This is a genomic window from Phormidesmis priestleyi ULC007 (assembly GCF_003003695.1).
GTDB lineage: Bacteria > Cyanobacteriota > Cyanobacteriia > Leptolyngbyales > Leptolyngbyaceae > Phormidesmis_A > Phormidesmis_A priestleyi_A.
This window is the reverse complement of the sequence record NZ_PVWG01000002.1, coordinates 1-54,319: the sequence shown is the minus strand read 5'-3', so window position 1 is coordinate 54,319 and position 54,319 is coordinate 1. Positions and strand designations below refer to the sequence as shown.

Below are 54,319 nucleotides of genomic sequence, written 5' to 3'. Positions count from 1 at the left end.
GATTCCGCTCGGTACGATCGTTCATAACGTTGAACTCGTTCCTGGCAAAGGGGGTCAGATTGTTCGGGCGGCAGGTGCAGCGGCTCAAGTTGCGGCGAAGGAGGGTGATTATGTCACCTTAAAATTGCCCTCGACTGAAGTGCGAATGATTCGCAAAGAGTGTTACGCCACGATCGGACAGGTGGGCAACCTCGAAGCGAGAAATATCAACCTGGGCAAAGCTGGGCGCACCCGTCACAAAGGTCGTCGTCCTCAAGTGCGCGGTAGCGTCATGAACCCCGTTGATCACCCTCATGGTGGTGGAGAAGGAAAGGCACCGATCGGGCGTGCGGGTCCTGTCACACCTTGGGGTAAGCCGACTCTGGGACGCAAAACTCGCAACAAGAAGAAGTTAAGCAGTGCGCTGATTGTGCGTCGTCGTCGTAAGTCCTCGAAACGTGGACGCGGCGGACGGGAATCGTAATTTGACTTAGGGAGACTCACATGGCACGTTCACTTAAAAAAGGTCCCTTTGTTGCTGACCACCTGATGAGTAAGGTTGAAGCGCTCAACGCCAGAGGTGACAAGCAAGTCATCAAAACCTGGTCACGAGCCTCGACAATTTTGCCTCAGATGATTGGACACACGATCGCCGTTCACAACGGTCGTCAGCACGTTCCCGTCTATGTCTCTGAGCAAATGGTCGGTCACAAACTCGGCGAATTTGCTCCGACTCGGACTTTCCGGGGACACGCAGGTAGCGATAAGAAAGCACGTCGATAGGAGAAAGGGCAGCAGAGTGTGAGGGTGACGGGTGAAAGCCTGATTGCAATCCCTCGCCCGCCCGTAAGGAGAAAACTATGGCTACTGATACGACTGAAGTTAAAGCGATCGCACGTTACATCCGCATGTCCCCTCACAAGGTGCGCCGAGTTCTCGACCAAATTCGAGGACTGTCTTACCGGGAGGCATTGATCATTCTGGAGTTCATGCCTTATCGCGCCTGTGAGCCTGTACTCAAAGTGCTGCGTTCTGCGGCAGCAAATGCTGAACACAATGAAGGCATGGAGCGGGCAAGTTTGGTGGTGAGCCAAGCATTTGCCGATCAAGGTCCTTCGCTGAAGCGGTTTAGACCGCGGGCACAGGGTCGGGCTTACCAAATTCGCAAGCCGACTTGTCACATCACCGTGGCAGTGGCTCCCGGAGCCGAATCCTAGTTCAGTTATTCCTACTTAAACTGCTTTATCTCAGAGGAACGCATTCGTGGGACAGAAAATTAATCCAACTGGGTTTCGGCTAGGGATCATCAAAGATCACCGCTCTCGGTGGTATGCCGATACTAGCCGCTATCCTGAACTGTTGAAAGAAGATTTCAAGATTCGCGAGTTTTTCGCTAAGAATCCCAAAAATCTTGACAACCTTAAAAAGCCTGGAATTTCTGAGATTCGGATCGAGCGTAAAGCCGATCAGATTGATTTAGAAATTCGCACTTCTCGCCCTGGTGTAATTGTGGGTCGCGGTGGTGCCGGGATTGAAACCCTACGCTTGGGACTGCAAGAAGCATTGGGCAGCAGCGATCGTCAAATTCGCGTCAACGTCGTCGAAGTGGCTCGTGTCGATGCCGATGCTGCCTTAATCGGCGAATATATTGCCGAACAGCTAGAGCGTCGGGTTTCCTTCCGTCGCGTGGTTCGTCAAGCGATTCAACGCGCTCAACGAGCAGGCGTTGAAGGCATCAAAATTCAAGTCAGTGGTCGTTTAAACGGGGCTGAAATCGCGCGTCCTGAATGGACTCGTGAAGGTCGGGTTCCTCTGCATACGCTAAGAGCTGACATTGACTACGCCTACGTTACTGCTCAAACCATCTACGGAATTTTGGGGATCAAAATCTGGGTCTTCAAGGGTGAAATCATCCCCGGTCAAGAACTTATTGATGCCGCTCCTCCTTCTAACCAACCCCGTCGTCGTCAACAGCGTCGTCGCCAACAATTTGAAGACCGATCGAACGAAGGATAAAGGATGCAGGACTAATCCTCCTGACTCCTGACTCCTGACTCCTGAATTTAATTGGTATCGAGTCATGTTAAGCCCAAGAAGAACAAAATTCCGCAAACAGCAGCGCGGTCGAATGAGAGGAATGGCTTCTCGCGGAAGCGACCTCAACTTTGGAGATTTCGGTCTACAAGCCCTAGAGCCGTCCTGGATTACCTCTCGTCAAATCGAAGCGGGTCGTCGTGCGATGACTCGCTACATTCGTCGGGGTGGCAAAATCTGGATTCGCGTCTTCCCTGACAAGCCCGTGACGATGCGCCCTGCCGAAACCCGAATGGGTTCTGGTAAAGGTGCGCCTGAGTTTTGGGTCGCAGTCGTCAAGCCGGGTCGCATCATGTTTGAGATTGCGGGCGTGACTGAAGAAATCGCTCGTGAAGCGATGCGTCTTGCGGCATTCAAACTGCCCATCAAGACGAAATTTATTACCCGTCAAACCACGGAGGAGTCTTAACCTATGCCTCTTCCTAAGATCGAAGAAGCCAGAAATCTAGGCGACCAAGAATTGGCAGACCAAATCGTTGCCGTCAAAAAGCAGCTTTTTACACTGAGAATGCAAAAGGGCACTCGCCAATTAGAAAAGCCTCATCTGTTCAAGCACACACGACATCAGCTTTCTCAACTGCTGACTGTCGAGCGAGAGCGGCAGTTGAAAAAGACTGAAGACTAGAAGGCTGAATTCAAGATCTGGTTCTAAATTCACCTTTTTGTTTCATCCTTTTTACTGGAGTAATTGCAATGGCAGTCAAAGAAAGAGTCGGTGTAGTGGTCAGCGACAAGATGGATAAGACCATCGTTGTGGCGATCGAGAACCGAGCCGCTCACCCCAAATACGGCAAAATTGTCGTCAACACTCAGCGCTACAAAGCGCACGATGAAGAAAACAAGTGCAAAACGGGCGATCGCGTCCGCATTCAGGAAACCCGACCTCTCAGCCGCACCAAGCGTTGGGTCGTGTCCGAAATCCTGGGTACTGCCTCTAAAGGTTAAATGCGAGGGACTTAGACATGATTCAACAAGAAAGTTATCTGAATGTAGCGGACAACAGCGGCGCTCGAAAGCTGATGTGTATCCGGGTGATTGGTGGCGGTAATCGTCGCTATGGCGGAGTCGGGGATGTAATCATTGCGGTGGTTAAGGATGCGCTCCCTAACATGGCGGTCAAAAAATCGGATGTGGTTCGTGCGGTGATTGTTCGGACTCGACACACAATGCGGCGCGATAGCGGTATGAGCATTCGATTTGACGACAACGCAGCCGTGATTATCAACCAAGACGGCAACCCCAGAGGCACGCGGGTATTTGGCCCCGTTGCTCGTGAATTGCGCGAGAAAAACTTTACCAAAATCGTTTCCCTCGCTCCGGAGGTTCTGTAATGGCAAGGGTTCAGAAAGAAGTTGTGCGTCACAAGATGCATGTCAAAAAAGGCGACACCGTAAAAATCATCGCGGGCAGTGACAAAGGCAAGATTGGCGAAATCCTGCAAACCCTTCCTAAATTGAGCAAAGTCGTGGTCAAGGGTGTGAATGTTCGCACCAAACACGTCAAACCACAGCAAGAAGGCGAATCGGGTCAGATTGTCACTCAAGAAGCCCCAATTCATAGCTCTAACGTCATGGTTTACTCCGAAAAGCAGAAAGTGGCAAGCCGCATCTGCTACACCGTCAACGCCGACGGCAAGAAAGTTCGGATGTTAAAAAAGACGGGCGAGATCATCGATTAAGAGACGCGACGCGCCTCAAGACTCCACTAGCCCCTGACCAAGCCCAGGGAAGAGGAACCCAAATATGGCTCAACGATTAAAAGATATCTATCAAGAAAAGATCGTCCCGAAGCTGACGGAGCAGTTTAGTTACACGAACCTCCATCAAGTTCCGAAAGTGGCGAAAATCACGATCAACCGGGGACTCGGTGAAGCTTCACAAAATGCGAAAGCGTTGGAAGCTTCGATCAACGAGATTGCGACGATCACGGGACAAAAGCCCGTTGTGACCCGCGCCAAGAAAGCGATCGCTGGCTTCAAAATCCGCGAAGGAATGCCCGTCGGCGTGATGGTGACACTGCGCGGTGATCGAATGTTTACTTTTCTCGATCGGTTGATCAATCTTTCGCTGCCTCGGATTCGTGACTTTAGAGGCATCAGCCCCAAGAGCTTCGACGGACGAGGAAACTACACGCTAGGTCTGAGAGAGCAGTTGATCTTCCCGGAGATCGAATATGACAGCATCGATCAGATTCGCGGTATGGACATTTCAATCATCACCACTGCAAACTCCGACGAAGAAGGTCGCGCCCTGCTTAAAGAACTGGGCATGCCATTCCGGGACAACTGATGCAGTTTCATTAAGAGGGAACTATGGCGGTTAACGACACAATTTCAGATATGCTGACTCGCATCCGAAATGCAAGCCTAGCAAGACACCAAACGACCAAAGTGCCATCGACCAAGATGACGCGCAGCATTGCCAATGTGCTGAAGGCAGAAGGCTTTATTGCTGACTATGAAGAAGCGGGAGAAGGCGTTGAGCGTCATCTCGTGCTGGGTCTCAAATATCGGGGCAAAAGTCGCAAGCCGATTATCACTGCCCTCAAGCGAGTCAGCAAACCCGGACTGCGAGTTTACGCTAACCGCAAGGAACTTCCTCGTGTGTTAGGTGGCATCGGCATTGCGATCGTCTCGACATCCAGCGGCATCATGACCGATCGCGAAGCTCGGCGCACCGGAGTCGGCGGCGAAGTCCTTTGTTATGTCTGGTGAGTCTGGATATTAGTCGTTGCTGTTGACTGGCTCACAGCGAACAGCTTTTATTCAAAAAAGGTGATCAGTTATGTCTCGGATTGGTAAGCGTATTATTGATGTTCCCGCAACGGTGACGGTCACCCTTGATGGGCAACATGTTTCAGTCAAAGGTCCTAAAGGCGAACTCTCCAGAGTTTTGCCGCCAGAAGTGATTGTTGAACAAGACGGAACGACGATCGAAGTCAAGCAGCGAGATGACTCGCGTGCGGCTCGTCAACGTCATGGTTTATGCCGCACCCTCGTCGCCAATATGGTTGAAGGGGTCTTTACCGGATTTCAGCGAAAGCTCGAAATTCAGGGTGTCGGTTATCGTGCCCAAGTTCAAGGGCGAAACCTAATTCTCAACGTGGGCTACAGCAAACCTGTAGATATTGCCCCACCAGAGGGAATTCAGGTCGCGGTTGAAGGCAACACTAACGTGACTGTCAGTGGCATCGATAAAGAAATTGTTGGAAATACTGCCGCCAAAATTCGGGCGGTACGTCCTCCCGAACCCTACAAAGGCAAGGGCATTCGATATGCTGGCGAAGTGGTCAGACGCAAAGTTGGTAAGACTGGTGGTAAAGGGAAGAAATAGATCATGAAAATGACTCGTCGAGAATCAACCCGTCGTCGTCACGCACGGGTTCGTCGTACCGTTACCGGAACTTCAGAGCGTCCTCGTCTCGCAGTGTTTCGCTCTAACCAGCACATCTATGTTCAGGTGATTGACGACACCACCCAACACACTCTGGTTTCTGCTTCGACGGTCGATCCAGAAATCAAGGGTAAAGTTGAGTCAGGTTCAAACTGTGAGGCTTCGACTGAGGTCGGCAAGTTGGTGGCTCAACGGGCGATCGCCCAAGGCATTCAAAAAGTGGTCTTCGATCGTGGGGGCAACCTCTATCACGGACGGGTAAAATCGCTAGCCGAAGCTGCCCGCGAAGCTGGTCTAGACTTCTAGGAGAAAAAACATGGCAAAAGGTCGCAAGAGCAACAAACCTCGCGAAGAGAAATCAGACTGGCAAGAGCGGGTCGTGCAAATTCGTCGTGTGACCAAAGTGGTCAAGGGCGGTAAAAAACTCAGCTTCCGCGCTATTGTCGTCGTCGGTAACGAAAAAGGTCAAGTCGGCGTAGGAGTCGGCAAAGCCAGTGACGTAATCGGCGCGGTCAAGAAAGGCGTGGCAGATGGCAAAAAGCACCTCGTTGAAGTGCCTCTGACCAAATCCAATTCGATTCCTCACCCGGCTCAAGGTGCGGGTGGTGGTGCAAAAGTGATGATGCGCCCTGCCGCTCCTGGTACTGGAGTAATTGCTGGGGGAGCCGTTCGTACCGTTCTCGAACTCGCAGGTGTCAAGAATATCTTGGCGAAGCAACTCGGTTCTGGCAATCCTCTTAATAATGCGCGGGCTGCGGTCAGCGCGTTAGATAACCTCCGCACCTTTGCTGATGTGGCAGAAGAGCGCGGTGTTCCGATCGAGAATCTCTACGCAACTTGAGCAAATAGTGAATCGTGAGTCTTCGCGGTTCACTTAATTTCTTGAGTAGTCCTTAACTAAGAGCAACGAATTATGAGATTAGAAGATGCTGTGCCTCAAGAAGGCTCAACCAAGCGCAAGCGCCGAATTGGTCGAGGCATTGCGGCAGGACAGGGCGCAAGCGGCGGCTTTGGAATGCGGGGTCAAAAGTCTCGATCGGGTCGTCCCACTCGCCCCGGTTTTGAGGGGGGTCAAACGCCTCTCTATCGTCGTTTACCTAAATTAAGTTATTTCACCGTCATCAATCGGAAGCACTACACTACGATTAATGTCGGCGATTTGGCATCCCTTCCCGCCAATACTGAGGTGAATTTGTCTTCACTGATGGAGGCTGGGATTGTTACGACCGATGACGGTCCGCTCAAGATTTTGGGAGATGGCGATCTGTCGGCAAAGCTGACCGTTCAGGCAACTGGGTTCACGGAAAACGCCCGCGCTAAAATTGAGGCAGCAGGTGGAACTTGTGAAGTGCTGGTTGGCAAACCGACCTGGCATCGCGCCAAGGCGTAGCTCTCTGGTCTGTAACGGGTCATCTGAAAGAGTGTGTAAACGTTGTCCTTCGATTTGAGGGATGACGCTTTGCAGTCTGTGGCAACTGCCGATGAGTCATTTTGCTAGACAACTGCGAGTATGTAAGAGGTATCCCTTTATGGTCGTTAGTCGAGATAAAACTCCAACCGCGCAGGAAACCTTTGTTCAGATGGCTCAAGCCGCCGGACTGAGAGGGCGTTTACTGCTGACTGTTGGCTTATTAATTCTGGTTCGTCTGGGCATTTATATTCCACTCCCAGGCATCGATCGCGCTGCTTTCGCCGCCAATATTCAAGGCAACACGGCTCTTAGCTTTGTTGACTTATTTGCTGGAGGCGGTTTAAGAACATTAGGAATTTTTGCTTTAGGCATTCTTCCCTTTATCAATGCTTCCATTATTTTGCAACTGCTGACAGCCGCGATCCCGGCACTGGAAGATTTGCAGAAAAATGAAGGTGAAGCAGGACGACGCAAAATCTCACAAATCACAAGATACGTGGCGGGGGGATGGGCAGTCGTTCAGAGTTTGATGCTGACGATCGGGTTACTCCGTCCGTTTGCTTCAGATTGGGGTCCTTTATTCATCACTGAAACGGTGCTGGCGTTAACCGCAGGCTCTATGTTTGTGATGTGGGTGGGAGAGCTAATCACAGAGCGAGGCATCGGAAACGGCGCATCCTTGCTGATTTTCTTGAACATTGTCTCGACGCTGCCACGATCGCTGGGTCAAACTTTTGAATTGGCACAGAGTGGCGATCGTAATGTGGTCGGCGGGGTCGTGATTCTTCTGCTCGTCTTTCTAGCGATGGTCGTTGGCATCGTCTTTGTCCAAGAAGGAACTCGCAGAATCCCCATTATCTCTGCGCGCCGTCAAGTCGGTCGTCGGACTTATCTAGAGAAAAGCAGCTATCTGCCGCTTCGTCTCAATCAAGGCGGCGTGATGCCGATTATTTTCGCCTCCACTGTTTTGACGTTACCTGCACTAGTCGCTCAAGCATTTCAAAACGCCTCCATCAGCCAGTTTATCAGCACTTATTTAGGTCCAAACTCTTGGCAACACAGCGTTCTTTATCTGATCTTGATTCTGTTCTTTAGCTATTTCTATGCGTCTTTGGTGGTTCAACCCGATGAGATGTCGAAGAACTTGAAGAAGATGGGAGCGAGTATTCCAGGCATTCGTCCTGGCAAGGCGACCACTGAGTATATTGAGCGCGTCTTGAATCGATTGACGTTTCTGGGAGCGATTTTCTTAGGAATTGTCGCGATCGTCCCTACGTTTGTTGAGACTGCCACGCGAGTTCCGACCTTCCAAGGCTTCGGTGCCACCTCTTTGCTGATTCTGGTTGGTGTGGCTATCGACACAGCAAAACAGATTCAAACTTATGTCATCTCACAAAGATACGAAGGAATGGTGAAACAGTAGTGGCGCGATTAATCTTTCTAGGACCACCCGGGGCAGGTAAGGGAACTCAAGCGAAACTCTTAGCAGACTTGCACAATATCCCTCACATCTCGACGGGAGATATTCTACGGGCAGCCGTCTCTAGCCAAACAACTCTGGGTGTCAAAGCACAGAGTTATATGGACGGCGGTGAACTGGTTCCTGATCAACTCGTCATTGATTTGATTCGAGAAAGGTTGGGACAGCCTGACGCTCAACCTGGTTGGATTCTAGATGGATATCCGCGCACGGTGGTGCAGGCTGATTCGTTAGATGGACTGCTGATCGAGCTAAATCAGACGTGCGATCGCGCCATCAATTTTGATGTCCCTGACGAAGCCTTGGTCGAGCGAATGCTCAGTCGAGGTCGCAAAGACGACAACGAAGACGTAATTCGTCGTCGTTTAGAAGTCTACCGAGAGCAAACCGCTCCCTTAATCGACTACTACCAGACTCGTGAAAAGCTCACCACGATCGATGGCAGCCAACCGATGGAAGAGGTGACAGAGCAACTGGACAAGCTCATTTAGCGATTGTTTAGCCAGATTCTTCTCCAGCCAAGGTTGAGCGCTGACGAATCTTGGTTTCTCGACTTGATACTCTGTTTTGACTCAATAGAAATTTGTTGCGGCGCACCCTTACCACAGATTGAGACTAGCAAACTGTGTCTGAGAAGTTAAAAACAAATTTAATGATCTAAACTCAAGAAGGCTGACAAAATCCTGCGCGGATTCTGTTGACTTCTGAAATCATTTACAGTAATGGAGGCACTCAAGTTTGTCTAAACAAGATCTCATCGAAATGGAAGGAACGGTCATTGATTCCTTGCCGAATGCGATGTTTCGCGTTGACCTCGATAACGGCTTCAACGTGTTAGCCCACATTTCAGGGAAAATCCGTCGGAATTACATCAAAATTCTTCCGGGCGATCGCGTCAAAGTCGAACTCACGCCTTATGACCTCACAAAAGGTAGAATTACCTATCGTCTACGAAACAAGAAGTAGGATTCAAAAAAGCCTTTTAAAGCTAGTCATAGAACGATTTCTTTGACAACTCCTATAAAAAATTGTTAGGATATTATGTTTGTTGCAGTGTTGCCAGGTTAGGGCATGAAAGTTCGAGCATCCGTTAAGAAGATTTGTGAAAAATGCCGTGTCATCCGCCGTCGGGGTCGCGTCATGGTGATTTGTGAAAACCCGAAGCATAAACAGCGTCAGGGCTAGATCAGGTTTCCTGTCATACGAAGAAGAGGACTTCTGTGACAGGGGTTTTGTGTGATTATGAACATCCTCAAGCAATTCAAGTTAGGGAGACAGAAGCGTGGCACGGATTGCCGGAGTAGACCTTCCTCGCGATAAGCGCGTTGAGATTGGTCTCACTTACATTTACGGAATTGGATTGACACGGGCAAAAGAGGTGATCGCCAAAACAGGTGTGAATCCCGATATCCGCGTTAAAGATTTGAGCGATGCCGATGTGTCTTCTCTGAGAGAAGCCGTTGAGAGCGGCTATCAGGTTGAAGGCGATCTGAGACGAATGGAAAACATGAACATCAAGCGATTGATGGACATCGGCACCTATCGGGGTCGTCGTCATCGTCTGGGCTTGCCTGTGCGCGGACAGCGAACCCGCACTAATGCTCGTACCCGTCGGGGCGGTCGTCGTACCGTTGCAGGTAAGAAGAAGGCACCCGGTAAGAAGTAATTAACTTTTGGCAACTGTTGAGTTGCGCTTGAGACGACTAGTGCTTGGGCAAGTTGCCAACTTAATCACACATCGATTTAGAACCTTAGATCTAGAGTTTAGACATGGCGAGACAACCAACTAGAAAGACTGGACCCCGTAAGCAAAAGAAAAATGTGCCGAGCGGGGTGGCATATATTTCATCCACCTTCAACAATACGATCGTCACCATCTCCGACACTGGCGGCGAAGTCGTATCTTGGGCATCTGCTGGTTCTAGTGGATTTAAGGGCGCGAAAAAGGGAACGCCCTTTGCGGCTCAAACGGCGGCAGAGAGCGCAGCCCGTCGGGCAATGGATCAAGGAATGCGCCAGTGTGAAGTCATGGTCAGCGGACCCGGAGCAGGTCGTGAAACTGCAATTCGGGCGCTGCAAGGCTCTGGGCTGGAAATCACCCTGATTCGTGACGTGACTCCCATTCCTCACAATGGTTGTCGTCCGCCCAAGCGCCGTCGGGTATAGTGGCGCGAATTTCTATGGTGAGTGATGAACGCTGCAATCTGTCTTTTGACAGTCAGCAGCGAGATTTGATTTCAGAGTCAAATGAGGGATCACCCTCAGCGAGAAGGAGAAGGAGGTCACTCCGTGGCACAGTTTCAGGTTGAATGTGTAGAGTCCACTACGGACAAAGACCAGAGCCAATATAGTAAGTTCATTCTGGAACCCCTAGCGCGTGGTCAGGGAACAACCGTTGGAAACGCTCTGCGGCGGGTGCTGCTATCCAATTTGGAAGGAGCAGCAGTGACGGCAGTGCGGATGGCGGGTGTCAGCCATGAGTTCGCCACGATTCCAGGAGTGAGAGAAGACGTACTCGATATCATGCTGAACATGAAAAAATTGGTTTTTAGGAGCCATTCTTCTCAGCCTCAAATTGGGCGATTGCTTGTGCAAGGTCCGGCGACAGTGACAGCAGAACAGTTCGATTTACCTTCAGATGTAGAACTCGTCGATCCCGATCAGTACATCGCGACCTTGGCTCCTAACTCAACGCTAGAGATGGAGTTCAGAATCGAGAAAGGCAAAGGGTATCGAACGGTTGACAAAGCTCGTGAAGATGCGGCTGCGCTTGATTTTCTCCAAATCGACTCTGTTTTTATGCCAGTTCGTAAGGTGAACTACAGTGTTGAAGCGAGAGCAGGCGGTTCTCTTGAAAAAGACCGCTTGATTATGGAGATTGCGACGAATGGCAGTTTGACTCCTCAAGAGGCGTTGAGCCAAGCTGCTAATATTCTCGTCGATCTGTTTAACCCGCTCAAAGATATCCCCTCTGAGCCGCTAGACGATCCCTTTCCTGGTGAGGAAGGTCCTGAGAGTCAGATTCCGATCGAGGAACTCCAACTCTCGGTGCGTGCCTACAACTGTCTAAAGCGAGCGCAAATCAATTCCGTTGCTGACCTGCTCGACTACACTCAGGAAGACCTGCTCGAAATAAAGAATTTCGGTCAGAAATCTGCCGAAGAAGTGGTCGAAGCCCTTCAACAACGCTTAGGAATTACCCTACCGATGGAGAAATCCTCTAAGCCTAGTTAGTTCGTGATTCGTTTATAGGGACGTTTCATATAATACGAACGTCCCACTCCTTGTAACTGACCCCCTCCCTAAAGCTATGCGGCACCGTTGTAAAGTTCCAATGCTTGGCAAACCTGCGGATCAGCGTCGAGCGCTCTTAAGAGCCTTGACCACTGAACTGATTCGCAACGGTCGAATTAAAACGACTAAGGTTCGCGCTCAGGCTCTCCGATCGGAAGCTGAGAAAATGATTACTCTCGCCAAAGATGGCTCTCTCACCGCTCGTCGTCAAGCGATGGGATATATCTACGACAAGCAACTCGTTCATGCATTATTTGAGCAAGCCCCTCAGCGGTACGCTGATCGTCGAGGTGGCTATACTCGCATTCTTCGCACCGTTCCTCGTCGCGGCGACAATGCTGCAATGGCAATCATCGAGCTAACCTGATTTCTCACACCATGCTGGCTGCTAAATCACAATCCACTCAACGGGTTGCCCTGGTTATTCAATACCTGGGCACTCATTTTCATGGGTGGCAACGGCAGCCAAATCAACGCACGGTGCAGGAAGATATTGAGACAGCGCTGCGATCAGTGCTTAACCGCCCTGTGGTAATCCATGCGGCAGGAAGAACTGATACAGGAGTTCACGCAGCCGCTCAAGTTGCCCATTTTGATGCAGAAACCTTGATTCCGGCACATCGCTGGGCAGACGTTTTGAACTCGCGGCTGCCAAACGATATCTTAATTCGGGCTTCTGTTTTGGTTGATTCAACCTGGCACGCTCGATTTTCTGCCGCGTGGCGACGCTACCGTTACACCTTATTTACGGAAGCGCGTCCCAATCTGTTTGTTTGCCCGTTTGCTTGGCATTACTACCACGCACCGTTGAATGAAACGCTGATTCAGGCGGCACTCGATCCGATGATTGGGCGGCATCACATGGCGGCGTTCCACCGGGCAGGTTCGACTCGTCCGCACTCTTGGGTAGATATTCAGGCGGCGGAGTGTCAGCGTCAAGGGTCACTCGTAACAGTCGAAGTGCAGTCAAGCGGATTTCTGTATGGAATGATGCGGCTCTTAGTCGGCTTGCTGGTGCAGGTAGGACGAGGAGAGCGATCGCCCGATGATTTCACCAAAATCTGGACGGCACAGCGACGAGACGAAGTGAAATATGCGGCACCCCCTCAAGGCTTGTGTCTGCTGCGAGTTGGGTATCCTGAATCGCCCTTTCCGCCCGAAGTTTGGTATGATACTCAACCCCGATTTGTTTTGCCAAATGCGATGACCCTTGAGAAAAGTTCCTCTGGAACGGCTCCTGAATATTGCTTGAGTTAGTCAAGCGATCGCCAAGCGAGGTTCCTCTAGAACTGTCTAACCCTTTAACCGAAACACTGTCATGGAAAAAACCTATCTCCCACCCCAGGCTACTCTAGAGCGTAATTGGTACGTTGTGGATGCCACAGATAAACGGCTCGGCCGGCTTGCTACCCAAGTTGCGATGGTGCTACGCGGTAAAAACAAGCCGACCTACACCCCTTCGATGGATACGGGTGATTTTGTAATTATCATCAACGCCGAAAAAATTGAAGTGACGGGCAAAAAGCGCACCCAGAAACTCTATCGTCGCAACTCTGGTCGCCCCGGTGGGATGAAGACCGAGACTTTCGATAAGCTGCAAGCCCGCATCCCTGAGCGGATCATTGAACGCGCTGTCAAAGGAATGCTGCCGAAGAACTCGCTGGGTCGCCAACTGTTCACCAAAATGAACGTCTATGCAGGCCCGAATCATCCTCACGCGGCTCAAAAGCCTCAAGTTCTCGAAATCAACACCATCCCAAAAGGAGCTAACTAATGCAAGCCACCGAAGGTCGCGTCGTCTATCTAGGTACAGGTCGCCGTAAATCTGCGGTGGCACGGGTTCGCCTCGTTCCCGGTGAAGGTCAAATCACGGTTAACGGCAAGCCCGGAGATTTATATCTCCAATTCAACCCAGAATATTTGTCGGCTGCGAAAGCTCCCCTCGAAACGCTGGGATTGGAAGGTGAGTATGACATTCTCGTCAACGCTCACGGTGGTGGCTTGACTGGACAAGCAGATGCCATTCGTCTTGGGGTGGCTCGTGCGCTTTGTCAGCTCGACCCCGAAAATCGGAAGCCTCTCAAAACGGAAGGCTATTTGACTCGTGACCCTCGTGCCAAAGAGCGGAAGAAATACGGTTTGCGGAAAGCGCGTAAAGCTCCTCAGTTCTCGAAGCGCTAACTTTATTCTTGTCATTGGTTGATCGAAGATCGCCAATGACTCTTGAGCAAAATGTTAAAATTGATCTAGTAAGTTCGGAGATTCTCAATGCCTAAGCCTGATATTCACCCCAAGTGGTATCCCGAAGCCAAAGTCTATTGCAATGGTGAAGTTGTGATGACGATCGGGTCTACTAAGCCCCAACTCAACGTCGATGTATGGTCTGGAAATCACCCATTTTTCACGGGCACTCAGAAGATTATTGATACCGAAGGTCGGGTAGAACGCTTCATGCGGAAATATGGCATGGTGGACGAAACCGCGACAGCCGACGACAAGAAATAGGGCAGCTAGGTGATTTTGGATTTAGTTCCGAAATTAATGTCTTCCAATCTTGGCGATCGTTCAACAGATTGGAACCTAGCTGTAAACCCTAATTTTTTGTCTTGTCTTATGGCTGAAGCATACCTGCTAGCAAAATTAAATTCGGTTGAGCAAACCTTTAATGAGTTAACGCGGCGACTGGGCGACCCAGACATCGCCAAAGATCCGCCTGAGTTTCAACGGGTGGCGAAGATGCGTTCTTCACTAGAAGAAGTCGTTGACACCTATGAACACTGGCGAACCATTCAACAAGATCTAGCAGGTGCCCGCCAAATTTTGAAAGAAGCGAGTAGCGATCCTGAGCTTCAAGAAATGGCATCGCTTGAGGTTGGTGAACTTCAAGATAAATCGAATGAGTTAGAATCTCGACTCAAAGTTTTGCTGCTTCCTAGCGACCCCAACGATGAAAGAAACATCATGTTGGAGATTCGAGCGGGTACGGGTGGCGATGAGGCAAGTATCTGGGCAGGTGATCTGCTGCGGCTCTATTCTCGATATGCCGAGCGTCAAGGCTGGCGCGTCAAGCTGGTGAGTGAATCTCTAGCGGATATGGGCGGCTTTAAAGAAGTCGTGTTAGAAATTCAGGGCGATCGAGTCTATAGCAAACTCAAATTTGAGGCGGGGGTGCATCGAGTTCAACGTGTCCCGCTCACAGAAGCATCGGGGCGAGTTCACACTTCAACGGCAACAGTGGCAATTATGCCCGAAGTCGATGAAGTAGAAATTCACATTGACCCCAAAGATATTGAATTAACCACAGCTCGATCGGGCGGTGCAGGCGGTCAAAACGTCAACAAAGTTGAGACAGCCGTTGACTTGATGCACAAGCCGACCGGGATTCGGATCTTTTGTACCGAAGAACGATCGCAACTGCAAAACCGCGAACGGGCGATGCAAATCTTGCGGGCAAAACTCTACGAAATTAAACTGCGAGAACAGCAAGAAGCTGTCACATCGATGCGGCGATCGCAAGTGGGAACAGGGTCACGATCAGAAAAGATTCGCACCTACAACTACAAAGATAATCGGATCACCGACCATCGTTTAGGTCAGAATTTTCCGTTAGCTTCGCTTTTAGAAGGCGATGTAGAAACGTTGATTCAAAGCTGCATTTCTCAAGACCAGCAGGAGCGATTAGAAGCACTGGCAGCCGAAAGCGGTGAGCAAGTATCGGTTGCTTAGTCGATAGGGACTTAAAATCTATTGAATCAGTCAGGATCAATCCGCTTCTGCAATGGGATTAGAGGAAGGCGAATAGCACAAAAAAGGACATCTTGTATAGATGCCCTTTCAAAAAATGATTGCTAGAGATACGCAAAATTAATTGCGGCGTGACATCGCAATTATGAGATATTGCGCCAACTGCAACACTGCATACAACGCAGTTGCTACATAGGTAAAAGCGGCAGCATTCAATACTTTTCGAGCGCCTTGATTCTCCTCACCTTGCAAAATACCAAGCTCATCAATAATTCTGAGAGCACGGCTCGACGCATCAAACTCGACAGGCAGCGTCACGAGATGGAAGATAATTACCGACGCAAATAAGACAATCCCAATCTTGATGAAAATGCCTCCCAAAGCACCTAGAAATAACCCTGCAAAGATCAGGAGTGGGCCCAGATTAGACCCCAAATTGACCGCCGGAACCAACGCGGCTCGGATATTCATTGGCTTGTAGCCCTTCACATCTTGCAAGACGTGACCACATTCGTGAGCGGCAACGGCGGCAGCAGCTAGTGAGCTAGACCCGTAAACCACCTCAGACAACCGAACAGCCTTTGCAGTGGGGTCATAGTGATCCGTCAGTTCTCCTGCGATCGGTTCAACCGTTACATTTTGTACGCCCATACGCTTGAGGATAGTTTCGGCAACCTCAGCCCCCGTCAGCCCCAAACTAGATTGAATTTGTGAATATTTGCGGTAAGTACTCTGAACTCGCTGCTGTGCCCACCACACCAGGATCATGCCTGGAATCAGTAAAAAATAGGACGGATGGAAAAACATATTACCTCATCTAATGTCGTGAAACGGCTTGACAGACTAGACTTGAGCCTATGCTAACATTTCAATCTAGCGACCGTTGGGATTTTTGTTGAGCAGAACAATTAGAGTGAGATGTAATGCTTAGTGAAGTGATTGAGTCGTTGCGCTAAAATAAAGTCAGCGAATCCAGGAGTTTTCTGACTTCTACTGTGTCTCAATCTCTAAACCCATTAGCGCCGCCAACTCACCCCGATCAGCGTGAGATAATTCTGAACTGGTTAAAAGCAAACGTTCCTGATACCAGGGTTCGACACATTTTGCGCGTAGAAGAGATGGCGATCGAGCTAGCAAATTGCCACGGGCTAGACGCAGGGAAAGCGGCAAAAGCAGGATTGATGCACGACTTAGCAAAGTTTTTTAAGCCCCTGCGACTGTTGCAAATGGCGCAAAAAGAAGGGTTAACGCTTGATTCGGTGGATATTGCAAACCCGCATTTGCTACATGCCGAGGTGGGCGCGATCGTGGCTCGGGATCAGTTCGGCGTTTTTGATCCAGATATCCTACAAGCAATTTGTGATCACACGCTGGGCAGTCCGGGCATGAGTGCTTTAAGCTGTGTGGTCTATTTAGCAGACGGGCTAGAACCTGGACGGGGCGACACTCCTGAGTTAGAAGAATTGCGACACCTCAGTCGGCAAGACTTAGATCAAGCCATCTGGCGGTTAGCTGATTATTCTTTAAGACATTTATTAGACGCTCGTCACTTGATTCATCCGCGCACCGTTTTGACCCGCAACTGGTTTTTACAAAAAGGTTTCAAACGCAGTCCTAGAAAACATTAGCTTTGGAATTTACGCCAATGCCGCCTTACTAGATTGATTCACCCAATCTCGTTAACACCCACTTAGATTAGGAACTTAACCATTAATGACAGATTTCACCAAAGAGCAAATTCTTTCTACCTTCTCTGGCACAACTCAAACCGCACCCGATCGTAGCTACGAACTGGCTCTGCTTGCTGCTGAAGCTGCCGACGATCGCAAAGGTGAAGAAATTACGCTGATGAAAGTTGGAGAAGTCACCGTTTTAGCCGATTATTTTGTGGTGATTACAGGCTTCTCTAAAGTGCAGGTGCGGGCGATCGCGACCTCGATCGAGGACAAAATTCTTGAAAAGATGAACCGCCGCCCCCTACGCTCAGAAGGCGTTTCAGAAGGCACTTGGGTGCTTGAAGACTACGGCGATGTGATTGTTCATGTCTTGATGCCTCAAGAGCGAGAACGCTACGACTTAGAAGCATTTTGGGGACACGCGCCCCGAATGGCTTACGCAGAAATAGCCAGCTAGAGAGGGTTTGAGCGTTGAGCTTGAAATCAGAGTTATGGCATCGCGCTTCAAGTGACTCAAAACTTAAAACTCAACGCTCGAAACTCTTTTATACTGACGAATAGGCTGTTTCTGTTTCCTTCTTTGGCTTGGTTATGAACTCATCCGTCGTTTGCCCAGTCCCACTGGAACAGAGACCGATTAACGAATATCAAGACCTCAAAGAATCCTGGTTTTTTCGTTGGGCAACGCTTGACTTGTTTGCCTATGTTAAACCGACGATCGTGCTGTGGGGTCTAAGTTGGTTGGTGTCAGGCCCAGTTGCGGCAGTGAGTTTTGTGCCCGCAAAACACCCAACTCAGTTTGGGCTATTGGCAGCAGCAGGAGCCAGCATTATTCCCGCGTTGGCGCTGCTGCGACTCTATTTAGGGTGGCGATATGTCAAGACTCGGCTGCTAAATAGCAGCGTTTTTTATGAAGAATCGGGCTGGTATGACGGTCAAACGTGGGAAAAGCCTGTGGAAGTTTTGACGCAAGATCGGCTGATTGTGACCTATCAAGTCGAGCCTGTTTTGCAACGTCTTAGCCGCACGTTCCAGATTGTGGGTCTGATGTTTTGTGCGGGGAGCCTAGCTTGGTGGGTCTTATAAATTTTTTCTATCCTGTCTCCCTCTAATGTTAAAGTTCTACACATGACAAGGGGAAGAAGAACTCACGCATCGGCAGAACTGGAAGTCAGACTTCTGCGCGAAGGTATCATAGAATCTGTGCATCACGCTCAGGCGGCAATTTGTGACGATCGCGGTCGCATCTTACTAATGGCGGGTAATGCAGAAGCAGCGACGTTTGCTCGTTCTGCTTTGAAACCGTTTCAGGCGCTGGCGGTCACTACGACTGGAACGTTGGAGCGGTATGGGTTGACCGATCGTGACCTAGCAATTATTTGTAGCTCTCACAAAGGGTCAATTCATCAAGTTAGACAAGTTTTTAACATTCTTTGGAGAGCAGACATCGACCCCGGTGCGGTGCAGTGTCCAATTCCTCCTAATAAACAGAGTCCGTTGCAAGATAACTGCTCTGGCAAGCACGCTGGAATGTTGGCAGTCTGTCAGCAGCGTGGGCTGCCGCTCAACACCTATCTTCAAGCCAATCACCCCGTTCAGCAGTTAATCTTGACAAAGATCGCCGAGCTATTAAAAATTCCTGGCGCGGAATTTATTGTGGCGAAAGATGATTGCGGTGCGCCCACTTATTTTATGCAACTGCGACAATTGGCTTGGCTCTATGCCCAGCTTGCATCTGGCAATAGTCTAGACATGGAGCGCATCTCGCGATCGATGACGCATCACCCGATCATGGTTTCAGGCGACGGAGAATTTGACACCGAACTGATGCGTCTGACTGAAGGAGAAATTGTCAGCAAATCGGGTGCCGAAGGTGTGCAGTGTGTTGGACGGGTCGGTGAAGGTTTAGGGTTAGCCATCAAAGTTATGGATGGCGCTAAACGGGCAAAATATGCGATCGCCATCCACGTTCTCAAACAAATGGGCTGGATCACGCCCTCTGTTGCCGAAACTCTCTCAGACACCTATCTGACGATCGGGCGCTATAAACGCCTGGATGTCGTTGGAGAATTATCAATGCTTTAAACGTCGTCGGTCAGGAACCATTAACAAATCACTCATGTCTGATGAACCGACCACAACCGCGATCGTAAAAGCCTTGTTAAGATCCACGTAATTTAGATTACAACTCTGCCAACTGCGCTCTTGCCACCTATGAGTGAGATTATTCTTGACGTTCGTGACCTTCAGGTACAGTTCAAAACCGATACAAGAACTGTGAAAGCGGTGGATGGCATCTCTTTTCAGGTGAAACGGGGGCAGACGCTAGGAATCGTGGGGGAATCGGGTTCGGGAAAATCGGTCACGTCGCTGGCAGTGATGGGATTGGTGCCCAATCCGCCGGGTCGGGTGACGGGAGGCGAAATCTGGTTTAGTGATGCTGAAACGATCGGCGAACCGATAGATCTACTGCGCGTTCCGGTTAAGGAGTTGCAAAATTATCGGGGCGATCGGCTTTCGATGATTTTTCAGGAGCCGATGAGTTCGCTCAATCCGGTCTACACGTGTGGGTTTCAACTGACTGAGGCGATTCGTCTACACGAAAAGATCTCTGAATCTCAGGCACAGCGCCGAGCAGTTTCACTTTTGCAAGAAGTGAAACTGCTGCCGCCCGACGAGGAGCTTAAACGCCGATTTCTAGAAGAGTTTTATCCAGATGGGACGCAACCGAGTCAAGTTGAGATCGATCGTCAGATCAACCGACAGAAATTAGCCATGCTCGATCGCTACCCTCACGAGCTTTCGGGCGGACAGATTCAGCGTGTGATGATTGCGATGGCGATTTCTTGCAATCCCACTTTGCTGATCGCTGATGAGCCGACGACTGCGCTCGATGTGACGGTGCAAGCCACGATTTTGGACTTGCTGCGAGATTTGCGAAATCGGCGCGGCATGGGCATGATGTTTATCACCCATGATTTGAGTTTAATCGCTGAAATTGCCGATCAAGTTGCGGTGATGTATGAAGGTAAAATTGTCGAATATGGCTCTGTTTTAGACATTTTTTCTAACCCTCAACACCCTTACACAAAGGGATTGCTGACCTGTCGCCCTCAGCCCGATCGTCGCCTGCGCTACCTGCCTACCGTCTCAGACTTTATGGAAGTCTCTAGGCTGCGGAATGGGGAGACGCTGATCGAAGCGAAACAGCAAGATGTGAATGCTGCGCTCCGCAGTGCTGAGGAGATTAGCGACACTGAATTTAACTCGCGATTGCAAGAACTTCAGAAAAAACCGCCGCTCGTCTCAGTGCAAAATCTTCAGGTCGCGTTTCCGGTGCGGGGCATTTTTGGGCAGACCAAGCGCTATGTGATGGCCGTTAACGATGTCTCGTTTGACGTATATCCTGGCGAGACGTTGGGACTGGTGGGTGAATCGGGTTGCGGTAAAACGACCCTGGCACGAACGCTATTGCGGCTGATTGAAGCGAAAACGGGAAAAGTGCTATTTGAAGGCAAAGATATTCTGTCGCTGCCGCCAAAACAAGTTCGTCAATTGCGACGAGAAGCGCAAATTATCTTCCAAAATCCTTACAGTTCGCTCGACCCGCGACTCAACATCGGGGAAGCCGTGATGGAGCCGCTACAAATTTATAGTCGCGGCAAGGGCAAACAGCATCAGGAACGGGCAGCTTATTTATTGCAGCGAGTGGGACTAGACCCTGATTTGATGAAGCGCTATCCCCACGAGTTTTCGGGTGGGCAGCGGCAAAGGGTTTGTATTGCCCGATCGCTAGCTCTTAATCCTAAGTTCATCATCTGCGATGAGTCTGTCTCAGCGCTGGATGTCTCGGTGCAGGCGCAAGTGCTCAATCTGCTCAAAGAACTGCAATCAGAATTTGGGTTGACCTATATCTTCATTTCTCACGATCTCAGTGTGGTGAAGTTTATGAGCGATCGCATCGTCGTGATGAACCGAGGCAAAATTGAAGAGGTCGGCACGGCTGACACGATTTATCGTCACCCTCAACAACCCTATACGCGGCAGTTAATTGCGGCGATTCCGGTCGGGACGCTCGATCGGATTCGCGAACGTCAAGAACAACGCGGACTTTCTGCATCGTAAATCTGGGGTTGCTCCTTCGGCACTTATCAAGTCGATCGCCCTCTCATACCGATTTCGGAAGCAATTGTGACTGATCGCTCCATCGGACGGGGCACCGCATGCCATGCCCCTACGCTTTTGGATGGGCATGGCACTGCCGTGTCTGGATACGGATCTCTCGCTTTCACAAATCAAATGGATATCACCCAAGATATACATTTTTGATAAAAATCACTAAAAATACTACATTCTCAATCTTTAATCGCAAACAGATTCATGGACATTTGGGAGCATTGTGTTTCGTTAGCAGAAAAAACTGGTTTTTTGTTTGCATATTTTTGGTTCTTTTGACTATAATTCTAGAAGTAAGAGCCATCAAACTTCTCTTCCTGCAAGCGAACTTAATCAACTTAAGGAGAATCGGGTGGAAGACATAGAACTGACGCTAACGCCAGACGATTACAGCCTTCTCACTGATCTATATCAGTTGACGATGGCAGCCTGTTATGTGGGCGAACATCTAGATCAGCGTCGCGCCAGCTTTGAGATGACCGTTCGGCGCTTGCCTGAAAGATTTGGGTATTTGATTGCGATGGGGCTGGCTCAAGCTCTAGATTATCTAGAGAAATTTCGATTCAGTTCTACTCAGGTTGAAGCTCTCCAGTCGATGGGCGCTTTTGAGCATGCACCGACCCAATTTTGGGCTGTACTGCAAGAAGCTCGATTTAGCGGCGACGTTTGGGCAGTGCCAGAGGGAACCGCCATCTTCGCTAACGAGCCGTTACTGCGGATAGAAGCCCCTCTCTGGCAAGCGCAACTCGTCGAAACCTATTTACTAAACACGCTGAACTATCAAACCCTAGTGGCAACTCGATCGGCGCGAATGCGTGACGTAGCCGGAGTAGACGCAACCCTATTAGAGTTTGGCACTCGCAGAGCTTTCAGTCCCCAAGGTGCTTTGTGGGCGGCTCGTGCAGCATTGGCAGCCGGGTTAGATGCCACGTCTAATGTCTTAGCTGCCGTGAAGCTAGGACGCACACCTTCTGGAACGATGGCCCATGCGCTCGTGATGGCATTGAGTGCGACAGAAGGCACTGAGGCAGAGGCATTTACGGCATTTCACCGCTACTTTCCGGGTGCGCCGCTGTTGATTGACACTTATGACACGATCGCTGCTGCCCGCGATTTGTCCGAGCAAATGAAAGCGGGACTTCAACTATCGGGAGTGCGAATCGATTCGGGTGATCTCGCGTCGCTGTCTCAGCAGGTGCGATCGCTCTTGCCCGGAGTCGCCATCATTGCGAGTGGTGACTTAGATGAATGGAAGATTGCTGAACTAAAGGCGGCAGGAGCCTGCATCAATGGTTATGGCATTGGAACGCAACTCGTGACAGGTTCTCCAGTAAACGGAGTCTATAAACTGGTGGAGATTGACGGCATTCCAGTGATGAAAGAATCTCCAGGCAAGATTACCCATCCGGGACGGAAGCAGATTTTTCGTCGCGTTGAAAACGGAATCGTGCAGTGCGATCGCTTAGGTTTAATCCACGAAACTCCTGATCACGAACAGCCTTTGATGCAGCTTGTTTTCAAACAGGGGCAGCGAGTGCAAGAATCAGACAGTTTGAGTACGATCGCTGAACGAACGATCGCTTCTGTTGCCAGTTTGTCCGCCTCAGTTCGGGATATCGATCAGCCCGAATCGATTCCGTTAGATCTTTCTGACGATCTGTCCGCTCTAATCAAAAAAACTCGACGAAAAACAACCGATTGAGTGAACGCTTCTAGATTAAAGATTCTCCTTCACCCATTTAACCTATGTTAAGAGTTGCATTGTTTGGCACTAGCGCTGACCCCCCTACGAGAGGACATCTCGCCATTTTGTGCTGGCTTTCTCAGTACTTTGATCAAGTCGCGGTTTGGGCATCAGATAACCCGTTTAAGTCTCACCAAACGGCGTTAGACCACCGCACTGAGATGTTGCGATTGCTGATTAGTGACTTAGACTCATTTCGACACAACATTCAGGTCTATCCAGAGTTGAGCAATTCTCGCACCGTGATCACAGTAGAGCAGGCGCAGGAACGCTGGCAGGGTGCAGAATTTACGCTAGTTGTCGGGTCTGATTTGGTGGGTCAACTGCCAAAATGGTTTCGGGCGAGAGACTTGCTTGATCGGGTCAAGCTTTTAGTGGTGCCCAGACCCGGATATTTGATTGCAGACAAAGAGCTAGACCCTTTGCGGCAGATGGGAGCCGACGTGACGATCGCGGATCTCAATGCCCCAAATGTCTCGTCTACCGCCTACCGTGAACAGGGAGAAACGGAGGGGGTGACTTCTCCAATTCAGGCTTATATCGATCGGGAGCAACTGTACAAATGTCACGCACGCAGAGAAAAATTGCCCACTTATTAGCAGGAGAGGCGTTAGCAGATTTTAGAGTGGGCGTTGATAACGCAATCTTTTCGGTCGATACGGCGCTGAATCGGCTGCTGGTGCTGCTGGTGATGCGCCAAGAAGAACCCTTTCTGGGACAGTGGAGTTTGCCCGGAACGCTAGTCAGGCAGGGTGAATCTTTGGAAAATGCTGCCTACCGGATTCTGTCTGAAAAGATTCGGGCGCGAAATCTTTATTTAGAGCAACTCTACACGTTTGGCGGTCCGAATCGTGATCCGCGTGAGGCAGAGGATAGTTATGGGGTGCGTTATCTGTCGGTCAGTTATTTTGCGCTGGTGCGCTATGCCGAAGCCGAACTGATTGCAGATGGTGTGAGCGGCATTGCCTGGTATCCCTTAGATCAGTTGCCGCAGTTGGCATTTGACCACAACAAGATTTTGGAATATGGGCACTGCCGACTTAGAAACAAGCTGGAATATAGCCCAGTCGCGTTTGATGTGTTGCCCGAAGTTTTTACGTTGAGTGATTTGTTTCAACTCTATACAACAGTGTTGGGGGACAACTTTTCGGATTATTCAAACTTTCGATCGCGCCTTCTCAAACTAGGTTTTCTCAGAGATACGGGAATCAAAGCCTCACGGGGGGCGGGTCGTCCAGCAAGTTTATATCGATTTGATGCCGAGGCATTTGCGCCTCTTAAAGACAAACCTTTGGTATTTATTTAAGTGAGTAGAACATGAAAATTGCGATCGCTCAACTCAATCCGACGATCGGAGATTTAGCAGGAAATGCTCAACAAATCTTGCAAGCTGCACAACGAGCCGCAAGTGAAGGAGTGCGATTACTACTCACTCCAGAATTGTCTCTGTGTGGCTATCCGCCGCGTGATTTGTTGATGAATCCGAGTTTTGTTGAGGCGATCACTCGGACGCTACTAGAGTTAGCAGAGCAACTTCCATCAGGAGTCGCGGTTTTGGTGGGAACTGTGGAACCGAATGCGCGATCGCTGCAAAATGGCGGCAAACCTCTGTTCAACAGCGTCGCTCTTTTAGAACAAGGACAAATTCTCCAAATCTTTCACAAACGCCTGTTGCCAACTTATGACGTGTTTGATGAAGACCGCTATTTTGAGCCTGGAAAGGAGCCAAATCAGTTCACCTTAGAGCATTTGGGTCAATCTGTGCGGATTGGTGTCACCATTTGCGAAGACCTTTGGAATGATGAAGAGTTTTGGGGCAAACGGAGTTATACACTGAACCCGATCGCCGATCTTGCTCAACAAGGTGTTGATTTTACGATCAATCTTTCGGCATCTCCTTATACAGTCGGCAAACAACGTTTGCGAGAAGCGATGCTGCAACATGGGGCGGTACGGTTTGATCAGCCGATCGTCTATGCCAATCAAGTCGGCGGCAATGACGATTTGATTTTTGACGGGAACAGTGTTGCGGTCGATCGTCACGGAAATCTAGTTTGTCGTGCTCGTGTCTTTGAGGAAGATTGGGTGGCGATCGACTACAATCCCGAAACTCAGGATTTTCTGCCTAGTTCTGTGGCTCCTGCTCCTGACTGTGACGAAGCTGAAATCTGGGCAGCGCTGGTAATGGGCGTACGTGACTATGCGCGCAAGTGTGGCTTTTCTAAAGTTGTGTTGGGGTTAAGTGGTGGAATTGATTCGGCTTTAGTTGCTGCGATCGCTGCCGCCGCGCTCGGTGCCGAGAATGTATTAGGCGTTCTCATGCCTTCGCCTTACAGTTCTGATCACTCGGTTGAAGATGCGTTAAAACTCGCCAAAAATATTGGGATTAAAACTCAAATGTTGGCGATCGGGCATCTCATGCAAAGCTATGACCAAACTCTAGAAGACTTATTTACAGGCACAGAGTTTGGTGTTGCCGAAGAGAATCTTCAGTCTCGGATTCGAGGCACATTGTTGATGGCAATCTCCAACAAATTCGGCTATTTGTTAATCTCCACAGGCAACAAATCTGAGATGGCGGTCGGCTACTGTACTCTGTATGGTGATATGAATGGGGGACTTGCAGCGATCGCAGATGTGCCTAAAACCCGCGTCTACTCGATCTGTAAATGGCTGGGTTCTGACATCATTCCTACCCACATTGTTACTAAGGCACCGAGCGCTGAGTTAAAGCCGGGGCAAGTCGATCAAGACTCGCTGCCAGCCTACGAGATTTTGGATGACATACTCGATCGCTTGATTCATCAACATCAGTCCGCTACCGAAATTGTTGCTGCTGGACATGATCAAGTTGTGGTAGATCGCGTGGTTAAACTCGTGACGATCGCAGAATTCAAACGTCGCCAAGCGCCACCAGGATTGAAAATCACCGATCGCGCTTTTGGCACAGGCTGGAGAATGCCGATCGCTACTAAATGGATTGCTCGAACTGCGACCATTGCAAACGATCCTGCGAAACAACCCTCTCAGCCTGTTTGACTTGGAGACTATTCAAGGATTGCTTCACAGTTTTCCAAGAGTTAATCAAGCGTCAGTTCGACAGGGTTCACTCCGATTGTGAATTCGGGAAGCCCCCTAAATCCCCCAAAATGGGGGACTTTGAATCGGAAATTTTGGCTTGAAGTCCCCCAGAATGGGGGATTTAGGGGGCAGAAGCCGCTCTTAACGAAGCGAAAAAACTCGTCGAACTGACGTTAATCAATGGCTCCCTAACGCCCAACCTCCTAGAGTTGGATGGTGATTTTGTTGTGCACCTCCTCCACTTGAATTAGAGAACCATTACCGATCGCGATGTTGAACTTCACTAAAGAACGTTCAATTTGATAGCCCGGTAAAACTCGAACAATTTGATATTCAGTCGTCAAGTCACTCGTGCCATCCCATTTGAGAAATGCTAGTTGATTGGACGCAATTTCACTCAGTTGTGAAACAAACTCTTCAATGCGATCGCTAACATTCACGAGAATGCCAGACGAAAGGAAGATATAACGCTCTTGTAAATCCAAAGTCACACTGACTCGATAACGCTTTTCGGTTGAGCAACGCAACTCAACGGTGAACGCGATCGAGCTAGGAATCACAGTCCTAACTCCCATATTATTTTGTCCTCTCGGTTAGTTCAAAGAGGACAAGAATGCTGATTTCTCAGACATTCTAAAGGGATGAAGAATGTATGCAGGATCTTGATTCCAGCCTTTCAAGATCCCATAGCAAAGCTGACGGTGTACAATCATGAACGCCTCCTGAGTTATTGTCGGTAACTAGGGATGGAAGTCCTCGGAGTCTGATTTGCCGATCAGATTTCGGGGCACAACTTCATCACTGCGATGTATTCTACAGGAGTTTTTTGTTTTTTGGAATGCTAAATTTTTGAGGTGATGCGATTACCCGATGGGGAACTGCGGAGCGATCGTTTTTTCGGGAAGTGCGGGGAGATACACGGAAAGTTTCCGTATAATCAATAGTTCCACGAGAACTGGATACAAATGTTACCTGTTGGGAACACTCTATCCATCCCCAGTTTCGTAGAACAACCTCGTTGGAACCGACACGCGAAGCATAGTAGGTAGGGTTAACCGCACTGTTAACTTTAGTTGACAGTAGCTGCAATCGATCTGGTGCGGTTCAACTCGATCGTTGGGCTGCAATCGCGGTACTATATTCTCTTAAGTCACGCTGAAAAGCATTCACGCAGTCAAGACTATGACCATTCCACTTTGGGTTTTACTCGGCTTCGCGGGGTGGACGCTGGTGGTTTTGCTGGGCACCATTGGCATTTACCGCTGGAGTCGCATTTTAACGGGCAGAGCCAAACCCAATGAATTTCCAGCAGATATACCCCACGGAGACGATTGGTATCGCCGAGCGATGCGATCTCACGCCAACTGTCTAGAAAATCTGCCTATTTATACTGCCATTGTGGTTGTTATTGTTGCAACAGACACACGAAGCCCAGTCCTGGATATCCTGGCAACTCTGCTACTCGTTGCCCGTATTATGCAAACTATTATTCATATTGGTTTTAAGCAGAGCAACATGGTTGTTGGTTTTCGGTTTTCCTTGTTCTTCGCCCAGCTAATCTGCATGATTGGCATGGGGATTATGGTTGCAATGGTTGTATCGAAACCCTAATTCAAATTTGAGAAGTAGCTCATTCAGTGGCAACACCATCATACAACGCAGCCCAACCCTGCGATGGGGCGGACAGCCGTTTATCTGTGTCGTTAACTTGTCAGACTCGATCGCCAAAGTTGAGTTTTAGATGTCCGATCAACACAACCCTTTTGGCTGATAGCTCTCTACAACTCGTCCTGCGCCTCTCACTTGCGCGTAGTAAGTGCGACTTACGGCATTGCCTCGATCGGACAGTTCATCAATCCCAATCCCATTGCGTCCCTGATCTTTGCCGGAACTGTGAATGTAGCGATCGTTCCCTAGATAAAGTCCGACATGGGTGGCTTTAATCGGCGTACCAAAAAAAACTAAGTCGCCCGGCATCAGATCAGAAAGGGCAATTTTTCTCACAAATTCTTCTTGCTGATAGGCATCTCTCGGCAGTCGAATCCCTGCCGACGCGAAAGCAGCTTGCATTAGCCCAGAGCAGTCATAATTTGGGGCAACTGTTCCGCCCCAGAGATAGTAATTGGGCACTGCCATCGCAGATCGAGTAAACGCGATCGCCCCCGCAATTCGACGCTGAATCTCTGCCTCTGACCACACAGGCGCTTGATAAAGCGTTGCAGATGCTTCTAGAAATTGGCTGTCTTCAGCCGCCAACCAACCTGGATAGTCGTCTTCGCAAAGGCGGACTTGCAGCGGAGAATTTTGAGGGCTAGAGAGAATGGTCAAGCGGCGATCGGCTTCAGCTTGAGTTGCCAGACTGTTGAGTTTGGGCGAGGTGTAGAGATTAAGGTTAGCTTTGATGAGATACTGCATACAACAAATGAGCGATAAATAAACCCAGTTAATTATTAACGGCTCACGCCTCAAAAACTGATTATGACTTTCTTCCGCAAAGACGAACCATTACAAACGTTGGGCGATCGGATTCTCGAAACCACTTGGGCAGAGTTTCCGAGTTTGGCACAAAACCAGATTGCGATCACCTGGCTAGTTTATGATCCGCCAGTTTTTGTCAACACAGGCGGCGCAATTAACTTCAATGAGTTTTGGCAACAGTCAGTGCGTGGCTTTAGCTATCGAGGAGTCGAGCGCATCTATCCTGCTAGTATCGTCAAATTGTTCTATTTGGTTGCCGCGCAAGAATGGTTAGAGAAAGGCATGATTCAGACTTCAAATGAGTTTGAGCGGGCACTGCGCGACATGATTGTCGATTCGAGCAATGATGCTACGAGTCTGGTGATGGACATTCTGACGGGCACCACCAGCGGACCCGAACTGCCTGCCGCCCCGTTTGAAACTTGGAAGCAGCAGCGCAATATTGTCAATCGCTATTTTCAGGGGTTGGGCTGGTCAGAGTTAGCCACGGTGAATATGAATCAGAAAACCTGGTGTGACGGGGCTTATGGTCGAGAACGAGCATTTGTCGGCGACACCTTCGAGAATCGCAATATGCTGACAACTCATGCGGCGGCGCAATTGTTGCACAGCATTATTGGCGGAGTGGCGGTGTCTGCTGCCCGATCGCAGACGATGATGAATTTGCTGCGGCGATCGCTCAACTCTGACGATCTCAATGCTGACCCAGAAAATCAGGTGACTGGCTTTTTAGGCGGTGGGCTGCCTCAAGGGGCGCAGTTGTGGTCAAAAGCAGGATTGACGAGTCAAGTCCGTCACGATGCCGCCTATATCGAGCTGCCAACGCTTCGACCTTATCTATTAGTCGTTTTCACCGAGGGCAAACCCCACAGTGCCAATGAAGCAATTTTGCCGTTTGTTTCTCAGCAGGTCGTCGAGGCAATAAGTTCTCTATGAATTGATTAAGCCGATCGGTAATGTTCGATCGCTCGTTGAATAAACGCTTGCCACGTCTCATTCGGAATCCAAATTCTGTGTAAATCTTGTTCTGCTTGCTGATCATTATTGCGATCGTGCAAGCACCGATAGAGATACATAAATGCAGAAACTCTCATGTTCTTGGCGCAGTGGACAAAAATAGGTTGTTCGGCGTTGGCGTTAATGACTGCAAAGAAGCGATCGAGATCTTCAATTGTTGGATTCGTCCAAATCACAGGAATGTAAACATAGTCCATTCCCAGCGACTCTACAATGTCTTTTTCGTGAGGAATTGCATTCGTCGATCCTGGCGGAGCTAGATTTATGACCGTTTGATAGCCTGCTTCTTTGATCGCGGCGAACTGGTTCTCGATCGGCTGCCCTGCTGTAGCAATGTGGTCAGACAGCTTTAAAAAATTGTGAATCGCTTCGATGCTTTCAGTCATGAATCGTCAGAACTCAGGTTTCGCGAATCTGCGATCGTAGCTTCTCTAACTCTGGATCAACGTCAAGTTGAGCCGAAGCAGGCAACTGAGACGGAGTGCCCGACATCAGCTGATTTTTCATTGAGGCTAATTCTGCGTCAATTTCATTGGTTTCGCCGAGTGCCTCAAACCGCTTCTCTAAATCATCGGTGCCTAACTCCGCGATCGCTTCTGATTGTGCCTCTAGCTGCAACACTTTTTCTTCCATCCGCTCAAACGCATTCATGGCGCTGCCAGTGCCGACGTTGCTCAACATTTCATTCAGTTGCTGAGAGGCTTTTGCAGACCGGGCGCGAGCGATATAAAGATCTTTTTTGGTCTTCGCTTCTGAAATTTTGCTTTCCAGCTTCATCATGTTTTGCTTGAGCTGCGTGACGATCGCTCTCTGTTGAGTCAACTGCGCTTCCATCGCCACTGCGGTCTCTTGATAAGATTTGCGACGAGTCAGCGCTTCTCTCGCCAAGGGTTCGTCACCTTTTTGCAGGGCAAGTTGAGCGCGGCGATACCATTCTTCTGACAGCGATTTGGCTTGAGAACACTGCCGCTCGGTGCGCTTTTGGGTCGCGATCGCCTGCGCCACTGCCTGCCGAAGCTGAATCAGGTCGTCCTGCATATCCAAAACCGTCTGCTCCAGAATCTTTTCTGGATCTTCAGCCTGACCAACCAGGTGGTTAATGTTTGCACGAATCGCTCGCCAAATTCGGTCAAAAAGTCCCATCGCTGATCTCCGGTAATACGGCTCTCGCTAGTTACTCAATATTACCGTACCTTTTCGGTTGCGATTTCCTACTATTTGCGGACTTCGGCAGGAATTCCTTGATTTTGCAATTCTTCAACTTTTGCCTTGGCTTCTGCCTCGCTGCGATAGCTCCCCGATCGAATAAAGCCACCTTCAGGCGTATTGACAAACTCAGCCCCCGCATTGCTCTGCTGAATTTTGTCGTAGGTACGATCGCTGTCATAAGGCGTATCGACGTGATAAGTGACCGTTGGGGATGGAGATGGGGCCGGGGCACGCTCGATCGGAGGCTGAGGGCGAGGAATGGGCACAGTTGAAGGCGCGATCGGGGCAGATCTGATCGTTGGTGCTGGGATGTAGGACGATCGTGGATAGCTAACTGCTGGGGCAGGGTTGGGTCTGATCACTGGCGCAGAACGAACAGGTACGCTTCCAGCACTCACATTTGCAGGAGCGGGCACACTTGGGGCAGCAACAGGACTGGGCTGACTCGCAGCAGGTAAGGCAGCCGGGGACACCGATGCCGAGGGTGAAGCCTTTGTAGCGGAGGGAGGCTTGCTGTTTTGGGGCAACCCACTCGTCGGACGAGTCTTTAAAGTGGTCAGATTGCCTAACCCCAAGTCAACAAACTCTTTAGCGTCAAGCGGTGGCGTGTTAGGAATGTCTCCTTGAGACTCCTGGGCAGTGGGCACTGGGCTAGGCGCGGCTTCTCGTCGGGCAAAAATTTGGCTCAACCTGCTCAAACTTGAGGGGTTCATAATCACATAGCCAAACATGGCACTTGACAGCAGCAACATCAGCATCGCTCCCACGCCTAGCGGAGTCACGAGGCTTTCTAAAAAGCTGCGATCGACTCGGACTTGAGCTTCTTCTCTCGCCAAACTTCGCAACAGTTCTTCAGAAGACTCTAAATAATCATCGGGGGTTGAAGCGTTTGTCAAGTCATAGTCGGCTTCTGAATCTTGCAGCGAATGGCTCAAAGTTGCGTGGGGGTAATCACGATCGGCGGAAATCACCGCCAAATTTGAAGACAGGTCTGACTCCATGACAGCCGCATCGCGCCGCAGTGGAATTGGCTCTGCTGAGAGAATGGGCGGGACTGGGTGGGCACGATCGTCTCCAGAAACCTGATTTGCACTAGCAGCGTCCGCAGCCGAAAACGACATTAAATCGACTTTGGGGGCTTGCTTGCGTCTCAGCCCATCGATCGGGGGCACAGAGCGCCCGGCCTTTTGCCGTCGATATCGCGCCAACTCTTCATCAAGCCGAGTGTCGAGGCACCCTAGAGCACGTTGTAGCTTTGGGTGAAGCGAGGGAAGAGAAGCATGAGTGGAAGACTCAACCGACGGACTGTGACGCATTTTTTGACTCCTACCGTTTGAAACCGACGATTAGATCGCTTGCCGAACTTGCTAGAATCCTGGAGTTTCCCACAAGCGTTAATCTAAATAGAGACGACTTTGAGAATCTGCGCTCTCAGTGTAATTCACACGGCTCAAAGTGAATCAAAAACCTCGATCGAAATTTGGCATTTTTTTGCTCCTTCCCAGAGATGTAGTGTGAGTGACTCCTATGACTTTTCAACGCCTGCGAGGAGTTTTAGGCTCTCTACCCCAATATCGACCGCCTGAAGAAACGCAATTGCAGCAGGTTTTAAGATATTGGTCTGATGTGGTTGGGGTAGCTGTGGCAGCGCAAACTCGCCCGGTGACAGTTCAGCGCGGGGTGTTAAAGGTGGCTACGGCGAATGCAGGATGGGCACAGAACTTGGTCTTTGAGCGACGACGCATTTTAGAGAAGCTTAATGCTCTGCTGACCATGCCGCTCTTAGATATTCGGTTTTCGACCACTCACTGGCACAGCCCAGACAATCGCCAAGCGCTAGATGATGCAGAGCGATCGGGGCTGTGGCTAGAGCATCCTAGTCGAGTTGAAGATGTGCCAATCCCCAAAGCAAATCTGAACCCGGCAGACCCCAAAGCCGCGTTTGACTATTGGACAACGGTGATGCAGTCACGCAGCCAGCATTTGCCTCTGTGCCCTCAGTGCGAGTGCCCAACTCCGATCGGAGAGCTTCAGCGATGGTCTGTGTGTGCTGTGTGTGTCACAAAACGCTGGTAACTTAGAAAGCTTTACAAACCTTAATAACTACAGAGAAAATCTTGACCTTCAAGGTTGCCGAAACTCTTATACTATTTCTGCTTTTTTGTCATCTACTTAAGTAATAGATGCAGCTCTACTTTGAGACATAAGTCTTTTATAGTCTTCAAGTTTTTGGTTGCGTTTACATTCTTTATGCTTATTACTACATCTTGAGAAAGAAGATTATTTCTTAAGATTGACTTTATTCTCTATTTACTAACTGATTTTCGAGTTAATTAGTATTGCTTGATTTCTTGATTTTTAGTTGATCCCCGCTAGGTTTCAGTGAATACCGAGGGGTTTTCTCTATAAATTCAAAACTCGACAATTAGTTTTGTTCATTTCTTAGGTCAAATCTAAAGAAAATCTAAACCCAAGTTTCACCACAAAAGTCTTAAAACCTTGACGGCATCAAGAATTCAACTTTTTTACGCTACTGATCCCCAAAATATTTAGACCACAATAGAGATACGGCAGATCACGTTGCTGTAAAACTAGCTTCTGAACATGAGAGTTATTGCAATCAATTAAATTTTGCAATCAGTCTTAGTAAATCTCAGATTTCAGTGACAAGTTTCTTTTTCAAAAATCCGTGCGAAGTCCTTAACCACACAAACTTTTTCTGAAAGCCTAATCATTATGAAACGCTCCGATCCCTTAGCTTCAGCCTGTCGGCATTGCAGACATTATGTGCATGAAGGAAGACGTGGGGGAAATTGTGGTCAGCTAAATGTTCTCGTTCAGGGGAGTTGGAAAGCTTGCTCTTTAGCATTGCCTGCGTTTGCACCCAACTGGCAATTTGAACGAATGATGGCTTTGCAGAGTGAGCCAGTAGAAAAGCTTCCAACCCCTATTTCTAAGCACGGTGACTTGTGTCACAAACCTTGCACAGAGTTTGCGGTGAGCAGTTTAGAAGACTATGCCGCTCCTATAGAAAAGACGGCATAGATTTTCTGAAGCACCTTACAGTTTCTGAATGCTTCTAGCCCGATCGCACCTCTAGCCAGGTGCGATTTTTGTAATGCTCCGCACTAAGGCAACCAGGGATATTTACGGAAATCAGGGCTGCGTTTTTCTAGGAATGCCTGTTTGCCTTCAGACCCTTCTTCAGTCATGTAGTAGAGAAGGGTGGCGTTTCCGGCAAGTTCTTGCAGCCCTGCTTGACCGTCGCAGTCGGCGTTAAAGGCAGCCTTGAGGCAGCGAATCGCGATCGGGCTTTTCTCTAAAATTTCTCCTGCCCACTGAATGCCCTCGGCTTCGAGTTGCTCGATCGCAACTACACAATTGACCAAACCCATTTCTAAGGCTTGCTCTGCGGTGTATTGGCGGCAGAGATACCAAATTTCTCGCGCTTTTTTCTGTCCAACGATTCGCGCCATATAACTCGCTCCAAATCCCCCGTCAAAGCTGCCGACTTTGGGCCCGGTTTGCCCAAAAATGGCGTTGTCGGCGGCGATCGTCAAATCACACAGCATGTGCAGAACGTGCCCACCACCGATCGCATATCCGGCAACTAAGGCGATCACGACTTTGGGCAGCGATCGGATCAGACGCTGTAAATCTAAAACGTTTAATCGCGGCGTACCTTCTTCATCCATATAGCCACCGTGACCCCGCACGCTTTGATCGCCCCCTGCACAAAATGCATATTTGCCATCGGTGTGAGGGCCCGCTCCAGTCAAGAAAATGACCCCAATCCGGCTATCTTCACGAGCGTTGCTGAACGCATCATAGAGTTCGACGACTGTTTTAGGGCGGAAGGCGTTGCGCTTATGGGGACGGTTGATGGTGATTTTAGCGATACCGTCAGTCTTGTGATAGAGGATGTCTTCGTAGGGTTTGACGAGGTGCCATTCGACGGTCATAAAAACTGGGGGTTAAGGATTAATCGATCGGGCAAAAATGCCTAAATGATGGTGCCGCCATCGGGCATCGGCAGCGCGATCGGTCTGCAATTCTAATACGCGGATGCCCTGAGCAGGGAGAGGATTTAGACGTTTGACAAGCTGACTCCAGGTGTGAATCTGCTCATACTCTAAATCGTAGGTTTTGCAAAGGTTGGCGAAATTAATGTTTTGTGGCGTGGCAAAGAATTCTTCAAACGGGGGATTGAATTGAGCGATCGGCAACATTCCAAAAATTCCGCCGCCGTTGTTGTTGATCAGCACGATCGTCAGATGCCCAACAAAATGATTACGAAGTAGGAAGCCGTTGGTGTCGTGCAGGAGTGCGAGATCTCCAGTCAATAAAACGCTGCTTTGGTTGTGGTGAGCGACTCCTAAGGCGGTTGAAAGTGTGCCGTCAATGCCGTTTGTACCACGATTAAAAAAGGGCTGGATGGCAGAATCTCCGGGTTTCCAGAAAAACTCGACATCTCGCACGGGCATACTGTTAGAGATAAAAAGAGGAGTTCCATTAGGCAAAGACTGAGACAGCAACCAGGCAGTTTTGCCTTCAAATAAGGTCTCTTCGATCGTCATAGTTTGGTCGATCGCGTGTCTTATTTTTGAGTCGGCGGTCTGCCAAAGTTCTAAATAAGGGCTAGACGGATGTGTTTCGGCGGACAGTAGACCTTTTGCATGAATCCGGGAAATCCCCCTAAATCCCCCAATTCTGGGGGACTTTGATTCTGGTTCCCAAGCTTGGGGGGCTAGGGGGGCTTCCGATGATTCGTGCAGGAAGCCTAGCGTTTCTGCAAACGATTCGGCAGATGTTTGGAGATGAGTCGTTCTGCCGTGAAGTGGATCAAGATTGCGATCGCTCGGATCGATCACCCATTGCCTCGGCTGAGTTTCTGCTAACCACTGCCGTAATTCTCGACTAGTGGGCATCTCTCCCACCCGAATTACCACATCGGGAGCCAGCTTTTGAGCTAAATTGTGGTTTCTCAAAATCAAATCATAAGTTGAAATTAGATAAGGATTGAGACTTGCATAGTTGCGGAGGGGAGACAATCCTTCAGCTAAGACGGGCATTCCTAGTGATTTTGAGAGATGGGCGATCGCCCGACAATAACGCTCTGGTGATTCGGGTTGGGCACATCCAGCGATGATGATGCCGTGAGCATTTAGAGGAAATGGGCAGACAGCAGCAGACAGAGAGACGGCAACGAGCGGATGAACGTGACCAAAAAAGGTTTCAGCCTCAAAGGTGGCTTCTAGTGCTTGAGCATCTGACTGGGGAAGCGGGACGAGCGGATCGCGGAACGGAAGATTGAGGTGGACGACTCCAGGACTTGAGCCTAGTGATCGCTGCCACAATTGGATCAACGTTTGGCGTAAATATGCCAGCATGGGCAACTCGATCGAGGGCAATGCCAACTCTGCGTAAGCTTTGGGATAGGAGCCAAAGAGTTTGTGCTGGTCGATCGTTTGTCCGGCGTTGCAGTCCCGCAGTTCTGGCGGACGATCGGCTGTCAGAACTAACAGAGGAACGCAGCTTTCACTCGCCTCGATAATCGCTGGATAGAAATTTGCGCCAGCCGTGCCAGACGTGCAGATTAATGCCACAGGTTGGTGAGTGCGGCGCGCCAGACCCAGGGCAAAAAACGCCGCTGATCGCTCATCTAAAACCGGAATTGCCTCAATTTTGGGATGTTGAGCAAACGCGATCGCCAAAGGTGCCGATCGAGAACCGGGGCAGATCACAGCCGTGGTCAAGCCGAGACGCTGAAGGGTTTCTGCCAGGACGGAAGCCCAGACAGTATTGGTGTTGCGGAAATCGATCGACATTCGGAAAATTAAGCTTCTGGATCAATTCCTTGCGCCCGGAGTTGGGCAACAAGACGCTCTGTACGCTGACGTTCTCGCTCAAGTTGAGACTCGGCTTGCTCAAGTTGAGATTCGGCTTGAGTAAGTTGGCGCTGAGTCTGCGCGGCGGTTTCGTGTCCGGTTAAGAGCAAGGTTCCCTGATTGTCCCACCAGCGCAGCCAGGGAATGTCGAGATTTTGATATTGACCTTGCCAGATTCCTAGCTCAACGCCTAGTTGAGAAATGGGGTAGTGTCCCCGATCGTTGGTGGGCACGGGTAGATATTGATTTTCGATCAGGTGATAGACCTCAACGCTGGCTTTGGTGACTTCATAAATTCCATAAAAAGCGGGACGAATCACCTGTTCATAAATCCAAAATTTGCCCGTCCAGGGTGTGGTGTCTCGCTCTTGTGAGCCGTCGCCTGAGACAAACTCCAGCACGATCAGCGGCGCGATCAGTTCTTGCCAAAGCACGTAAGAACGGCGAGACTCCCCATTAATCGTGGGGGGCACATTCGCCACATAAAACCAATCAGGTGCCTCTGCGCCTCTTTGGGGGGGGTCAGTCATCCGCCAATAGATGCCGCTATCTTGACCGATGCAATATTGCCCGTCTGCATGACGCTGCTGCAAAATCGGCTCGATCGAGTCAGTCAACAAAACACTCTGAGGGTGTTCTAGAAAGTTTTTCACAAACGTGCCATCTGATTCGGGAAGCTGCGTGTGGTCAGGCAGTTTTGTGAAGGTCGGTAAATCTGCAAATGAGGTCATAGCACAGCACTCGCGTCTCTCTTTATCAGTGTAGTCGCTTGACTAGACCAACGCGGCTAAAAGCGCTTGTAGCTTGAGCTGGACTTCGGTTAATTCTTTATCGGGATTGGAACCTGCCACGATTCCCGCTCCGGCAAATAATCGAGCGTGACATCCATTCAGCACCGCAGAACGAATTCCGACCGCAAATTCGCCGTTACCTTGCTGATCGACCCAGCCGATCGGAGCCGCATACAGCGATCGCTCAAACTGCTCATAGTGACGAATTTGCTCACAGGCAAGCTCTCTCGGAGCGCCTGCCACTGCCGGGGTTGGGTGCAGTTTGGCGACTACATCCAGCAGGTGAACCCTCGATGGAACGGTGGCCCGAATTGGAGTATGTAAGTGTTGAATATTGGGAAGTTGCAGCAGACGAGCCGACGATCGCTGCGTATTCAGCCCCAATTCTTCTAAATGGCGCGTGATGAAATCAATCACGACTTGATGTTCATGTGTTTCTTTTTGACTTGACAGCAAGCGATCGGCCAGTTGAATGTCTTCGATCGCGGTTTTGCCACGAGGGGCTGACCCTGCTAAAGCATCTGTTTCTAAATGCTGATTGTGAATCTTAACTAAACGTTCTGGACTTGCCCCAATAAAGGTTTGTCCCTGACTGTTATTGGTTGAAAAAATATAACAATTTGAGTAAAGTCTGCGGAGATTATTAAGAGAGTTGACTAAGTTAAATGGAATCGGTAATGTCACGTCTAACGCATGAGCTAAAACGATTTTATGAAGGTGCTTTTTTTGAATTGATTCCAGAACAGATAAGACTGACTTTTTAAAATGATTAGTATGGGAAAAATCTTTTCTGGCGAGTTTGTTGAGTCCGATCGCCAAATCAATCGCTTGATGTTTTACGGCTCTAATCGTCTGAAACTTTTGCCATATTTGAGCAGATGATCGCTCCGGGTCTAGAGTTTGATCGATTACGACATTGGCGACGATCGTGCAGCGATCCGCTTGACGAGACACCTGCCAACGAGGGAGAAAAACCGACGCAGATGGAAAAGACAAATTCTCTTGCAGGGGCTGATCAAAAAATGAGAAACTACAGAAAAAATGTGTTCCCGAAAAAGGAGTTTCTGAATCTCCAAATTGAATCGCATTGGTTGAAGCGCTGCGGATAAATTCTTTTGCCTCAACGAATCGATTCTTGCCCTCAGTTTTAAGCTCGATCGTAGTATCGATCGCCAAAATTGCTTCTTGCTGACCGCTTTTCTCAAAATAAAAGTGGCGCTGATCGGGTCGAACAATTGCCTGAAGAACTGCTAGAGGATCGATGGGTTCTATCTCTAACGAAATGCTGACAATTTGCGAAGATTTGCGAAGGTTCGCTCTTTTGCAAGTCGCTAGGAATTGAGCGATCGCAGTTTGATTTTGAGCACGATCGAGCCGACAAGGGGTGATAGTCATGCGGGTATCAATAAAACCATCTCGTTAAGCTGATTCTAATGGCTGAAGGATCAGGTTCTCGATCGAGCGTTGCCCGGTCACCTTTAACCGAAAATCGTCAGGCGGCACAAACGTGATGCCGCGCCGCACCGGACGCACCGGACGATCGTAGTTCGTTTGAAACTCATAGCTCGATAAAACTGTCGCCAAAACCAGCTTCATTTCAAACAGCGAGAGCGCCATGCCGACACAACTGCGACTGCCGCCGCCAAACGGCAAAAACTCAGACGGCGAGAACTTCTGAGCGATGAAGCGATCGGGATTAAATCGCTCTGGCTCTGGGTAAGTGTCGGCTCGATGATGCGCCAAATAAATGCAGGGCACCAAAATTGCGCCTGGCTCAAATTCATAACCCTCAATGTGAACGGTTCGTTTAACTTTGCGAGGTTGAGAGATCAGGGCGATCGGATAGACGCGCAAAGCTTCTTTGCAAACGGCGGTCAGATAGGGCAACTGAGATAGCGCCGTCGGATCGGGATTTTCGCCCAGGGTTTGAAGTTCTGTCAGCAGGCGATCGAGACAGTCTGAATGACGATGAATCCAGTAAAATGCCCACGCTAAACCCGATGCGGTGGTTTCGTGTCCGAGTAGCAACAAGGTCATCAACTGGTCGCGCAGTTCCACATCGCTCATCGATTCGCCTTGATCATCGTGTGCCGTCATCAGCACTGAGAGAATGTCAGTTCGACCGTTTAGGGATTGGGAGCGACGATCGCCAATCTCAGCATAAATTAGCGCGTCAATCTCCTGCTGTTGAGCCAAAAAACCGCCCCAAGGACTCCAGCGCCCCAAATTTTGCTGAAGCATGGGAAAGAAAAACTGCGTCGAGTAAAGCGGCGAGGTAATGGCTTCGAGTAAATGACTCAGCAACTGTTTGAGTCGTTCGTAACGCGCTCCGGGCACCATGCCAAACACGACCTGCAAAATCACCTGAAGCGAGATTTCTGACATCTCTTCGCGAATAGTTAGCGATCGTCCAATCTGCCAATCTGACATCTGCTGTCTCGCCAGATCACAAATGACGCGCCCCTGACCATAAAGCTGTTCTCGATGCAGCGCAGGCATCAACAACTGTCGCTGTCGCTGATGGCGTTGCCTTTCTTGCATGATCACCGACTGATCGCCCACCAACGGACGAAAAATGTGAGTCACTTTGCCAAACTCAAACGAGTCTGCCAGCGTCGTAAAGATTGCCTGAATCGATTCAGGATTGCTAAAAAAGACGACAGGCGGAGAGTTGACACCCAATACCCGCAGCGTAAAGGTGTCTCCATATTGTTGGGCACAGCTTTCAAGAAAGTTAATCGGTTGAGCCACGATCGCAAGGGTTTGCAGCAGCGAAGGCAACCGAGATCCATCAGGCAATTTCATCAAGGCATTTCTACGAGCGTCTGCGATCTAGTCTAGAAGCAAAGGAGGAAGGGATGAGGAATAATCCTCCGACGATGTAACGTTTCTATAACACCCCTCCAATGCCTCAAACCAGATGGGAGACTGAGAAGCACAGCATTATTAGAGTCTTCTGGCAGCTACAGGAGTTTTGTTAATGACGACCAGGACGATCGAGCGGACGAGTAAAAAACTCTGGTTTGCCGCCATTAAGCCACCGATGTATAGCGTGGCAATCATGCCGATTTGGGTCGGTTCAGCCGTTGCCTTTGCTGAAACACATCAATTCAACGCTTCAATCTTCTTCACGTTTTTGATCTCCGCCATTTTGATTTTGGCCTGGGAAAATTTTAGCAATGACGTGTTTGACTCTGAAACCGGAGCCGATGTCAATAAGAAAAATTCTCTGGTGAATATGACGGGCAATAAGTCCCTGATTTTTTGGATTAGTAATCTTTGTCTCGCAGCAGGATTGTTGGGCATCAGCACGATCGCCGCTCGGCAGCAAGATTTCACAGTGATTGGGCTAATTCTGCTGTGCTGTGGCATTGGCTATATCTACCAGGGTCCGCCGTTTCGTCTCAGCTATAAAGGGCTTGGAGAAATTCTCTGTTTCTTTGCGTTTGGCCCATTGGCGTTTGCGGCGACTTATTACAGTCAGACAAAAGCCTGGTCAAATACGAGTTTGGCAGCGTCGATCGTCGTGGGCATTGCCACCAGCCTAATTTTGTTTTGCTCTCACTTTAATCAGGTGAAAGATGATGCCGCGATCGGCAAAAGATCCCCGGTAGTGCGGTTGGGGACGAAGCGATCGGCACAGCTTTTGCCCTGGATTTGCGGCAGTCTCTATGCGCTGACCACTCTATTTGTGATTCTCAAAGTTTTCCCCGTTTGGACGCTGCTGATCTTTCTCAGCTTGCCCGTCGCTCGTAAACTCTGCAAATTTATCGGTTCGCAGCATGATCAACCTCAAAAACTTACCTTCTGTCGTTTGATCGCGGTCGAACTCCATTTTTGGAGCGGGCTGCTTTTAGGGCTGGGCTTTATGTTGACGCAACTGGTTTAAAAATGCGATTTGAGTATCGTCCTTATCGTCGATCGTTTCGGCAACCGTTGCAGACGAGTCATGGTTTATGGACGGTTCGAGAAGGCATTATTTTACGTCTCACTGATGATGTCGGGCGTGTTGGTTTTGGTGAGATTGCACCGCTTTCTTGGTTTGGTTCAGAACGGTTTGAAGACGCGATCGAGTTTTGTCAGCAGTTGCCTGAAGTGATTAGTTTTGACACGATCGCGACGATTCCGGCTCATTTATCGGCGTGTCAATTTGGGTTTGAATCTGCTCAGGAAATGTTAACGACTGATCCGACGATCCCGTCGAAGTTGACCTACAGCGCTCTTTTGCCAACTGGATTCGCTGCCCTTGATCGCTGGCAAGATTTGTGGAGTCAAGGCGATCGCACCTTTAAATGGAAGATTGGCGTTGCTGACATTGAAGATGAGATTCAACTGTTTGAACAACTTGTTGATGAACTCCCGGCTAAAGCGTTGTTGAGATTAGATGCCAACGCAGGACTGACATTCTCACAGGCTGAAATGTGGCTTCAACGCTGCGATTCGTTAGGCAAAACAGACCCGACTCTGGAATTTTTAGAACAACCGCTCACAGTCAGTCAATTTGGTCTCATACAGGAACTGAGCCGAAAATACTCAACGCCGTTAGCGCTCGACGAATCCGTCGCCACTTTGGATCAGTTGCGCGAATGCTATCAAAAGGGCTGGCGAGGAATTTTTGTGATCAAACCTGCGATCGTCGGTTCTCCATCTCAATTACGAAAATTTTGTCGAGAGAACGCGATCGATACCGTCTTTTCATCGGTGTTTGAAACCGCGATCGGACAACAAGCTGGGCTGCGATTAGCCGCAGAACTATCGCTCAAAAATCGCGCCGTCGGATTTGGAACCTCTCATTGGTTTGATGAATTGATGGAGGAGGGCGATCGACTATGGCAAAGTCTCTAATTCACCACCGAGAAAATTGGCTCGGCTACAGCAATCGAGAACTCAACGACTTAGCAGACCAGCGATATCAGGCACTCAAACGATATTCAACTCCTCCGACCATTTTGTTAGCCGAACGGAACCCGATCGAGTTTCTCGCGGGGTTTCTTGCCGCCTGTTCTGCAAATTGCTCAATATTTTTGTGTAACCCCGACTGGGTTGAAGCCGAATGGCAACAGGTTTTTGACCTCGTAGAACCCGATTTAATCTGGGGAGAATCCCTGCCATTTTTTAACGTGAGTTCAATGCACTCTGACGAACCGCCCCCCAACCCCCAAGTTTGGGGGAGCCGGAGTTCAAAGTCCCCCAAACTTGGGGGATTTAGGGGGCAGGACGGACTCGTAACGAAGCCGTCAAATTTACGTTTTTCTAAAGACGTTCATCCTACAAAATCACGCTTTACGCTTCCCGATTCGCCTCTGATCATGATTCCGACGGGGGGCACTTCGGGCAAGATTCGATTTGCGATGCACACCTGGGAGACGTTGACGGCTTCGGTTCAAGGATTTCAGCAATATTTTGGAGTCGATCGCGTCCATTCGTTTTGCGTGTTGCCGCTCTATCATGTCAGCGGTTTAATGCAATTTATGCGATCGTTCCTCTCAGACGGACAGTTAGTGATTCTTCCCTGGAAAGCTCTAGAAGCCGGAGAAGCACAGTCTATCAGCCCTCAAAACTTTTTTCTCTCCCTCGTTCCCACTCAACTCCAAAAACTTTTATATCAACCTCAAACCATTTCTTGGCTTTCCCAATTTGAAACAATTTTGTTAGGCGGTGCGCCTGCGTGGTCAGACTTGTTAGATCAAGCACGATCGTATCATCTGCCGATCGCGCCCACTTATGGCATGACCGAAACTGCCTCACAGATTGTCACCCTCAAACCAGAAGATTTCTTAAAGGGCAAATTCGGTTCTGGTCAAGCCTTACCCCACACTCAGATCACCATTCAAAGCGAAACGGGCGAACCGTTAAAAATGGGTGAAACCGGAAAAATCACCATTCAAACCGACTCATTGATGTTGGGTTACTATCCCAACTTTTTAAAGCAAACCGTTTATCAACCCGACGATTTAGGATTTTTTGATTCGCAAGGCTGTTTGCAGATTGTCGGACGCGACAGCAACAAGATTATTACCGGGGGCGAAAACGTCTTTCCGGCAGAAGTTGAGGCGGCAATTATAGCAACCAAACTCGTCAAAGATGTCTGCGTGTTAGGCATCAGCGATCGCATTTGGGGGCAAGCCATCACTGCCGTTTATGTGCCTCAAAATTCAGACGTTTCTAATCAAGCATTGATCACTTCCCTTGATGAAACTCTCAGCAAATTCAAGCGCCCCAAATATTGGATATCACTCGAAAAATTGCCTCGAAATCCTCAAGGAAAGATCAACTACCTACAACTCAGGCAAATTATCGCAGCGAAGACGGGCACGCCGACGACTCTTGCCAAAGCTTAAACAGAATAAACTCCGCCCGCTCACACAGCGTTCCGGGGAGCGAGTCGCCCAATTCGGCTAAAAAGATGCCTTCCTCGCTGCTGGTGGTTTGCGCGATCCAGGTTCCTCGCAGGCTGACCTCGATGAATTCTGCATCGCATTGGCAGAGCGCGATCGTGTCATTGAGCGATCGTTGCACCACCGCATCCAGCAGTTTCCAAGCCTGCAAAGTTGCAGACAGCAAAAAGGTCGCAGTGCCCGGTTCGACAATCAGCCGTTGCCCGACTCGCATCGCCAACACGACCCGCAGCATTACCAACTCTTCGAGCGATTGGTTGACGCGCTCAATAGTGATCCCCGTTTCGGTATAGGTAAACTTCAACATTCCTGGTGGCTCCTATGTTCCAGGGTTTACACATTTCAAGGGTTTGCAGTTTCAAAATGGGCAGGCGATCGCTTGATTAACGTCAGTTCGACGAGTTTTTTCGCTTCGTGTCAACGGGTTCGGCCCCCTAAATCCCCCATTCTGGGGGACTTTGAACCGGAATTTTTGGCTTGAAGTTCCCCAATTTGGGGGATTTAGGTAGCTCTCCCGAATTCACACTGCCTTCTCAGCAAAGCTGTTCGGAGTGAACCACTTCTGTCGAACTGACGCTAGATCAGCTTCATCGCAACTGCTGCGTTTTCCGTTTGTTGTCAATTAAAAACCTCCGCTTCTGGTAAGTGTGAAGCGGAGGCTAGAAAAACTACTTGAGTGTTTTCTGGCTAGACCGGGACAGGAACGCGCCTGACCCACCCGCTTCGGAGTAATGGGTGCTGAATACTTGGGGAGCGATTGATTGATAACGTGCTCATAAACGGCAAAACTACGACTCTGCCCGCCTCACAAGGATGATCGCCGATGCGATTTCCTAGCCAAAACGATGTAAATGAGAGCCGTAGAGATTTCATTGCAGAAGATTTAGAGGACTTACTTGCAGTCTACAGTTAACATACTACACTTGTAATATAAAAGTGTCCAGCTACTTTGGAGGAAGACCATGCATACCTTAACTCGCACCACCACCACCGACATGGAAGTCACCAGCATCCGGCTGGAACGAGAGTTAAAGGAACAGTTAAAATCACTGTCTGGCAATCAGGGCTATCAGGCATTGATTCGAGATATTTTGTGGAACTATGTCCAGCAAAAATCGGGTGACTATACGCCGACCATCGCTGCGTCTGATTTTCGAGCCACGATCGCGGCCACCGCTCAACAAGAAGAACACTGCGCCTTAACGGGAAAGGTGATTCGATCGGGCGACGCAATGATGCTTGGGTTTACCACTGAAGGCAATTTAATTCCTCTCAGCGTGGGCAGTTTGTCATGAGATCAGAGGTTTGGGTTTTGACGTGAAAACATTGGACTCAAAATTCAAACCTCTAAACTGCTCAAAGCTTTGCTATTATAGTGAGGCACAAAAACGCGGATGTGGCGGAATTGGTAGACGCGCCAGATTTAGGTTCTGGTTTCGCAAGAAGTGAAGGTTCAAGTCCTTTCATCCGCATAGATTGGTACGGTCACGGAACTGCCATGCTGACAAAACTGTTTAGATAATTTATGCTGACAATCTTCGTCTAGAATTACTCTAAGCCTAGTTCTTCGCACGGTGTCCAATGCAGCAGCGACCGTTGGAGCGCTGAAGTGGACTGGTTTTCTAAGGTGTTGTACCTGAATCCACAGACGTTGGTGAACTGAAACGAGGCATTGTCATCAATTCTCAGAGGCGAATGGCTCAGAGGTTTCACTCGATCGAAACCACAATTCGCAACTACACTACTCACACCTTGAACGCTTTTAGGAATAGAGCGATCGCCGAGGTCAGCGAAGTTGCCCTCAAGTTCGGCACCCATGTCGATGTCTAGTCCGGGCTTCCCTACATCGCCAACGGTAAAGCAGACTGCAACACAGAAATCACTGTGAAGTGCGTGTCCCAACCTACAATTATCCGCCTTGTATACGGACTAATTTAGGCATTAGAATCGGGTGTTTCTAAACTGGAGGTCAGTTTTGGATCAAGATTCAAAGTATTCCAAGCGTAGTGAAACCGATCGAGTTTTTCGCGCTCTAGATTCTCTTGGTCAGACAGCAGAAACCCTAGTTGCGGCTGACACACTCTCAACGTCTGAGCAATCCCTACTAACGATGTCATCGCTGGGCAAACTGGGGCGGTTTGGTAATCAGCTTTTTCAATATGCGTTCTTACGGATTTGTGCGCTGCGATCGGGCGCACAGATTGAGTGTCCAAGCTGGATTGGTCAATCGCTGTTTGGGCATACTGAACCGCCGATCTCTCAGCGTTTAACTCCCGCGATCGAACAATCCAACCAGGGTGAGACTTTGTTCGATGCGTTCCCAGAGTTTATTCCATACATTGAAAAAATGGCAGGAGCGCCAAGTGTTCGAGTCGGAGTTGAGGCGCTAGAGCCAGGGCTAATCAACGTAGATCTGTGGGGCTTTTTTCAAGTTCACACTCGATTTTTGCAGCCCCATCAAATCTTTTTTCGATCGCTGTTTCAACCTGTTCCTGATCTTAGAGACGCTTTAGAAGTCGGGCTTGCCCAGTTGCGATCGCAAGGCAAAACGATTATTGGGCTACACATTCGACGTGGCGATTTCGTCCGCTTGCCTCTAGCGGGATTTACCTTGGTGGTGCCGCTGGAATGGTGGTGTGACTGGCTCGATCGCACGTGGCATCAGCTTGACCAGCCCGTGCTGTTTCTGTGTAGTGATGAGTTAGAGCGTGTTTTACCTGCCTTTGCCAAGTTTAAGCCAATCACCTGCAATGATTTGTCCATTGCATTCCCAGAGCGACTGCAAGCCATTAATGCTGACTTTTATATTGACTTCTTTATGCTGAGTCAGTGTGATGTTGTTGGCATCAGCAACAGTATTTTCAGCTTTGCAGCTTGTTTGTTAAATGAGCGGGGACAACAATTTTTCCGTCCTTGCTGGGACTTCTCAATCAAGTTTGTTCAGTTTGACCCCTGGAATAGTTTGCCACTCCTTTATATGGGCGATGGACAGCCCAAGATCTTGAAGCACATCAATGAGGTTGCAGCAGTGGCTCTTGCAACTCAAGGCCCGATCGGACTTCTGAGATGCCTTTGCATTCAAGTGCCCATCAGTTTGACTAGACAGTGGCTTGTGCGGGCCTACCTGAGTTATCAAGTCTCAGGCTGGCGCAGCGTGTTCATGTTGCTCAACGATCGCCGCTAATCGGCTTAAATAAAGTGCGCTTGATACGATCGATCGCCACGAGTTGGACTCGATTTGAAGAACAATTTGATGCTTGTCTGCAAGGTGAAGTGTTTCCACTGCCTGCCCCTATGGTGGATAAATCTTAGCGATCGTGATTGTGCGAGTGAACCGGACATTGCTTTTGTTGAGGTCTACGGGACTGAAAGCAAAATCAGTAGATGATAAAAATAATGCTGCACGAGCGTCATGCAGTCCGTTCGGTAGTGCCTCATTTCATTCATCCGATAGATTTTAAGTTGTCCTAAATCTGAGACCTTGAGAAAGTAATCAAAGCGTCTTGGGAAAAACCATGCTTGGGATCAACGAAATCAAAACAGTCGCACTGCTAGGGTTGCTGAGTGGCTTGCTAGTGCTAGGCGGATATTATCTAGTCGGGGATGAGCAAGGGCTTTATTTGGGCTTGGCATTTGCTGCTATGACGAGCATCGGCTCCTGGTACTACTCTGACAAAGCTGCTCTCGCTGCCTATGCTGCCCAACCGATCGAGCGAGATGAAGCTCCCGAACTGTTTGATATGGTGGCAAAACTCAGCGATCGGGCAGACATCCCGATGCCAAAGCTGTTTTTTGTGCCTACGCAGTCGCCCAACGCTTTTGCCACCGGACGCGATCCCAATCACGCCGCGATCGCAGTTACTCAGGGAATTATAGATTTGTTGACCCCTGAAGAATTAGAAGGGGTGTTGGCGCACGAACTGACCCACGTTAAAAATCGCGATACCCTGACTCAGGCAGTTGTAGGCACGATCGCAGGCGCTATCACTTTTCTAGGACGAATGCTGACTTTTGGAGCGTTGTATGGCCCGGTTTATCGGGACGATCGTCGAAACACCAATCCGTTTGGTCTGCTGTTTTTGATCGTTCTCGCGCCGCTCTCAGCCGCCATCATTCAGCTTGCCATTTCTCGAACCCGTGAATATTCGGCTGATCAGGGTTCGGCGCAAATCACTCACAATCCGCAGGCGTTAGCGAGTGCGTTGCAAAAATTAGAAACGGTTGGACATCAGATTCCGATGAATGGCAACCCGGCGATGTCACCTTTACTAATCATCAATCCGTTGTCTGCTCAAGGATTGCAGTCTCTCTTTCGCACTCATCCACCCACTGAAGAACGAATTCGTCGCTTGTTAGAAATGGCGCAGCAGCAGGCTCCGGTGGCTGTTTAGCGATCGTGAATCAAACATTGTTGGTTCCTTGCAAGGTCAATGGGTACGGCAGTGCCATGCCCGTACATAAGCTTGGATCTTCATCTATAAATCGTTTGGCAAAATCAACGAGCCTCAAGAGGTCAGAGGGGTTGTGCTAGAAAGGAATGACATCTCTCTATCTCTGGAGTAGTTCTCCCATGCGCCGCACCGATCCAAATGATCCCAGCTCGATCAGTCGTGAAATCAAAACTCATGTTGGCATCTTGGGAGGAATTGTAGGACTGCTATGGTTAATCGAAATTATTGATGTCTTCTTAGGCGGTAGACTCAACTTTTATGGCATCATTCCTCGCACTAGCATTGGGTTGCGGGGAATTTTGTTTGCGCCGTTTTTACACAGCAACTTTGCACATTTAATTAGCAACACCATTCCCTTTATTACGCTAGGCTGGTTTGTCATGCTGCGGGAAACGAGCGACTTTTTTCTGGTTTCGGCGATCGTGGCGATCGCCAGTGGCGTTGGAGTCTGGCTATTTGGGTCTGCTGGCATTCATCTCGGCGCGAGTGGCGTGATTTTTGGCTACTTCGGCTTTCTGCTGTCAAGAGCTTATTTTGAACGCAGTGCCTTAGCGGTTGCCCTTTCTCTAGCGGTTGCCCTGCTTTACGGCGGACTGATCTGGGGAGTGCTGCCCACGCGCATCGGCATCTCCTGGGAAGGGCACCTCTTCGGATTTGTAGGCGGCATCGTGGCTGCAAGGTGGCTATCAAAAAGACGCTAAGAGCATACGAACTAAAGACCTCCGACTTCTCTAAAGAGTCGGAGAACCTCTACTCACCCAAGCAGCGGATCGCTTCTAGTAAGCCTCTCGCTTTATTCAGCGTTTCTTCATACTCTTTCTCAGGCTCAGAATCGGCAACCAGTCCGGCCCCGGCTTGAACGCTGACGGTGTGTTTGCCATCAGCATGAGAGCGAACTACCATCGTGCGAATGGCGATCGCCGTATTCAACTGCCCCTCAAAGTCATAGTAGCCATACGCCCCAGAGTAAACCCCTCGGCGGCAAGACTCCAGGTCATGAATGATTTCCATCGCCCGAATCTTGGGTGCCCCGCTCACCGTCCCGGCAGGAAAGGCGGCTTTTAGCAAATCCCATGCAGTTTTGTCGGGTGCAAGTTCGCCGACGACGTTGCTGACAATGTGCATGACGTGCGAGTAGCGCTCAATCACCATCAGTTCGTCTACTTTGACGCTGCCATTGACGCACACCCGTCCGAGGTCATTGCGCCCCAGGTCTACGAGCATGACGTGTTCGGCAACTTCTTTGGGGTCTTGCAGCAAATCGTGTGCCAGCGCGTCATCTTCTTGGAGCGTTTTGCCCCGGCGACGAGTTCCGGCGATCGGGCGCACAGTCGCAATTTTAGGTGCCCCCGGATCGAGCCGTTCTGCCTTGACCATGACTTCAGGGCTAGAGCCAATAATTTGCCAGTTGCCAAAGTGAAAATATGCCATATAGGGCGACGGATTGATCAGACGCAGCGATCGATACAGCCCAAAGGGTTCTCCGTCATAGTCTGCTGAGAGCCGCTGAGAAATCACGACCTGAAAGATGTCTCCAGCTTTGATGTGAGCTTTTGCCTTCTCGACGCTGGCGCAAAATTCTTCTTTAGTCGTGTTGCTGGTTAGCGATCGAATTTGATCGCGGTTCCCAGATTCTGGCGACCTCCACGATAGGAGCGTGGCTTGATCAGAAAGGGGAGACTGTAGTTTGTGGACGAGTTGAGTCACGCGATCGCAGGCTTGCTGATAGGCTTCAGCCCGATCGACGTTAGGATCTCGCAAATCGGCATAAGCGACTGCCCAGATTTTGCGTTTTACCTGGTCAAAGATCAGCACCTGATCGACCTGCATCCACAAACCATCGGGTAAGTCTGTCTCGGTTGCTGGATGAATGGTAACGCGCGGCTCGATCCAGTTAATTAATTCATAGCCCCAAAAGCCAAACAATCCGCCAATTCCGGGCGGTAGCTGCGGCAACTTCACCGGGTGAAAGGGCGAGAGACATTCAGATATGATTTCAAACGGATCGCCCTCAAAGACTTCTTGAGAGCCATCTCGATGAGTTTTGGTGGTTCGGCCGCCTCTTGCTTCTAAAGTCCAGAGCGGGTCACAGCCCAGAAAGCTATAGCGGGCAAGCGTTTCACCCCCTTCTACCGACTCCAACAAAAAACTGTAGGGTTGCCCTGCACAAACTCGATACCAGGCAGAGACGGGTGTGTCTAAATCGGCGACCCATTCCTGATATACGGGGATGAAGTTACCCTGCTGGGCAAGTTCTAAAAATTGCGAAAAGTCTGGGAAAATCATGCTCTTAATTGTACAGGGGTCAGTTCAGAATCTGAAACCTGGCACCTAAAACTTGATTCCTCAAAAAAGTTCAGGAGTCAAGCTCCAGGCACGAATGACTGAAACTTGACTCCTGAACGATCGTAAAAATTAAGAAGCGCGCGCAATCCTCAATTTAGGGATCGAAGGATTTGCGGCTGCTGAACTTAATTTTGGCGGGTTCTGTGTTGGAGCCAATATTGCGCGGAACGCTATTGACTGCCACCCGACCAGGGTTGACCTTTTCGGGGAACACGCCATCGGCGGGGTGAAGATACTGAATCTCACCGTTAGGGAAGATTCGGTAGATCTTGTAGTTGGTGATTTTGAACTTTGCGCGAAGCTGTTGACCGCCTAGGGCGATCGCCTGTTCCTTGCGGGCAAGGTATAGGAGGTTGTCGCCTTGGCGCATCGTTGCAGCGCCCCCAGTGGGCATCTCAAACACCTGTTCTTTTGGACTAGTCCAGGTGATTGCATACTTCTCTTCTACTAGGGCTTTGGTCAACAGTCCACCTGTACTGCCACCGAACAGAGGAGCTTGTCCAGTAAGAGTGTCTGACATAGTGTCTCGTTCTAAACATTTTTAGGCATCCTATCACTGAGGGTTTACCTCGTTGACGGAACTGTTACAGTTGTTCGCAATTGAGAGTCATATCCGTTTCAAAAACAATTGCGATCGCATCGAACGATCGCGAGAAAGCATGGCATGTCGAACGATCGCGAAAGGGCACGGCATGCCCCTACTTGCTCTTTCGGTATGGCCATGGCTGCCGTGCCCTTTCGCGAATCTGTCGCGTTCACAATTCTAAAGCTTAGACGTTTGTTCTGGTCTGGCGCTTAACAGCACGACTGATTGCTGCTTATAATCCACAAATCCGTAGATTGGGATCAGTGCCTGAGGGTTTTTGCTGCTGAGTTTCCAGCGGTTTTGATAGTCTTGAGGGCTGAGGCGAATGACGTTAAAATCGGCCACCCGCTGTTTAGTAGTCGCGGTTTGGGCTAACTGACAGGGCAACGGCATGACAGCAATGCCAGCACTAGTGGGGAAGCGTTGCGGAAGCTCTAAAAGCTCTTGCAGGTCTTTCTCTGCGTCTTGAATCGCGCCACCTTCGGCAGTTGTGGTGCTAATCGCGGTTCCTGAATTCACAGCAGGTTTTTCTGCTTGAGACTGGCGATTTGCTGAGAGCATTCCTACACTTTCTGGCGGAGAGACCAACATTGCTGACTGAGCTGCGATCGGCTGCTGGTTTTGTGCCAACAAAGATTCTCCAGGAGCCGCCGCAGAACTCAAGCAACGGGCATCGGCGATCGTGGGCTGCGACGGGGCAGGTTTTTGAGCCGCTGGCGAAGGGGAGACATCTGGGGGTCTAGGTGATGAATCTGCGACTAACACAGGCAATGCAGGCTTAACGGAGGGCAGTGCAGTTGAAACTTCCGATGCTGGCGCGATCGCTGGAGGAGTCGGAGGCTGAATCGCAGGAGCAGGCAGCGGCTTTGAAAAAGCTTGTGCAATCGGCACCGAGACGATCGGGAGAGCAGGTACGGGCAGAGGCTTAGGCACCATGAGTGCTTGCTGTAGCTGTGGATCTGAAGACGATCGCACAGTCGGCAAAGGCAGCTTTTTAGTCGGTGCTTTCTTTGGGGTCTGAGGTGGCTTGGTCGGAGTCGATCGTGACGGTGGCACGACTTCTGGATAAGCCACTTGCGGCTGAGACAGCTTTGGTGTAGGGGTTTGTTTGACTTTAGAGCCACTCGTGCCCTTTTGCTCAGGTGCTTTAGAATTATTGGCTAAACCAGCGATCACAAACCCAGAAATCAGCGTTGCACCTAAAACCCCACCGCCTGCTAGGTAAAGCGGCAGCAGATTTCTTTTATTAGTAGGCAGTTCGGTCGATGGGGAATCGAGATAGGTAGGCTGTTCTGCGCCCTCGAAATAGTAGCGGAAATAAGTAATTGGGCCCTGCTGTAATCTTTCATAGGGAACCTCTTCTACCTGCGATGAGACGGCTTCTGCGTTCATCTCAGCGTTTGCAGGAGAAGACTCTTTAGCGGGTGGAATGGCTTTTCTAATATTATTTTCCGCATTGCCACCCAGCGTTTCCTGAACAGAATTCACTGGCGGATCAACGCTGCGCCCTTGCTCTTTCTTTTGATGAAACTCAGTCATCGTTTGCAAGCTCCTGAGTCTGTCGCGATCATCCTGGGCAACCAGTGATGCTCTCCGCTGTTTTAGGGGGGGTCGGGTGAGATGGCGAGGGTGCCAGACCGAACCGATTAATCTTTTGGTGGTCAAATCCATGTTAGTCAAACGTTTTCCATGACTGGAGTGCCTGGATGCTACCCGACTTTCTCAAGGCTCTATTAAATGCTCATCCTTTTGTTTTTACAGGGTTTGTATAGAGGATCAGGAGAGTTTTACAAATCCTGAATCTGTCTCAGAAAGAAATAATTACTCAATTTGAGGTGGAATACTTTAAATTAAAGCCGGGGTCGGAGTAAGGGCATGGCACGGACGTGTCCATTAGTATTGCAAGTAGCCGATATTATTTAAATTCACGATTCTAAGGATTGAAAGGGCTTGAGTGTTTGGTTGGATGGAACACTTAGGATCGTGAATTAAATAAATCCGAGAATTTTGTAGGTCAAGCATTTTGCCTGACTTAAACATCCCAGACGGCTATTCCACACTACTTAATCTAGTAGTCTGTCAAGATTAGATTGAGGGATAAAGCCGCTTGAGTTTAATCCGAGCATCTTGGGTGGTGAAGCGCCACTCCACTGCATGACCTTGGGCATTGCGCTTTTGCTCCCAAGCCGCAATCTCTTGCTTCAAGGTGAGCTTGTCTGGAATGCGCCGGTCTAAACATTGACGTGATAGGACGCTGAGTTCAATTTCTGCCATATCCAACCAACTGCCATGCTGGGGCGTGTAGTGAAACTCTAATTGATTGAGAATTCGACGAGCTTCTGGTGCGGGGAAGGCTTTTTGACACTCCTCGACCTAAAGGTACGAGGATTCTTGGCTCAACGAAACCACTTAAATTAGATTCCTTGCAGTCTCTAACCCAGAGGTGGGATTCTCCCCAAGCGTTAATTTGGGTATGCCCTACCCTATTTGCGCCATCGCAAGTCCTGTTTAGTTCTGAAGCGTATGCCTCAAAAAAACTGATTCTTACTGAGTTGCCTGCGACGGGAAACCCGCCCTGGCGCACTGAGCGCTCGTCTAGCTCCTCTAAATCTTTTACCTACTGCGAGGTGGAAACTAGAACAATGCAGTAGAACCGCATAGATTTAATTGTCAAGCGCTCAGCCCTGTAGGAGGGTTTCCCTCCGTAGGGGACTGAGTAAGAAGGTGCAGCGTGTCTTTCGACGACAAGGTTTTTTAAGTGGTTGATTACCTTCTCCACTACAATCAAAATACCGCATATTGAGGTAGATTGGTTGTGTCAAAGCCAGAAATATTCGTGACGTTTCGTGTTACCCAAGAAGAGAAAGATTTGCTAAAACAATACTGCGAACAATCGGCAAGAAATCAAACTGATGTTTTAAGAGAACTCATTCGATCTCTAAAACGACGACTGAAATGATGACTCTGTGGCTGAAGCAGCGCTCAGACCTGAAGGAGGGTTTCCCTCCGTAGCGCCTAGCCCTGAAAGCGGGGTTCCCGCTGTAGCGCTCAGTGCTGAAGACGGGTTTCCCGTCGCAGGCAACT

Annotated in this window: 65 protein-coding genes, 1 tRNA gene and 2 pseudogenes (1 of these 68 cut by a window edge); 52 read left to right on the top strand and 16 right to left on the bottom strand. The window is 49.5% G+C overall.

The window, feature by feature from the left end; translation table 11 throughout:
* The 28 genes from rplB to prfA form a co-directional block, all read left to right on the top strand.
* On the top strand, positions 1-463 hold the 3' portion of the coding sequence (gene rplB, locus C7B65_RS02585) for a 50S ribosomal protein L2 (protein ID WP_073069346.1). The gene continues 401 nt to the left of window position 1, outside the view; 463 of the gene's 864 nt are visible here — the last part of the coding sequence; its start codon lies beyond the left edge, outside the window; it ends in the stop codon at positions 461-463.
* 20 nt (positions 464-483) lie between these two features.
* Entirely contained in the window at positions 484-762 is a 279-nt protein-coding gene (gene rpsS, locus C7B65_RS02580) for a 30S ribosomal protein S19 (protein WP_068814863.1), read from the top strand.
* 77 nt (positions 763-839) lie between these two features.
* Positions 840-1,196, top strand: coding sequence for a 50S ribosomal protein L22 (gene rplV / locus C7B65_RS02575; RefSeq protein ID WP_073069345.1), 357 nt, complete (start codon positions 840-842; stop codon positions 1,194-1,196).
* A 46-nt stretch (positions 1,197-1,242) separates the two neighbouring features.
* Positions 1,243-1,995, top strand: a complete 753-nt coding sequence (gene rpsC / locus C7B65_RS02570) for a 30S ribosomal protein S3 (RefSeq protein ID WP_068814867.1) — start codon at positions 1,243-1,245, stop codon at positions 1,993-1,995.
* A gap of 64 nt (positions 1,996-2,059) precedes the next feature.
* A complete protein-coding gene (gene rplP / locus C7B65_RS02565; RefSeq protein WP_073069344.1) occupies positions 2,060-2,482 on the top strand; it encodes a 50S ribosomal protein L16 in 423 nt (140 codons plus the stop codon).
* Positions 2,483-2,485: 3 nt separating this feature from the next.
* On the top strand, positions 2,486-2,698 hold the full coding sequence (gene rpmC / locus C7B65_RS02560; protein ID WP_068814871.1) for a 50S ribosomal protein L29: 213 nt from the start codon (positions 2,486-2,488) through the stop codon (positions 2,696-2,698).
* 68 nt (positions 2,699-2,766) lie between these two features.
* Positions 2,767-3,018: a 30S ribosomal protein S17 gene (gene rpsQ / locus C7B65_RS02555; RefSeq protein ID WP_073069343.1), complete on the top strand. Its 252-nt coding sequence runs from the start codon at positions 2,767-2,769 to the stop codon at positions 3,016-3,018.
* 17 nt (positions 3,019-3,035) lie between these two features.
* Positions 3,036-3,404, top strand: a complete 369-nt coding sequence (gene rplN / locus C7B65_RS02550; protein ID WP_073069342.1) for a 50S ribosomal protein L14 — start codon at positions 3,036-3,038, stop codon at positions 3,402-3,404.
* On the top strand, positions 3,404-3,751 hold the full coding sequence (rplX, locus tag C7B65_RS02545) for a 50S ribosomal protein L24 (RefSeq protein ID WP_073069341.1): 348 nt from the start codon (positions 3,404-3,406) through the stop codon (positions 3,749-3,751). The genes rplN and rplX overlap by 1 nt, the downstream gene beginning before the upstream one ends.
* A gap of 64 nt (positions 3,752-3,815) precedes the next feature.
* Complete coding sequence (gene rplE / locus C7B65_RS02540) at positions 3,816-4,361, top strand: 50S ribosomal protein L5 (RefSeq protein WP_073069340.1); 546 nt, start codon at positions 3,816-3,818, stop codon at positions 4,359-4,361.
* 23 nt (positions 4,362-4,384) lie between these two features.
* Positions 4,385-4,786 (top strand): 30S ribosomal protein S8, encoded by a 402-nt coding sequence (gene rpsH, locus C7B65_RS02535; RefSeq protein WP_073069339.1) that lies wholly within the window; start codon positions 4,385-4,387, stop codon positions 4,784-4,786.
* A gap of 70 nt (positions 4,787-4,856) precedes the next feature.
* Positions 4,857-5,405, top strand: a complete 549-nt coding sequence (gene rplF / locus C7B65_RS02530) for a 50S ribosomal protein L6 (protein ID WP_073069338.1) — start codon at positions 4,857-4,859, stop codon at positions 5,403-5,405.
* A gap of 3 nt (positions 5,406-5,408) precedes the next feature.
* Positions 5,409-5,771, top strand: coding sequence for a 50S ribosomal protein L18 (gene rplR, locus C7B65_RS02525; RefSeq protein ID WP_073069337.1), 363 nt, complete (start codon positions 5,409-5,411; stop codon positions 5,769-5,771).
* Between the two features lie 10 nt (positions 5,772-5,781).
* Entirely contained in the window at positions 5,782-6,306 is a 525-nt protein-coding gene (gene rpsE / locus C7B65_RS02520) for a 30S ribosomal protein S5 (protein ID WP_068814890.1), read from the top strand.
* A 72-nt stretch (positions 6,307-6,378) separates the two neighbouring features.
* On the top strand, positions 6,379-6,855 hold the full coding sequence (gene rplO / locus C7B65_RS02515) for a 50S ribosomal protein L15 (protein ID WP_073069336.1): 477 nt from the start codon (positions 6,379-6,381) through the stop codon (positions 6,853-6,855).
* A 139-nt stretch (positions 6,856-6,994) separates the two neighbouring features.
* Positions 6,995-8,299 carry a preprotein translocase subunit SecY gene (secY, locus tag C7B65_RS02510; protein WP_073069335.1) on the top strand — a complete coding sequence of 435 codons (1,305 nt, stop codon included), beginning with the start codon at positions 6,995-6,997 and terminating at the stop codon, positions 8,297-8,299.
* Positions 8,299-8,847: an adenylate kinase gene (locus C7B65_RS02505; RefSeq protein WP_073069334.1), complete on the top strand. Its 549-nt coding sequence runs from the start codon at positions 8,299-8,301 to the stop codon at positions 8,845-8,847. The genes secY and C7B65_RS02505 overlap by 1 nt, the downstream gene beginning before the upstream one ends.
* A gap of 247 nt (positions 8,848-9,094) precedes the next feature.
* The gene (infA, locus tag C7B65_RS02500; RefSeq protein WP_068814897.1) at positions 9,095-9,322 is read left to right on the top strand and encodes a translation initiation factor IF-1; all 228 of its coding nucleotides are present in this window, start codon (positions 9,095-9,097) and stop codon (positions 9,320-9,322) included.
* A gap of 105 nt (positions 9,323-9,427) precedes the next feature.
* Positions 9,428-9,541 (top strand): 50S ribosomal protein L36, encoded by a 114-nt coding sequence (rpmJ, locus tag C7B65_RS02495; RefSeq protein WP_073069333.1) that lies wholly within the window; start codon positions 9,428-9,430, stop codon positions 9,539-9,541.
* A gap of 97 nt (positions 9,542-9,638) precedes the next feature.
* Complete coding sequence (rpsM, locus tag C7B65_RS02490; protein WP_073069332.1) at positions 9,639-10,022, top strand: 30S ribosomal protein S13; 384 nt, start codon at positions 9,639-9,641, stop codon at positions 10,020-10,022.
* A gap of 104 nt (positions 10,023-10,126) precedes the next feature.
* Positions 10,127-10,522, top strand: a complete 396-nt coding sequence (gene rpsK, locus C7B65_RS02485; RefSeq protein ID WP_073069331.1) for a 30S ribosomal protein S11 — start codon at positions 10,127-10,129, stop codon at positions 10,520-10,522.
* A gap of 123 nt (positions 10,523-10,645) precedes the next feature.
* Entirely contained in the window at positions 10,646-11,590 is a 945-nt protein-coding gene (locus tag C7B65_RS02480) for a DNA-directed RNA polymerase subunit alpha (protein ID WP_219898314.1), read from the top strand.
* A 100-nt stretch (positions 11,591-11,690) separates the two neighbouring features.
* Positions 11,691-12,017 (top strand): 50S ribosomal protein L17, encoded by a 327-nt coding sequence (gene rplQ, locus C7B65_RS02475; protein ID WP_425320459.1) that lies wholly within the window; start codon positions 11,691-11,693, stop codon positions 12,015-12,017.
* Positions 12,018-12,028: 11 nt separating this feature from the next.
* Positions 12,029-12,907 carry a tRNA pseudouridine(38-40) synthase TruA gene (truA, locus tag C7B65_RS02470; RefSeq protein WP_073069328.1) on the top strand — a complete coding sequence of 293 codons (879 nt, stop codon included), beginning with the start codon at positions 12,029-12,031 and terminating at the stop codon, positions 12,905-12,907.
* A 61-nt stretch (positions 12,908-12,968) separates the two neighbouring features.
* Positions 12,969-13,424, top strand: coding sequence for a 50S ribosomal protein L13 (gene rplM, locus C7B65_RS02465; protein WP_073069327.1), 456 nt, complete (start codon positions 12,969-12,971; stop codon positions 13,422-13,424).
* Positions 13,424-13,831: a 30S ribosomal protein S9 gene (gene rpsI, locus C7B65_RS02460; RefSeq protein ID WP_068814909.1), complete on the top strand. Its 408-nt coding sequence runs from the start codon at positions 13,424-13,426 to the stop codon at positions 13,829-13,831. Before rplM ends, rpsI begins: the two co-directional genes overlap by 1 nt.
* Positions 13,832-13,918: 87 nt before the next feature.
* Complete coding sequence (gene rpmE, locus C7B65_RS02455; RefSeq protein ID WP_073069326.1) at positions 13,919-14,155, top strand: 50S ribosomal protein L31; 237 nt, start codon at positions 13,919-13,921, stop codon at positions 14,153-14,155.
* Positions 14,156-14,263: 108 nt separating this feature from the next.
* Positions 14,264-15,376, top strand: a complete 1,113-nt coding sequence (gene prfA, locus C7B65_RS02450) for a peptide chain release factor 1 (protein ID WP_073069325.1) — start codon at positions 14,264-14,266, stop codon at positions 15,374-15,376.
* A gap of 138 nt (positions 15,377-15,514) precedes the next feature.
* Here the strand turns inward: prfA and C7B65_RS02445 are convergent, their stop codons facing one another.
* Complete coding sequence (locus tag C7B65_RS02445) at positions 15,515-16,201, bottom strand: zinc metallopeptidase (protein ID WP_073069324.1); 687 nt, start codon at positions 16,199-16,201, stop codon at positions 15,515-15,517.
* A 188-nt stretch (positions 16,202-16,389) separates the two neighbouring features.
* Here C7B65_RS02445 and yqeK point away from each other — a divergent pair, with 188 nt between their 5' ends.
* The 10 genes and pseudogenes from yqeK (at position 16,390) to C7B65_RS02400 (ending at position 26,029) form a co-directional block, all read left to right on the top strand.
* Entirely contained in the window at positions 16,390-17,022 is a 633-nt protein-coding gene (gene yqeK, locus C7B65_RS02440; RefSeq protein WP_073069323.1) for a bis(5'-nucleosyl)-tetraphosphatase (symmetrical) YqeK, read from the top strand.
* A gap of 85 nt (positions 17,023-17,107) precedes the next feature.
* Entirely contained in the window at positions 17,108-17,527 is a 420-nt protein-coding gene (gene rsfS, locus C7B65_RS02435; RefSeq protein ID WP_073069322.1) for a ribosome silencing factor, read from the top strand.
* Between the two features lie 134 nt (positions 17,528-17,661).
* Positions 17,662-18,156 (top strand): CGLD27 family protein, encoded by a 495-nt coding sequence (locus C7B65_RS02430; RefSeq protein WP_073069321.1) that lies wholly within the window; start codon positions 17,662-17,664, stop codon positions 18,154-18,156.
* 42 nt (positions 18,157-18,198) lie between these two features.
* The gene (locus C7B65_RS02425; protein WP_073069320.1) at positions 18,199-19,155 is read left to right on the top strand and encodes an asparaginase; all 957 of its coding nucleotides are present in this window, start codon (positions 18,199-18,201) and stop codon (positions 19,153-19,155) included.
* A 129-nt stretch (positions 19,156-19,284) separates the two neighbouring features.
* Positions 19,285-20,208: pseudogene (locus C7B65_RS29530) on the top strand (ABC transporter ATP-binding protein); the annotation flags it as partial.
* A 198-nt stretch (positions 20,209-20,406) separates the two neighbouring features.
* Positions 20,407-21,195, top strand: coding sequence for an ABC transporter ATP-binding protein (locus C7B65_RS29525; protein ID WP_397428384.1), 789 nt, complete (start codon positions 20,407-20,409; stop codon positions 21,193-21,195).
* A 403-nt stretch (positions 21,196-21,598) separates the two neighbouring features.
* Positions 21,599-22,948 carry a nicotinate phosphoribosyltransferase gene (locus C7B65_RS02415; RefSeq protein ID WP_073069318.1) on the top strand — a complete coding sequence of 450 codons (1,350 nt, stop codon included), beginning with the start codon at positions 21,599-21,601 and terminating at the stop codon, positions 22,946-22,948.
* A 44-nt stretch (positions 22,949-22,992) separates the two neighbouring features.
* A complete protein-coding gene (locus tag C7B65_RS02410; protein ID WP_073069317.1) occupies positions 22,993-23,589 on the top strand; it encodes a nicotinate-nucleotide adenylyltransferase in 597 nt (198 codons plus the stop codon).
* Entirely contained in the window at positions 23,553-24,296 is a 744-nt protein-coding gene (locus C7B65_RS02405; RefSeq protein WP_073069316.1) for an NUDIX hydrolase, read from the top strand. The genes C7B65_RS02410 and C7B65_RS02405 overlap by 37 nt, the downstream gene beginning before the upstream one ends.
* A gap of 11 nt (positions 24,297-24,307) precedes the next feature.
* On the top strand, positions 24,308-26,029 hold the full coding sequence (locus C7B65_RS02400; protein WP_073069315.1) for an NAD+ synthase: 1,722 nt from the start codon (positions 24,308-24,310) through the stop codon (positions 26,027-26,029).
* Positions 26,030-26,274: 245 nt separating this feature from the next.
* On the opposite strand, the gene C7B65_RS02395 is transcribed toward C7B65_RS02400, so the two are convergent.
* Complete coding sequence (locus C7B65_RS02395; protein ID WP_073069314.1) at positions 26,275-26,646, bottom strand: hypothetical protein; 372 nt, start codon at positions 26,644-26,646, stop codon at positions 26,275-26,277.
* Positions 26,647-27,253: 607 nt separating this feature from the next.
* Here C7B65_RS02395 and C7B65_RS02390 point away from each other — a divergent pair.
* The gene (locus tag C7B65_RS02390) at positions 27,254-27,682 is read left to right on the top strand and encodes an MAPEG family protein (protein ID WP_073069313.1); all 429 of its coding nucleotides are present in this window, start codon (positions 27,254-27,256) and stop codon (positions 27,680-27,682) included.
* 7 nt (positions 27,683-27,689) lie between these two features.
* Positions 27,690-27,812, top strand: coding sequence for a hypothetical protein (locus C7B65_RS29160; protein ID WP_262983512.1), 123 nt, complete (start codon positions 27,690-27,692; stop codon positions 27,810-27,812).
* Between the two features lie 8 nt (positions 27,813-27,820).
* On the opposite strand, the gene C7B65_RS02385 is transcribed toward C7B65_RS29160, so the two are convergent.
* Positions 27,821-28,486 carry a C40 family peptidase gene (locus C7B65_RS02385; RefSeq protein WP_073069312.1) on the bottom strand — a complete coding sequence of 222 codons (666 nt, stop codon included), beginning with the start codon at positions 28,484-28,486 and terminating at the stop codon, positions 27,821-27,823.
* A gap of 63 nt (positions 28,487-28,549) precedes the next feature.
* Between C7B65_RS02385 and C7B65_RS02380 the strand changes: the two genes are divergently transcribed.
* Positions 28,550-29,485, top strand: a complete 936-nt coding sequence (locus C7B65_RS02380) for a serine hydrolase (RefSeq protein ID WP_073069311.1) — start codon at positions 28,550-28,552, stop codon at positions 29,483-29,485.
* A gap of 5 nt (positions 29,486-29,490) precedes the next feature.
* Here C7B65_RS02380 and C7B65_RS02375 read toward each other — a convergent pair whose 3' ends face one another.
* The 3 genes from C7B65_RS02375 to C7B65_RS02365 form a co-directional block, all read right to left on the bottom strand.
* Positions 29,491-29,952, bottom strand: a complete 462-nt coding sequence (locus C7B65_RS02375; RefSeq protein WP_181314315.1) for a protein tyrosine phosphatase family protein — start codon at positions 29,950-29,952, stop codon at positions 29,491-29,493.
* A gap of 13 nt (positions 29,953-29,965) precedes the next feature.
* The gene (locus tag C7B65_RS02370) at positions 29,966-30,709 is read right to left on the bottom strand and encodes a PspA/IM30 family protein (RefSeq protein WP_073069310.1); all 744 of its coding nucleotides are present in this window, start codon (positions 30,707-30,709) and stop codon (positions 29,966-29,968) included.
* Positions 30,710-30,780: 71 nt separating this feature from the next.
* Entirely contained in the window at positions 30,781-32,091 is a 1,311-nt protein-coding gene (locus C7B65_RS02365) for a hypothetical protein (protein ID WP_106253891.1), read from the bottom strand.
* Positions 32,092-32,302: 211 nt separating this feature from the next.
* Here C7B65_RS02365 and C7B65_RS02360 point away from each other — a divergent pair, with 211 nt between their 5' ends.
* Together C7B65_RS02360 and C7B65_RS02355 are read left to right on the top strand one after the other, a co-directional pair.
* The gene (locus C7B65_RS02360; protein WP_073073988.1) at positions 32,303-32,851 is read left to right on the top strand and encodes a DciA family protein; all 549 of its coding nucleotides are present in this window, start codon (positions 32,303-32,305) and stop codon (positions 32,849-32,851) included.
* 660 nt (positions 32,852-33,511) lie between these two features.
* Complete coding sequence (locus tag C7B65_RS02355) at positions 33,512-33,820, top strand: hypothetical protein (protein WP_073073986.1); 309 nt, start codon at positions 33,512-33,514, stop codon at positions 33,818-33,820.
* Between the two features lie 83 nt (positions 33,821-33,903).
* Here the strand turns inward: C7B65_RS02355 and menB are convergent, their stop codons facing one another.
* From menB to C7B65_RS02330, 5 genes are read right to left on the bottom strand one after another with little or no spacing between them, the layout of a single operon-like run.
* Positions 33,904-34,737 carry a 1,4-dihydroxy-2-naphthoyl-CoA synthase gene (menB, locus tag C7B65_RS02350; RefSeq protein WP_073073984.1) on the bottom strand — a complete coding sequence of 278 codons (834 nt, stop codon included), beginning with the start codon at positions 34,735-34,737 and terminating at the stop codon, positions 33,904-33,906.
* 12 nt (positions 34,738-34,749) lie between these two features.
* Positions 34,750-36,603 (bottom strand): 2-succinyl-5-enolpyruvyl-6-hydroxy-3-cyclohexene-1-carboxylic-acid synthase, encoded by a 1,854-nt coding sequence (gene menD / locus C7B65_RS02345; RefSeq protein WP_073073982.1) that lies wholly within the window; start codon positions 36,601-36,603, stop codon positions 34,750-34,752.
* Between the two features lie 8 nt (positions 36,604-36,611).
* The gene (locus tag C7B65_RS02340; protein WP_073073981.1) at positions 36,612-37,394 is read right to left on the bottom strand and encodes a Uma2 family endonuclease; all 783 of its coding nucleotides are present in this window, start codon (positions 37,392-37,394) and stop codon (positions 36,612-36,614) included.
* 42 nt (positions 37,395-37,436) lie between these two features.
* Complete coding sequence (locus C7B65_RS02335) at positions 37,437-38,849, bottom strand: isochorismate synthase (protein WP_073073979.1); 1,413 nt, start codon at positions 38,847-38,849, stop codon at positions 37,437-37,439.
* A 24-nt stretch (positions 38,850-38,873) separates the two neighbouring features.
* Positions 38,874-40,259: a cytochrome P450 gene (locus C7B65_RS02330; protein ID WP_073073977.1), complete on the bottom strand. Its 1,386-nt coding sequence runs from the start codon at positions 40,257-40,259 to the stop codon at positions 38,874-38,876.
* A gap of 175 nt (positions 40,260-40,434) precedes the next feature.
* On the opposite strand from C7B65_RS02330, the gene menA reads away from it, so the two are divergent.
* Genes menA through C7B65_RS02315 form a run of 3 tightly spaced genes read left to right on the top strand, consistent with a single transcriptional unit; the run spans position 40,435 to position 43,795 of the window.
* Positions 40,435-41,343, top strand: a complete 909-nt coding sequence (menA, locus tag C7B65_RS02325) for a 2-carboxy-1,4-naphthoquinone phytyltransferase (RefSeq protein WP_073073976.1) — start codon at positions 40,435-40,437, stop codon at positions 41,341-41,343.
* Positions 41,344-41,345: 2 nt separating this feature from the next.
* Positions 41,346-42,299 carry an o-succinylbenzoate synthase gene (locus tag C7B65_RS02320; protein ID WP_073073974.1) on the top strand — a complete coding sequence of 318 codons (954 nt, stop codon included), beginning with the start codon at positions 41,346-41,348 and terminating at the stop codon, positions 42,297-42,299.
* Positions 42,284-43,795: a 2-succinylbenzoate--CoA ligase gene (locus C7B65_RS02315; protein WP_106253890.1), complete on the top strand. Its 1,512-nt coding sequence runs from the start codon at positions 42,284-42,286 to the stop codon at positions 43,793-43,795. The genes C7B65_RS02320 and C7B65_RS02315 overlap by 16 nt, the downstream gene beginning before the upstream one ends.
* On the opposite strand, the gene C7B65_RS02310 is transcribed toward C7B65_RS02315, so the two are convergent.
* A complete protein-coding gene (locus tag C7B65_RS02310; RefSeq protein WP_073073963.1) occupies positions 43,749-44,159 on the bottom strand; it encodes an alr0857 family protein in 411 nt (136 codons plus the stop codon). The two genes, C7B65_RS02315 and C7B65_RS02310, sit on opposite strands and share 47 nt — an antisense overlap.
* Positions 44,160-44,814: 655 nt before the next feature.
* On the opposite strand from C7B65_RS02310, the gene C7B65_RS02305 reads away from it, so the two are divergent.
* From C7B65_RS02305 to C7B65_RS02285, 6 genes are all read left to right on the top strand, one after another.
* Entirely contained in the window at positions 44,815-45,147 is a 333-nt protein-coding gene (locus C7B65_RS02305) for a ribbon-helix-helix domain-containing protein (RefSeq protein WP_073073961.1), read from the top strand.
* A 95-nt stretch (positions 45,148-45,242) separates the two neighbouring features.
* Positions 45,243-45,324, top strand: a tRNA-Leu gene (locus C7B65_RS02300).
* A gap of 187 nt (positions 45,325-45,511) precedes the next feature.
* Complete coding sequence (locus C7B65_RS28280; RefSeq protein ID WP_317615830.1) at positions 45,512-45,682, top strand: CU044_2847 family protein; 171 nt, start codon at positions 45,512-45,514, stop codon at positions 45,680-45,682.
* Between the two features lie 145 nt (positions 45,683-45,827).
* Positions 45,828-47,036, top strand: coding sequence for an alpha-1,2-fucosyltransferase (locus C7B65_RS02295; protein ID WP_073073959.1), 1,209 nt, complete (start codon positions 45,828-45,830; stop codon positions 47,034-47,036).
* Positions 47,037-47,367: 331 nt separating this feature from the next.
* The gene (locus C7B65_RS02290; protein WP_073073958.1) at positions 47,368-48,243 is read left to right on the top strand and encodes a M48 family metalloprotease; all 876 of its coding nucleotides are present in this window, start codon (positions 47,368-47,370) and stop codon (positions 48,241-48,243) included.
* A gap of 146 nt (positions 48,244-48,389) precedes the next feature.
* Entirely contained in the window at positions 48,390-49,004 is a 615-nt protein-coding gene (locus C7B65_RS02285) for a rhomboid family intramembrane serine protease (protein ID WP_244913147.1), read from the top strand.
* Positions 49,005-49,053: 49 nt separating this feature from the next.
* Here the strand turns inward: C7B65_RS02285 and trpE are convergent, their stop codons facing one another.
* The 4 genes and pseudogenes from trpE to C7B65_RS02265 form a co-directional block, all read right to left on the bottom strand.
* Positions 49,054-50,589, bottom strand: a complete 1,536-nt coding sequence (gene trpE / locus C7B65_RS02280; protein WP_073073954.1) for an anthranilate synthase component I — start codon at positions 50,587-50,589, stop codon at positions 49,054-49,056.
* A gap of 154 nt (positions 50,590-50,743) precedes the next feature.
* Positions 50,744-51,169, bottom strand: a complete 426-nt coding sequence (gene psaD, locus C7B65_RS02275) for a photosystem I reaction center subunit II PsaD (protein WP_073073952.1) — start codon at positions 51,167-51,169, stop codon at positions 50,744-50,746.
* A gap of 243 nt (positions 51,170-51,412) precedes the next feature.
* Entirely contained in the window at positions 51,413-52,774 is a 1,362-nt protein-coding gene (locus C7B65_RS02270; RefSeq protein ID WP_143162075.1) for a hypothetical protein, read from the bottom strand.
* A gap of 546 nt (positions 52,775-53,320) precedes the next feature.
* A pseudogene (locus C7B65_RS02265) lies at positions 53,321-53,593 on the bottom strand (IS630 family transposase); the annotation flags it as partial.
* Positions 53,594-54,319: the final 726 nt, after the last annotated feature.

What these genes read in the sequence shown, in the direction of transcription:
- rpsS (WP_068814863.1), top strand. Translation starts at nt 484, where the DNA reads ATGGCACGTTCACTTAAAAAAGGTCCCTTTGTTGCTGACCACCTGATG.
- rplV (WP_073069345.1), top strand. Translation starts at nt 840, where the DNA reads ATGGCTACTGATACGACTGAAGTTAAAGCGATCGCACGTTACATCCGC.
- rplP (WP_073069344.1), top strand. Translation starts at nt 2,060, where the DNA reads ATGTTAAGCCCAAGAAGAACAAAATTCCGCAAACAGCAGCGCGGTCGA.
- rpmC (WP_068814871.1), top strand. Translation starts at nt 2,486, where the DNA reads ATGCCTCTTCCTAAGATCGAAGAAGCCAGAAATCTAGGCGACCAAGAA.
- rpsQ (WP_073069343.1), top strand. Translation starts at nt 2,767, where the DNA reads ATGGCAGTCAAAGAAAGAGTCGGTGTAGTGGTCAGCGACAAGATGGAT.
- rplN (WP_073069342.1), top strand. Translation starts at nt 3,036, where the DNA reads ATGATTCAACAAGAAAGTTATCTGAATGTAGCGGACAACAGCGGCGCT.
- rplX (WP_073069341.1), top strand. Translation starts at nt 3,404, where the DNA reads ATGGCAAGGGTTCAGAAAGAAGTTGTGCGTCACAAGATGCATGTCAAA.
- rplE (WP_073069340.1), top strand. Translation starts at nt 3,816, where the DNA reads ATGGCTCAACGATTAAAAGATATCTATCAAGAAAAGATCGTCCCGAAG.
- rpsH (WP_073069339.1), top strand. Translation starts at nt 4,385, where the DNA reads ATGGCGGTTAACGACACAATTTCAGATATGCTGACTCGCATCCGAAAT.
- rplF (WP_073069338.1), top strand. Translation starts at nt 4,857, where the DNA reads ATGTCTCGGATTGGTAAGCGTATTATTGATGTTCCCGCAACGGTGACG.
- rplR (WP_073069337.1), top strand. Translation starts at nt 5,409, where the DNA reads ATGAAAATGACTCGTCGAGAATCAACCCGTCGTCGTCACGCACGGGTT.
- rpsE (WP_068814890.1), top strand. Translation starts at nt 5,782, where the DNA reads ATGGCAAAAGGTCGCAAGAGCAACAAACCTCGCGAAGAGAAATCAGAC.
- rplO (WP_073069336.1), top strand. Translation starts at nt 6,379, where the DNA reads ATGAGATTAGAAGATGCTGTGCCTCAAGAAGGCTCAACCAAGCGCAAG.
- secY (WP_073069335.1), top strand. Translation starts at nt 6,995, where the DNA reads ATGGTCGTTAGTCGAGATAAAACTCCAACCGCGCAGGAAACCTTTGTT.
- rpmJ (WP_073069333.1), top strand. Translation starts at nt 9,428, where the DNA reads ATGAAAGTTCGAGCATCCGTTAAGAAGATTTGTGAAAAATGCCGTGTC.
- rpsK (WP_073069331.1), top strand. Translation starts at nt 10,127, where the DNA reads ATGGCGAGACAACCAACTAGAAAGACTGGACCCCGTAAGCAAAAGAAA.
- rplQ (WP_425320459.1), top strand. Translation starts at nt 11,691, where the DNA reads ATGCTTGGCAAACCTGCGGATCAGCGTCGAGCGCTCTTAAGAGCCTTG.
- truA (WP_073069328.1), top strand. Translation starts at nt 12,029, where the DNA reads ATGCTGGCTGCTAAATCACAATCCACTCAACGGGTTGCCCTGGTTATT.
- rplM (WP_073069327.1), top strand. Translation starts at nt 12,969, where the DNA reads ATGGAAAAAACCTATCTCCCACCCCAGGCTACTCTAGAGCGTAATTGG.
- rpsI (WP_068814909.1), top strand. Translation starts at nt 13,424, where the DNA reads ATGCAAGCCACCGAAGGTCGCGTCGTCTATCTAGGTACAGGTCGCCGT.
- rpmE (WP_073069326.1), top strand. Translation starts at nt 13,919, where the DNA reads ATGCCTAAGCCTGATATTCACCCCAAGTGGTATCCCGAAGCCAAAGTC.
- prfA (WP_073069325.1), top strand. Translation starts at nt 14,264, where the DNA reads ATGGCTGAAGCATACCTGCTAGCAAAATTAAATTCGGTTGAGCAAACC.
- C7B65_RS02445 (WP_073069324.1), bottom strand. Translation starts at nt 16,201, where the DNA reads ATGTTTTTCCATCCGTCCTATTTTTTACTGATTCCAGGCATGATCCTG.
- rsfS (WP_073069322.1), top strand. Translation starts at nt 17,108, where the DNA reads ATGACAGATTTCACCAAAGAGCAAATTCTTTCTACCTTCTCTGGCACA.
- C7B65_RS02430 (WP_073069321.1), top strand. Translation starts at nt 17,662, where the DNA reads ATGAACTCATCCGTCGTTTGCCCAGTCCCACTGGAACAGAGACCGATT.
- C7B65_RS02425 (WP_073069320.1), top strand. Translation starts at nt 18,199, where the DNA reads ATGACAAGGGGAAGAAGAACTCACGCATCGGCAGAACTGGAAGTCAGA.
- C7B65_RS02410 (WP_073069317.1), top strand. Translation starts at nt 22,993, where the DNA reads ATGTTAAGAGTTGCATTGTTTGGCACTAGCGCTGACCCCCCTACGAGA.
- C7B65_RS02405 (WP_073069316.1), top strand. Translation starts at nt 23,553, where the DNA reads ATGTCACGCACGCAGAGAAAAATTGCCCACTTATTAGCAGGAGAGGCG.
- C7B65_RS02400 (WP_073069315.1), top strand. Translation starts at nt 24,308, where the DNA reads ATGAAAATTGCGATCGCTCAACTCAATCCGACGATCGGAGATTTAGCA.
- C7B65_RS02395 (WP_073069314.1), bottom strand. Translation starts at nt 26,646, where the DNA reads ATGGGAGTTAGGACTGTGATTCCTAGCTCGATCGCGTTCACCGTTGAG.
- C7B65_RS02390 (WP_073069313.1), top strand. Translation starts at nt 27,254, where the DNA reads ATGACCATTCCACTTTGGGTTTTACTCGGCTTCGCGGGGTGGACGCTG.
- C7B65_RS02385 (WP_073069312.1), bottom strand. Translation starts at nt 28,486, where the DNA reads ATGCAGTATCTCATCAAAGCTAACCTTAATCTCTACACCTCGCCCAAA.
- C7B65_RS02380 (WP_073069311.1), top strand. Translation starts at nt 28,550, where the DNA reads ATGACTTTCTTCCGCAAAGACGAACCATTACAAACGTTGGGCGATCGG.
- C7B65_RS02375 (WP_181314315.1), bottom strand. Translation starts at nt 29,952, where the DNA reads ATGACTGAAAGCATCGAAGCGATTCACAATTTTTTAAAGCTGTCTGAC.
- C7B65_RS02370 (WP_073069310.1), bottom strand. Translation starts at nt 30,709, where the DNA reads ATGGGACTTTTTGACCGAATTTGGCGAGCGATTCGTGCAAACATTAAC.
- C7B65_RS02365 (WP_106253891.1), bottom strand. Translation starts at nt 32,091, where the DNA reads ATGCGTCACAGTCCGTCGGTTGAGTCTTCCACTCATGCTTCTCTTCCC.
- C7B65_RS02360 (WP_073073988.1), top strand. Translation starts at nt 32,303, where the DNA reads ATGACTTTTCAACGCCTGCGAGGAGTTTTAGGCTCTCTACCCCAATAT.
- C7B65_RS02355 (WP_073073986.1), top strand. Translation starts at nt 33,512, where the DNA reads ATGAAACGCTCCGATCCCTTAGCTTCAGCCTGTCGGCATTGCAGACAT.
- menB (WP_073073984.1), bottom strand. Translation starts at nt 34,737, where the DNA reads ATGACCGTCGAATGGCACCTCGTCAAACCCTACGAAGACATCCTCTAT.
- menD (WP_073073982.1), bottom strand. Translation starts at nt 36,603, where the DNA reads ATGTCGATCGATTTCCGCAACACCAATACTGTCTGGGCTTCCGTCCTG.
- C7B65_RS02340 (WP_073073981.1), bottom strand. Translation starts at nt 37,394, where the DNA reads ATGACCTCATTTGCAGATTTACCGACCTTCACAAAACTGCCTGACCAC.
- C7B65_RS02335 (WP_073073979.1), bottom strand. Translation starts at nt 38,849, where the DNA reads ATGACTATCACCCCTTGTCGGCTCGATCGTGCTCAAAATCAAACTGCG.
- C7B65_RS02330 (WP_073073977.1), bottom strand. Translation starts at nt 40,259, where the DNA reads ATGAAATTGCCTGATGGATCTCGGTTGCCTTCGCTGCTGCAAACCCTT.
- menA (WP_073073976.1), top strand. Translation starts at nt 40,435, where the DNA reads ATGACGACCAGGACGATCGAGCGGACGAGTAAAAAACTCTGGTTTGCC.
- C7B65_RS02320 (WP_073073974.1), top strand. Translation starts at nt 41,346, where the DNA reads ATGCGATTTGAGTATCGTCCTTATCGTCGATCGTTTCGGCAACCGTTG.
- C7B65_RS02315 (WP_106253890.1), top strand. Translation starts at nt 42,284, where the DNA reads ATGGCAAAGTCTCTAATTCACCACCGAGAAAATTGGCTCGGCTACAGC.
- C7B65_RS02310 (WP_073073963.1), bottom strand. Translation starts at nt 44,159, where the DNA reads ATGTTGAAGTTTACCTATACCGAAACGGGGATCACTATTGAGCGCGTC.
- C7B65_RS02305 (WP_073073961.1), top strand. Translation starts at nt 44,815, where the DNA reads ATGCATACCTTAACTCGCACCACCACCACCGACATGGAAGTCACCAGC.
- C7B65_RS02290 (WP_073073958.1), top strand. Translation starts at nt 47,368, where the DNA reads ATGCTTGGGATCAACGAAATCAAAACAGTCGCACTGCTAGGGTTGCTG.
- C7B65_RS02285 (WP_244913147.1), top strand. Translation starts at nt 48,390, where the DNA reads ATGACATCTCTCTATCTCTGGAGTAGTTCTCCCATGCGCCGCACCGAT.
- trpE (WP_073073954.1), bottom strand. Translation starts at nt 50,589, where the DNA reads ATGATTTTCCCAGACTTTTCGCAATTTTTAGAACTTGCCCAGCAGGGT.
- psaD (WP_073073952.1), bottom strand. Translation starts at nt 51,169, where the DNA reads ATGTCAGACACTCTTACTGGACAAGCTCCTCTGTTCGGTGGCAGTACA.
- C7B65_RS02270 (WP_143162075.1), bottom strand. Translation starts at nt 52,774, where the DNA reads ATGACTGAGTTTCATCAAAAGAAAGAGCAAGGGCGCAGCGTTGATCCG.